43 protein-coding genes and 1 tRNA gene are annotated in these 44,597 nt (G+C 54.1%); 34 read left to right on the plus strand and 10 right to left on the minus strand.

What is annotated here, in order from left to right:
- Positions 1–136 precede the first annotated feature (136 nt).
- The 6 genes from CJ260_RS12835 to CJ260_RS09455 form a co-directional block, all read right to left on the minus strand.
- Positions 137–295, minus strand: coding sequence for a hypothetical protein (locus CJ260_RS12835; RefSeq protein ID WP_158221395.1), 159 nt, complete (start codon positions 293–295; stop codon positions 137–139).
- 91 nt (positions 296–386) lie between these two features.
- On the minus strand, positions 387–1,523 hold the full coding sequence (locus tag CJ260_RS09435) for a M20/M25/M40 family metallo-hydrolase (protein ID WP_095630005.1): 1,137 nt from the start codon (positions 1,521–1,523) through the stop codon (positions 387–389).
- A gap of 112 nt (positions 1,524–1,635) precedes the next feature.
- Complete coding sequence (locus CJ260_RS09440) at positions 1,636–2,625, minus strand: Rpn family recombination-promoting nuclease/putative transposase (protein WP_095630006.1); 990 nt, start codon at positions 2,623–2,625, stop codon at positions 1,636–1,638.
- A gap of 144 nt (positions 2,626–2,769) precedes the next feature.
- The gene (hcp, locus tag CJ260_RS09445) at positions 2,770–4,332 is read right to left on the minus strand and encodes a hydroxylamine reductase (RefSeq protein ID WP_095630007.1); all 1,563 of its coding nucleotides are present in this window, start codon (positions 4,330–4,332) and stop codon (positions 2,770–2,772) included.
- 120 nt (positions 4,333–4,452) lie between these two features.
- Entirely contained in the window at positions 4,453–4,890 is a 438-nt protein-coding gene (locus CJ260_RS09450) for a MarR family winged helix-turn-helix transcriptional regulator (protein WP_095630008.1), read from the minus strand.
- Positions 4,883–6,091, minus strand: coding sequence for an MFS transporter (locus CJ260_RS09455; RefSeq protein WP_087477968.1), 1,209 nt, complete (start codon positions 6,089–6,091; stop codon positions 4,883–4,885). The genes CJ260_RS09450 and CJ260_RS09455 overlap by 8 nt, the downstream gene beginning before the upstream one ends.
- A 362-nt stretch (positions 6,092–6,453) precedes the next feature.
- On the opposite strand from CJ260_RS09455, the gene CJ260_RS09460 reads away from it, so the two are divergent.
- The 4 genes from CJ260_RS09460 (at position 6,454) to CJ260_RS09475 (ending at position 9,986) form a co-directional block, all read left to right on the plus strand.
- On the plus strand, positions 6,454–6,930 hold the full coding sequence (locus CJ260_RS09460; RefSeq protein WP_087477969.1) for a peptidylprolyl isomerase: 477 nt from the start codon (positions 6,454–6,456) through the stop codon (positions 6,928–6,930).
- Between the two features lie 8 nt (positions 6,931–6,938).
- Positions 6,939–7,199 carry a GIY-YIG nuclease family protein gene (locus CJ260_RS09465; protein ID WP_087477970.1) on the plus strand — a complete coding sequence of 87 codons (261 nt, stop codon included), beginning with the start codon at positions 6,939–6,941 and terminating at the stop codon, positions 7,197–7,199.
- A 1-nt stretch (position 7,200) separates the two neighbouring features.
- The gene (locus tag CJ260_RS09470; RefSeq protein ID WP_095630009.1) at positions 7,201–8,484 is read left to right on the plus strand and encodes a M48 family metallopeptidase; all 1,284 of its coding nucleotides are present in this window, start codon (positions 7,201–7,203) and stop codon (positions 8,482–8,484) included.
- A 95-nt stretch (positions 8,485–8,579) separates the two neighbouring features.
- Entirely contained in the window at positions 8,580–9,986 is a 1,407-nt protein-coding gene (locus CJ260_RS09475; protein ID WP_095630010.1) for a GDSL-type esterase/lipase family protein, read from the plus strand.
- Positions 9,987–10,409: 423 nt separating this feature from the next.
- Here the strand turns inward: CJ260_RS09475 and CJ260_RS09480 are convergent, their stop codons facing one another.
- Positions 10,410–10,787 carry a helix-turn-helix domain-containing protein gene (locus CJ260_RS09480; protein ID WP_095630011.1) on the minus strand — a complete coding sequence of 126 codons (378 nt, stop codon included), beginning with the start codon at positions 10,785–10,787 and terminating at the stop codon, positions 10,410–10,412.
- Between the two features lie 130 nt (positions 10,788–10,917).
- On the opposite strand from CJ260_RS09480, the gene CJ260_RS09485 reads away from it, so the two are divergent.
- The 16 genes from CJ260_RS09485 (at position 10,918) to CJ260_RS13440 (ending at position 26,029) form a co-directional block, all read left to right on the plus strand.
- Entirely contained in the window at positions 10,918–11,262 is a 345-nt protein-coding gene (locus CJ260_RS09485) for a TIGR04076 family protein (RefSeq protein ID WP_095630012.1), read from the plus strand.
- 523 nt (positions 11,263–11,785) lie between these two features.
- Positions 11,786–12,607, plus strand: coding sequence for a phage replisome organizer N-terminal domain-containing protein (locus tag CJ260_RS09490; RefSeq protein WP_095630013.1), 822 nt, complete (start codon positions 11,786–11,788; stop codon positions 12,605–12,607).
- Positions 12,507–12,989 (plus strand): hypothetical protein, encoded by a 483-nt coding sequence (locus CJ260_RS09495; RefSeq protein ID WP_143747690.1) that lies wholly within the window; start codon positions 12,507–12,509, stop codon positions 12,987–12,989. Before CJ260_RS09490 ends, CJ260_RS09495 begins: the two co-directional genes overlap by 101 nt.
- 297 nt (positions 12,990–13,286) lie before the next feature.
- Entirely contained in the window at positions 13,287–13,820 is a 534-nt protein-coding gene (locus tag CJ260_RS09500) for an N-acetylmuramoyl-L-alanine amidase (protein WP_087477976.1), read from the plus strand.
- Between the two features lie 139 nt (positions 13,821–13,959).
- Positions 13,960–14,115 (plus strand): hypothetical protein, encoded by a 156-nt coding sequence (locus tag CJ260_RS13210; RefSeq protein WP_233127948.1) that lies wholly within the window; start codon positions 13,960–13,962, stop codon positions 14,113–14,115.
- A 737-nt stretch (positions 14,116–14,852) separates the two neighbouring features.
- On the plus strand, positions 14,853–15,068 hold the full coding sequence (locus CJ260_RS09505; protein WP_095630015.1) for a DUF1659 domain-containing protein: 216 nt from the start codon (positions 14,853–14,855) through the stop codon (positions 15,066–15,068).
- 35 nt (positions 15,069–15,103) lie between these two features.
- On the plus strand, positions 15,104–15,331 hold the full coding sequence (locus CJ260_RS09510; RefSeq protein ID WP_087477978.1) for a DUF2922 domain-containing protein: 228 nt from the start codon (positions 15,104–15,106) through the stop codon (positions 15,329–15,331).
- A gap of 77 nt (positions 15,332–15,408) precedes the next feature.
- Positions 15,409–16,035: an RNA polymerase sigma factor gene (locus tag CJ260_RS09515; RefSeq protein ID WP_158221396.1), complete on the plus strand. Its 627-nt coding sequence runs from the start codon at positions 15,409–15,411 to the stop codon at positions 16,033–16,035.
- A gap of 1,942 nt (positions 16,036–17,977) precedes the next feature.
- On the plus strand, positions 17,978–20,881 hold the full coding sequence (locus CJ260_RS09520) for an autotransporter outer membrane beta-barrel domain-containing protein (RefSeq protein ID WP_233127949.1): 2,904 nt from the start codon (positions 17,978–17,980) through the stop codon (positions 20,879–20,881).
- A 4-nt stretch (positions 20,882–20,885) separates the two neighbouring features.
- Complete coding sequence (locus tag CJ260_RS09525) at positions 20,886–21,302, plus strand: hypothetical protein (RefSeq protein WP_095630018.1); 417 nt, start codon at positions 20,886–20,888, stop codon at positions 21,300–21,302.
- Between the two features lie 1,095 nt (positions 21,303–22,397).
- Positions 22,398–22,889 (plus strand): macro domain-containing protein, encoded by a 492-nt coding sequence (locus CJ260_RS09530; protein ID WP_087478360.1) that lies wholly within the window; start codon positions 22,398–22,400, stop codon positions 22,887–22,889.
- Positions 22,890–23,027: 138 nt separating this feature from the next.
- Positions 23,028–23,111 (plus strand) — tRNA-Leu (locus CJ260_RS09535).
- Between the two features lie 1,011 nt (positions 23,112–24,122).
- Positions 24,123–25,163, plus strand: coding sequence for an alpha/beta hydrolase (locus CJ260_RS09540; protein WP_198643444.1), 1,041 nt, complete (start codon positions 24,123–24,125; stop codon positions 25,161–25,163).
- A gap of 129 nt (positions 25,164–25,292) precedes the next feature.
- Complete coding sequence (locus tag CJ260_RS09545; protein ID WP_087478363.1) at positions 25,293–25,634, plus strand: nucleotidyltransferase family protein; 342 nt, start codon at positions 25,293–25,295, stop codon at positions 25,632–25,634.
- A complete protein-coding gene (locus CJ260_RS13340) occupies positions 25,627–25,833 on the plus strand; it encodes a HEPN domain-containing protein (RefSeq protein ID WP_198947440.1) in 207 nt (68 codons plus the stop codon). Before CJ260_RS09545 ends, CJ260_RS13340 begins: the two co-directional genes overlap by 8 nt.
- Entirely contained in the window at positions 25,808–26,029 is a 222-nt protein-coding gene (locus CJ260_RS13440) for a HEPN domain-containing protein (RefSeq protein WP_369831744.1), read from the plus strand. The genes CJ260_RS13340 and CJ260_RS13440 overlap by 26 nt, the downstream gene beginning before the upstream one ends.
- Before the next feature lie 70 nt (positions 26,030–26,099).
- Here CJ260_RS13440 and CJ260_RS09555 read toward each other — a convergent pair whose 3' ends face one another.
- Positions 26,100–27,044 (minus strand): sugar-binding transcriptional regulator, encoded by a 945-nt coding sequence (locus CJ260_RS09555; protein ID WP_095630020.1) that lies wholly within the window; start codon positions 27,042–27,044, stop codon positions 26,100–26,102.
- Positions 27,045–27,398: 354 nt separating this feature from the next.
- Here CJ260_RS09555 and glpK point away from each other — a divergent pair, with 354 nt between their 5' ends.
- From glpK to CJ260_RS09590, 7 genes are all read left to right on the plus strand, one after another.
- Complete coding sequence (gene glpK, locus CJ260_RS09560) at positions 27,399–28,901, plus strand: glycerol kinase GlpK (RefSeq protein WP_095630021.1); 1,503 nt, start codon at positions 27,399–27,401, stop codon at positions 28,899–28,901.
- Positions 28,902–28,933: 32 nt separating this feature from the next.
- On the plus strand, positions 28,934–29,659 hold the full coding sequence (locus CJ260_RS09565; protein ID WP_087478366.1) for an MIP/aquaporin family protein: 726 nt from the start codon (positions 28,934–28,936) through the stop codon (positions 29,657–29,659).
- Positions 29,660–29,883: 224 nt separating this feature from the next.
- Positions 29,884–31,350 carry an NAD(P)/FAD-dependent oxidoreductase gene (locus tag CJ260_RS09570; RefSeq protein ID WP_095630022.1) on the plus strand — a complete coding sequence of 489 codons (1,467 nt, stop codon included), beginning with the start codon at positions 29,884–29,886 and terminating at the stop codon, positions 31,348–31,350.
- Positions 31,350–32,618 (plus strand): NAD(P)/FAD-dependent oxidoreductase, encoded by a 1,269-nt coding sequence (locus CJ260_RS09575; RefSeq protein ID WP_095630023.1) that lies wholly within the window; start codon positions 31,350–31,352, stop codon positions 32,616–32,618. The genes CJ260_RS09570 and CJ260_RS09575 overlap by 1 nt, the downstream gene beginning before the upstream one ends.
- 1 nt (position 32,619) lies before the next feature.
- Positions 32,620–32,991 (plus strand): DUF1667 domain-containing protein, encoded by a 372-nt coding sequence (locus CJ260_RS09580; RefSeq protein WP_087478369.1) that lies wholly within the window; start codon positions 32,620–32,622, stop codon positions 32,989–32,991.
- A 155-nt stretch (positions 32,992–33,146) separates the two neighbouring features.
- Positions 33,147–34,001, plus strand: coding sequence for an Rpn family recombination-promoting nuclease/putative transposase (locus CJ260_RS09585; RefSeq protein ID WP_095630024.1), 855 nt, complete (start codon positions 33,147–33,149; stop codon positions 33,999–34,001).
- A complete protein-coding gene (locus tag CJ260_RS09590; protein WP_095630025.1) occupies positions 33,994–34,296 on the plus strand; it encodes a hypothetical protein in 303 nt (100 codons plus the stop codon). The genes CJ260_RS09585 and CJ260_RS09590 overlap by 8 nt, the downstream gene beginning before the upstream one ends.
- A 135-nt stretch (positions 34,297–34,431) precedes the next feature.
- Here the strand turns inward: CJ260_RS09590 and cysK are convergent, their stop codons facing one another.
- Entirely contained in the window at positions 34,432–35,364 is a 933-nt protein-coding gene (gene cysK, locus CJ260_RS09595; protein ID WP_095630026.1) for a cysteine synthase A, read from the minus strand.
- A 138-nt stretch (positions 35,365–35,502) separates the two neighbouring features.
- A complete protein-coding gene (gene cysE / locus CJ260_RS09600; protein WP_255378494.1) occupies positions 35,503–36,249 on the minus strand; it encodes a serine O-acetyltransferase in 747 nt (248 codons plus the stop codon).
- 906 nt (positions 36,250–37,155) lie between these two features.
- On the opposite strand from cysE, the gene CJ260_RS09605 reads away from it, so the two are divergent.
- The 7 genes from CJ260_RS09605 (at position 37,156) to CJ260_RS09635 (ending at position 44,254) form a co-directional block, all read left to right on the plus strand.
- Entirely contained in the window at positions 37,156–37,701 is a 546-nt protein-coding gene (locus CJ260_RS09605; protein ID WP_087478374.1) for an LUD domain-containing protein, read from the plus strand.
- A 15-nt stretch (positions 37,702–37,716) separates the two neighbouring features.
- The gene (gene ldhH / locus CJ260_RS09610) at positions 37,717–39,885 is read left to right on the plus strand and encodes an L-lactate dehydrogenase (quinone) large subunit LdhH (RefSeq protein ID WP_087478375.1); all 2,169 of its coding nucleotides are present in this window, start codon (positions 37,717–37,719) and stop codon (positions 39,883–39,885) included.
- 36 nt (positions 39,886–39,921) lie between these two features.
- Positions 39,922–40,947: a polyprenyl synthetase family protein gene (locus tag CJ260_RS09615; RefSeq protein WP_095630028.1), complete on the plus strand. Its 1,026-nt coding sequence runs from the start codon at positions 39,922–39,924 to the stop codon at positions 40,945–40,947.
- Entirely contained in the window at positions 40,947–41,876 is a 930-nt protein-coding gene (locus tag CJ260_RS09620; protein ID WP_095630029.1) for a prenyltransferase, read from the plus strand. The genes CJ260_RS09615 and CJ260_RS09620 overlap by 1 nt, the downstream gene beginning before the upstream one ends.
- Positions 41,876–42,586, plus strand: a complete 711-nt coding sequence (locus CJ260_RS09625; RefSeq protein ID WP_095630030.1) for a ubiquinone/menaquinone biosynthesis methyltransferase — start codon at positions 41,876–41,878, stop codon at positions 42,584–42,586. Before CJ260_RS09620 ends, CJ260_RS09625 begins: the two co-directional genes overlap by 1 nt.
- An 83-nt stretch (positions 42,587–42,669) precedes the next feature.
- Positions 42,670–43,968, plus strand: coding sequence for an FAD-dependent oxidoreductase (locus CJ260_RS09630; protein ID WP_095630031.1), 1,299 nt, complete (start codon positions 42,670–42,672; stop codon positions 43,966–43,968).
- Between the two features lies 1 nt (position 43,969).
- Positions 43,970–44,254: a 4Fe-4S dicluster domain-containing protein gene (locus tag CJ260_RS09635; protein WP_087478380.1), complete on the plus strand. Its 285-nt coding sequence runs from the start codon at positions 43,970–43,972 to the stop codon at positions 44,252–44,254.
- Positions 44,255–44,597: the final 343 nt, after the last annotated feature.

Consider the following 44,597-nt stretch of genomic DNA (forward strand, 5'->3'; position numbering starts at 1 on the left):
TTGAAACAGTTGTTGAATAATGCTGCGTTTTCCTTCGGTCATAATGACCTTATGTACCGGTTTCTTTTCTCTTGCCATGATAGTAAGCCTCCTATGATTTAGATTGTATCATAGAAGACCTATACCTGGCAGTTATTTACAGAAAAAGCTTCACATAGTCTACATATACTTCCGTCACCGTATCTTCAGATATTTTTAGGTACTGACCTTGCGCTAAGTCAATTGCACCTGCATGTGTACATGAAAACAGCAGCATGAATAACAGGCTAATCAGAATGACAGTATGCTTTCTCATGATGTTACCTCCATCCCCTCCTTTTGATTACTTTATTTCTTTATAATATAACAGACAGATATGCGTACCGCCAAGTTCGTTAAACGATACTTTATATGGATGCAGTTGAATCCGTCAACATATATTCTGCCAAGATTTGCAGCCCCGTTTCTATCGTATCGAGTTCCAGCCATTCGTGGGTCGTGTGTTCGTCGTGGCTGCGGCAGACGCCGAAGGACAGGGCTGGGACGCCCAGGCTGAGGGGGATGTTGGCGTCGGTGCTGCCGGCGATGAAGGACGTATTGAGGCAGTGTGTCTTACGGATGGCGGCGATGCGCCGGCATTGGGCCGAGATGTCTGCGCCGCTGCTGCAGGGCCGTTCGCCGAGGAGGGTCGTCGTAAGGGTCAGGCCGTCCCGACGGACGTCGGCGATGAGGCGCAGAAAGGCCTTGTCCAGTCGTTCCAATTCGTCGTGTGATTCAGAGCGCAGGTCGACGGTGAATTCGGCATTGGCGGCGATGGAGTTAATCGTCGTGCCGCCGCAGAGGGTGCCGACATTATATGTCGTTTTCGGTGCAGACGGGACGGGCAGGGCGTAGAGTTTGGAAATGATAGACGCAGCGGCAGCGATGGCGCTGGTGTGGCCGAAGTGCATCCAGCTGTGGCCACCCTGGGCTTCGATGGAGACGCGGTAGCGGCGCGACCCGACGGGAATGGCGACGACGTCGTCGAAGGTACAGTCGACGGCGACGACTTCCGTAATGCGCCCCTTCCAGTCGGCCATGATGCGGCGCATGCCCTTGAGATTGCCCATGCCTTCTTCGCCGACATTGAAGGCGAAGAGGGCTCCCTGCGGCAGGGAGAGATCCAGGTCTCGGATCATGGCGATGAGAAACAGCAGCCCTGCGACGCCGGCGCTGTTGTCGCCGCACGACGGCGCGGCGAGGATATTGCCGTCTATGCGGGGCGTCAGATCCACAGGGCCTTTGAATACAGTGTCCATATGGGCGCTGTACAGCGGAAAGGCTGTCTGCCCCTCGATTTGGCAGGGGCAGAGGACGTTGCCTGCCTCGTCGATATAGGCCTGCCCTTGCCCCAGAGAATGCAGGTATGCCAGCACCCAGGCGGCCTTTTCTCCCTCCTGTCCCGTCGGCGAGGGAATGGTGATAATCTGGCGCAGCAATTCTGTGAATTGACGTTGACAGCTGCGAATATAGGTATTGATTGGTTCTAATATAGAGGAATGCATGAATTTCATCTCCTTGCCATGCCAATGGGCTGCCCTGTTTATCTCAATATCATGGGGCAGCCAAAGAAAAACATCAGGAACGGCTTCACGTACCTGATGTTTTTTTATACGATTACTCTGCTGCCGGCGCAGGCTGGGCGGCGGCAATGGCCTGGATGGTTTCTACTGGCAGGTTCATGATGCGGGCGATCAGTTCATGGGACAGGCCTTCCTGGAGCATCGTCGCTACGGTTTGTTCCGTCAGCCGTTTCCGTTCCTCCAGCCGACCTTCTTCCCGCCCTTCGGCCCTGCCTTCCTTTCGCCCTTCGGCCCGTCCTTCTTCACGGCCCTCGGCTAAGCCCTCGGCCCTGCCTTCTTCGAGGCCTTTCTGCCAGCCTTCGGTCCGGCTCTTTTCGATATTGTGCATCATAGAAATATAGTCGCGCCGCGCTTTTTCCTGAATTTCGTATTTCCGGCGCAGCTTTTCGTCCTGGGTGAAATACATTTCGCATTTCATCGCTTCTTTGATAGCCGGTTCGCTCATAGCCAGCACCTCCCGTTCTTCGTCGCTGCATTGGTGGGAAAAATAGGCGATCCAGCGCTCTGATTTCCGCAGCTTGCGGATGTCGCCGATGCGGATTTTTTCCAGCTCAATAAAGTGTATTTCTAAATCATCGATGAGGATGTCCTTTGTTTCATCGTTGCAGATATGGTATGAATGATGGCATGCCGTATACTGGGCAAAGGCGTTGAAATCCATCAGGTTGATGGAAATGGCCGGCATGAGCTTGTCATAGGGCTCGCCTTCGCGGAGCTCGCTGCCGTACATTTTTGCCCAATAGTAGAGGGAACGGCGGGCCATGTCCGGGTCTTTGCAGACCTGTACTTCGATATTGACCTGCGTGCCGTCGTTCATTTTCGCCCGGATATCTAGGACAGATACCTTGCCGTCCTGCATGATGGGCGTCATTTCCTTGTCTAAGAACTCTAAATCGGTGAATAACGTATCGTCGGTCCGGTTCAGGATTCCGTTGATAAAGCTCAGCGTGAGAAATTTCTTTTTCGCATCGCCGAGGAGATATTTGAAAAATACGTCGTTTAGCCGGTTTAATTGCTGCGCCATAGCCGCCTCCTTTTTTACTATTCTTATTTGTATTGTATCACGATTTGCCTTTATGCCATAGGGAGAAGGGCGTTATATTATGAGCTGGAGGCATAGAAAAACTCGCTGCGGCAAGGTGTGCCGCAGCGAGCTGATGGAAAGGGGTTAGCCTAAAATCTTTTTCAAGTCTTCTTCCGGTGTGGAAATGGGGGTGATGTTGTAGTTTTCTACGAGGAAGTTCAGGACATTCGGCGATACGAAGGCCGGCAGCGTCGGGCCAAGGTAAATGTTCTTGAGTCCTAGGTACAGGAGCGTAAGGAGGATGCAGACGGCCTTCTGCTCGTACCAGGAGAGAACCAGGGTGAGAGGCAGGTCGTTGACGCCGCAGCCAAAGGCTTCTGACAGGGCGACTGCTACTTTGATGGCACTGTAGGCGTCGTTGCACTGGCCCATATCCATGATGCGGGGCAGGCCGCCGATAGTGCCGAGGTCGAGGTCGTTGAAGCGGTATTTGCCGCAGGCCAGGGTCAGGATGACCGTGTCAGCCGGAGTCTGCTTGACAAAGTCCGTATAGTAATTGCGGCCCGGACGGGCGCCGTCGCAGCCGCCGACGAGGAAGAAGTGTTTGATGGCGCCGCCTTTGACTGCGTCGATGACTTTGTCGGCGACAGAGAGAACTGTGCCGTGACCGAAGCCGGTCATGACCGTCGTGCCGCCGTTGATGCCCGTGAGATGCTGTTCTTCGCTGTATCCGCCCAGGGCCAGGGCCTTTTCGATGACCGGCGTAAAGTCCTTATCTTCGCCGATGTGGACGAGACCGGGGTAGGAGACGACTTCCGTCGTGAAGACGCGGTCGCTGTACGAGCTGCGGGGCGGCATGAGGCAGTTTGTCGTGAACAGGATAGCACCGGGAACGTTGTCAAATTCCTTCTGCTGATTCTGCCAGGCTGTGCCGAAGTTACCCTTCAAATGGCCGTATTTCTTGAGCAGGGGATAGCCGTGGGCCGGCAGCATTTCGCCGTGGGTATAGATGTTGATGCCTTTTCCTTCGGTCTGCTTCAGGAGCAGTTCCAAATCCTTCAGATCGTGGCCTGTTACGATGATAAAGGGGCCCTTTTCAATTGTCAGGGGAACCGTCGTCGGCGTCGGCGTGCCGTACGCCGTCGTGTTGGCTTCGTCGAGGAGAGCCATGCAGGTCAGGTTGACCTTGCCCGTTTCCATGACGATGGGCAGGAGTTCATCCATGCCCCAGTCTTCGCCGAGGGCGGCCAATCCCTTCAAGAAGAAGGCATCGACCTCTTCGCTGCTGCGGCCCAGCATGAGGGCATGATAGGCGTAGGCTGCCATGCCGCGCAGGCCGAAGAGGATGAGAGATTTCAGGGAGCGGATATCTTCGTCGGCTTTCCAAATCTGACGGACGTCATAGTCGCCGGCCTGTCCGCCGAGGGCCGCTTTTTCCGCACGCACTCTGTCTATCATGATCTGAATAGTTGATACGTCGAAGTTGACGTTAGTAATCGTTGTAAATAAAGCTTCCAGCACGAGGCGGTGCGTCTGGGCTGTCGGAGCATTTGTCTGACAGACGCGGGCCAGGCCGATGAGGGCGCTGGTCAGTTCATCCTGCAAATCTGCTGCGGCAGCCGATTTGCCGCATACGCCGGCGCAGCCCGTGCAGCCAGTGCCTCTCATCGTTTGTTCACATTGAAAACAGAACATTTTATTTTCCATAGTAAAGACCTCCTTTGGAACGATACTCATTTCAGTTGATATACTAAGTATAGTGGCAAAGGAGGTATCTGTCTGTTGTAAATACAACGGGTTTGCAATGTTGTAGTTTTTTTGTATGAATTAATCGCCGTGAATGCGGTCCAGCATGGACTGGATGAAGGACAGCATCTGCCGCCGGTCGTCCCGTGAGAGGCCTGCTAAGACGGCGCTGCGGTGACTGCCGGCGGCCTGGGCTGCTAAGGGGTACAGCTCCCGGCCCTTTTCTGTGAGGGAAATGCGTTTTTCCCGTTTGTCCTGGCTGCTCGTCCGCACGATGAGTCCTTTCTGCTCCATCTTGCTCAGGGTCTTGGAAATGGCTGCTCCTTCGATTTCCAGCGCCGCGGCGATGTCCGACTGAGGAAAGGAGTCGTGTTTGGCGACGAAGTTGAGGACGGTCCACTCGGAGCTGTACAGGCCGAGAGGCTTCATCGCGTCGTTGACGCCTTTGGTAAAGGCTCTCATCGTCAGATATAGATGATGAATCAGGGCGTCGTCGGTGTATTTCAATGTGTTAGGCATGGGAATTCTCCTTGTGCAGGGCAACGGATTTTCGGGAAGCCGGCTTATAGAAGTGCTGTCCTAGGAAGGCTGCTAAAAACAATACCATCGCGGCCAGGACATAGTAAAACATGTTGACGTAGCCGATGACGCCGGCGACGCCGCCGAGGACGATGATGCCGCCGCTGGTGCCGACGTCCAGCATGTTGTAGTAGGTAGCGCTGGCGCTGCTGCGGCGTTCCGGCGCGACGGAGTTAAACAGCCAGGTCATGAGGGACGGCATAATCAGGCCAGCTCCCGTGCCGTAAAAGACGGCGGCAATCATAAGGGCTGTAAAGGACGCGGCGTGGATGATGACGACCAGTCCGGCGATGTAAGAGACGATGCCTGGCAGCAATACCCAGAAGGGGCCTTTGCTGTCATAAATCCGTCCGCCGAAGGTACGGGTCAAAAAGACGAATATCGTGCCGACGACGAAGAAGAAGCCTGCATTGGGAATATGGACTTCCTGGGCCAGCAGGGCGATAAAGGTATTGACGCAGCCGTACGCCAGGCCAAAGAGCATCGTAAAGAAAGAAGGAAATCCCGTGCCGGCTTCGAAGAAGCGGCTCCGCCAAGGTACTTTCACTTTCGGCGCGCGGCGGGAGCGGCGGATGGCGCTGACCGATTCGCTGCAAAATACAGTGCAGCCGACGGCTAAGGCCGCGGCGATGGTGGAAAAGACGAAGAGGAAGTCAGAACTGAAATCGGTGAGCAGCATGACGCCCAAAGCCGGCGCAATGCCCATAGAAATGGTGTTGCCCAAGCCGAAATATCCTACGCCTTCGCCGCGCCGCGACGAGGGGATGATGTCGACGGCCAGGGCGGCGGCAAAGGTCGTGCCGAGACCAAAGCCCAGCCCCTGTATGATGCGGGCTATCATTAGCATGTGTATAGACGTGAAGAAGGCGTAGGCAATTGTCGATACGAGGGAGAAAAACAGACCCAGGTATAAGCATTTTTTCTTGCCCAACAGCTTGACGAAATCATCCGTAAAGAAGCGGATGAAGATAGCCGACACGCCGAAGATGCCGGAAATCAGGCCGATTTCCGCGCCCGACGCTCCCAGGGACGCCACGTACAGCGGCAACGTCGGCAACAAACAGTGGAAGCTAGCAAATAACAGGCCGTTGGCGATAATAATAGCGAAGAAACGTCTTGTCCATAACGGAGCTTTCGTCATGAAATCAAATCCTTTCTAAAAAAATAGATAACTAGTTAACTATTAGTGAATAAAAAAATCAGATAATTAACTAGTTAAATATCTGATGAATGAATATACTATACCGCCGTCCATTCGATTTGTCAAGTCGAGCGGCGGCAGGCCCAGAACGAATTAGCTGCGGAACGTGGCGTATCAGGCGAGAATATAGTATAATTTCTTACAAGCATATGTTCAGCGCGATGCTGCCGGAACAGGATGTATCAGGAATTTCAGCTGTACAGCAGGACTGTCCTTTTATTCGCTCATACAGCAGATATATTATCATCCTTTCTTATGCTATAATAAGTGTATATAAAGAATACAAAATAGGAGGCTGTACGATGGCAGACACAGTATACGCAGTATTTAAGACCAATCACGGCGATTTTACCGTCGAATTATTCCCCGACAAAGCGCCCATTACGGTGGCGAACTTCCGCAAGCTGGCCGAATCGGGCTTTTACGACGGCACGATTTTCCACCGCATCATTCCCCAGTTCATGATCCAGGGCGGCGACCCCGAAGGCACGGGCTACGGCGGTTCGGACGAAATGATCCCTGACGAATTCGACCCGTCCCTGACCTTTGCCGAACCGGGCGTCCTGGCCATGGCCAACGCCGGCCCCAACACGGGCAGCTCCCAGTTCTTCGTCACCGTCGTGCCGACGCCGTGGCTCCAGAACCACCACTCCATTTTCGGCAAGGTCGTCAAAAATTACGATGTCGTCGAAGCCCTCAGCCAGGTGCCGACGAACCGGTTTGACCGTCCTCTCGACGACGTAGTCCTGGAAACCGTCGCCATTACGGATACGCTCTAAGAGGTTCCATGCCGTTTTATACCTACATGGTGCGCTGCGCTGACGGCACGCTGTACACCGGCTGGACCTTGGACGTAGACAAGCGCGTCGCCGCTCACAACGCGGGCCGCGGCGCCAAGTATACTCGTTCCCGTCGTCCCGTCCGCCTCGTGTGGAGCCGGGCCTTCCCGACGAAGCACGACGCGATGCACTGGGAATGGCAGATCAAGCAGATGCCCCGGGCAGAAAAAGAAGCCCTCTGCCAGTCCCTGCCAAAGGAGATGGTATAACATGATACATTGGAAGAAAGCCTTGACGGCAGGCTTCCTGAGCCTGACCTTGTTCGCCGTCCCCGTCGGCACGGTTATGGCCGCGTCGTGGTGGCAGACCCTGGCCTACGGGGCCGCCGCCATGACCTTGGCCAAGCAGCAGCTGACGAAAATGGACGACGGCGCGAAGCAGCAGATGCTGGCCAGTACCCAGGCCAAGACGGGTGTCGTCGCCGGCGAAGCCTACGGCGACCGCCTGGAAGGGATTCAGCGCAACATCGTAGCCACGGGCATGATCGAACGCCAGTACGACGTATACGCCAACCCGTCGGAGGACCTGAACGCCTTTGAAACCATCGGCGGCGTCATTTCCGTCAACAAGGGCATGATGGACGCCCTGAGCGACGACGAGCTGGCCTTTACGCTGTGCCATGAAATGCAGCACGGCGAAAAACGCCACGCCGTCAACGGCGTATTGAAGAGCATCGGCATCGCCACCCTCGTCGACGTGGCCCTCGGCGGCGACCTCAACGTCCTCGACGTCCTCTTGGGCAGCGTTGCCGTCAACTACATCGACAACGAAGTGGTGACGATGGACCAGGAAAAAGAAGCCGACGCTCACGGGTTTGACGTCTTTAAGAACACCCAGTACAACGTCGGCGGCGCGGCCTCGTCCATGCAGCTCGTCTACGAGCAGTACGGCGAGCTGTATCAGGAAGGCTTCAAGCGCATCATCAATCCGAACAACCATCCGCAGATGACCAGCCGCATTGAAAAGCTGGCCTTCCGCATGAGCCAGTGGTCGGGCAACCACGTCCAGGTCGGCGGCGACGTCGTGTACGTCAACGCCCAGCCGGTCATCCATCCCGTCCCGTCGGGCGACTACTCGCCGCGGCGTAGGGCCTTTCTGGCGGCGGGCAATCTGGCCCGCGTGACCCACAACGAGTACGGCGAGGCCATCGATGAAGACGAAGTCCAGGCCGTGCCGCTGAACCAGCAGGATAAAAAGGGCAAGAAAGCCCATAAGGACGCCCCCATCTATCCGCCGGCATGGAACGTAGCCCAGCATGGTTCCGACATTTACGTCAACGGCCTGCGCATCATGACCTGCGCGCCCGGCGACGACGGAGGGGCCATTACCCAATCCCTGGAAAAGGCCTTGAAGGCCGAGCCGGCCATGTTGTCGGAAAAGGAAATCAAGAAGCTCAACAAAGAGTGGAAAAAACAATACGAAGCAGATAAGAAAGCCAAAGAAGAGGCCGAACAGGCCACGGCGGAAGCCCAGCAGCCTGCCGAAGCTTCGTAGGCTCAATACGTACGCGCCGCCGACGGGACAGACTTCCTGCCCGACGGCGGCGCGTCGTTATGCTGTCTTGGATTTTGAGAAAGGAGGAGAAGGCCATGCGTTACAGCGCTTTCTGCTGCGCCGTCCTGACAGCCCTTACCCTGGGCGCGGGCCTCGTCGCCGTGGCCTATCAGACGGCAGAGCCCCAGGAGCTCGTCGACCCGCCGATGGAACAAGCCCGCCATCTGTTGATCGACCACGCGGAGACAGACTGCCGGCATCAGCCCCTTGTCATAGCACATTATACGGCGGACGATCCGGCGTCATCCCGGCCGGTCCTGCGCTGGAGCCGTATCGACGGCGCCGTCATGTACGACGTGCAGGTTGTAAAGCGCCATGGCGGCGGCCCGTCTCCGTGCTACGAGCCGGTCATGGCGGTGCAGCGCGTCTACAGTACGGCCTGCGAGCTCCTGCTTCCCGCCGGCTGCCGCGAGCCCGTCCTGTACTGGCGCGTCAAGCCCCTGAACCTGCGCGGCCAAGCCATCGGCCCCTTTTCCGAGCTGGAGCCCCTGCCCGTAGACTGGCAGAAACAGGACGTAGTCAAGCCCGTTCCCTTGTCGACGTACAATCAGGGCCGGGGGCAGACCCTGCTCTATCCCGTATACGACTGGATTGCCATGCCCGACGCCGATCATTACGAGGTAGAAATCCTCGACGCCCCGCCGGAAAATCCCAACGGTACGGAGCCCTCGGCGCACCGCATCGCCGTCTATACGACGCCTATCGCCCATCAGTACGACAGCCAGGCGCGCATGTCGGCGCAGCCCTTCTATTGGCGCGTCCGGGCCATCCGCAGCGACGGCAGTCCTTTAGGAGTGTACTCCGACGCCTCGTTGTATACGACCGACCCGGGCCGGCCCTGCGCGGCGGCTATTTACGGAGACAGCATCAGCCACGGCGGCGGCAGCGTGTCCTATTCGCCGGCGGACTGGGAATTCAGCTACGGCCATTACCTTGCGTTCCCTACGGTCAACCTGTCCTTCAGCGGCGACACGAGCCGCACGGCCGTCGAGCGGTTTGATAAGGACGTCGCGCCCTTCCGGCCGCCGTACTTGCTCATCCTCATGGGGACGAACAGCCTCCGCGCCGGCGTCGAGCCGGCCGACGTCATCGCCGACATGGAACAGGTCAAAGCGAAATGCCTGGCCTACGGCATCCGCCCCGTCTTTCTCACCTTGCCGCCCCTCAATCCGGATAACATCCGCGCGGCCTTTGGGCAGGACACGGTACGGAGCTGGCGCGAAGCCATTGCGGCGGTCAATTCCTATGTGAAGACCCAGGTTCACGTAGACATTACGCCGGGCATGGCCGACGAACGGGGCGAGCTGCGGGAAGACCTGGCCGTTGACGGGCTCCACCTCGACCCGCCGGGCAAGCGCCTCATGGCCAAAGCCATCAACGAAGCCTGGCCGGATATTACGGCCCTTCCCGACGAAGCGTGGAACGCTGATGACGAATCATAAAGCATATAAAATACCCGTCTCGGCGACAATCGGCCGGACGGGTATTTGCGTAGTTTGAAATCATACAGCGAACATATGGACTGAAATGCATTGACGATATATATGGTCATCTTGTATATTATTGCCTAAGAGGCGCTGCGCCATCACGGCAGGCGGTGAAAAAAGCCCCCGAATCTGTATGAAACGGGGGTGATGCCCATGAGCGATACAAACATAACGTTGTTATTACTCATCGTTCTTGTGGTTTTGTTGCAAAATGTAACAAAAAAGTAGCCGTCACCTTAGTTTTCGCGAGCTAAGACGGCTACAATTTTGTAACCATTGCGGGGGCTATACCGTGTGTTGGCACAGAGCCTCGCTTTTTTCACCTTTATTATAACGGCTGAGCCCGCTGCCGTCAAGGCGCGCGTCATGGCGCCAGGGCTATTCGCCTGGCTTTTCCGTGGGTTCAGGTGCGGCGTCGTCGGGCCGATGGGCCTCGCCCCAGCGGCACATGGCTTCCATGATCGGGTAGAGAGAGCGCCCTTTGTCTGACAGGCTGTATTCGACCTTCGGCGGGATTTGGGGATATTCCCGGCGGACGATCAGACCGTCGCGCTCCATGCCTTTCAGCTGCTCGCTCAGCGTCTTATAGGTAATGGCCCCGATTTTTCGCTTCAGCTCGTTGAAGCGGACGGTTTCGTATTCGACGAGAAAATACAAGATGATTAGCCGCCATTTGCCGCCGATCAGGGACAAGGTGTAGCCGAAGGGGACGTCAGATAAGGCCCGCAGGGCTCCTTCGTAGGGCTTCATGCTCATGAGGGGGACTTCCTTTCTCCATAGTATGTGTCAAAAAAGTGCGTACTATACAATTTGTCTTTTCTTTTTTATCATAAGAGAAGAAGGTTATACAAGTCAACCCGGCCCGGCCGGAGGAGGGAGCTCTGCCATGAAAAACGTAAAAATTACCATACTCAAGACGACGCTGGATGCGGAACTGGCCGCCCAATACGGCGTGCCGGGACTTACGGCTTGTCCCATGATGCGGGAAGGCCAGGTCTTTTACGCCGACTACGCCAAGCCCGAGGGCTTCTGCGATGAAGCGTGGAAGGCGATCTATCAGTACGTCTTCGCCCTGGCCCACGGCGACGGCAAGACCTTGTTTTATCACGGCGACTGGATCGCTAAGCCCAACGTCGCCATTTGCAGCTGCAACGACGGCCTGCGCCCGGTCATCATGAAGCTCGAAGGGACGGATGAAGAGGCGGAACGCAGCTACGTTCCCGTCCGCTGACGGCTTTGCATGAATCTATTCTTCATATGCATGTATAAGACTTTGTTATATTATATTGATATACTGCAGCTCCGTCGACGCATTCCTGTCAGCCTGTCATTCGGCAGGAATGCGGGCCGAAAGCCTTCGGTTTGTTCACACTTTTGTACACTGAGATAAGACGAACGATACGACATAGCCGCTCGAATCCGGCCCCTTTGGCCCAGGTTCGGGCGGCTTTTGTCATGCCTTTTTCTCTATATCCGACGGCAGCGCAGATGTGAGAATCCGTATGGATACGCCGTTTTTCGCTGTTGGTATCAAGGGATGTAACGCGTACGTAACGCCCTAGACTAGAAGAGACAAGACCAGAGGAGACAAGAGGGAAATAAGAGAAGAGATGCGCAGCGTTACGGGCGTCGCCCCGGAACGGACGGAATAGACGGAGAGAAATTTTTCCATGAGGAGACATAAAACGACGGGGCCTTTTCCCTTACTATTATAGAACGCAGCCCCCAGGAGCTGACGAACGGGAGGACCGAAAATGAAACAACTTCGTTGGATGAAAACAAAAATTGGATTGTTTGGCGACCCGAAGGTCATGGCCATGCTCAGCCAGCGCCACGGCGAGACGTACTTCGTCGTCTGGTTTTTGCTCAAGGACATTGCCGGGACGGTCAACTGCGACGGCTACGCCTGCCTGTCGGAGCAGGTGCCCCTGACGGGCGAATACATCGCCCGCGTCCTTCGCCGCCGCCGCGACGTCGTCGAAAAAGCCCTCGATTTCTTAGAACAGATAGACCTCATCCGCCGCGATGAAGAAGGCCGTATTCGCCTCGTCGACTGGGAAGAATTGCAGGATTTCGACAAGGACGAACGCCGCCGCCAGCAGACGCGCAGCCGCGTGGCCCGCTTCCGTCAGAAGCAGGGCGAAGGGGGCGGCCGAGATGACGGCGGTACTGCCGAAGCTCCTGAGAAGACGGCAGGAGGCGAAGCCGCGGCATATTACGCCCAGGTCTTTGGCGGTATCCATCGGGCGGCGCAGCTTGCCTTAGACGAGATGGAATGCCGGTGGGGCGTCGACGCCGTCTGCCGCGCTGTAACCATTGCCAAGGAGCGGGGCGCTGAGGGAAACAACCTCAACTATATCCGCTCGATTCTCGCCAACAGCGGCGGCCAGCCGCGGCGAAAGGGAAAGGATGATTGCCATGGGTATGCAAGTGTTGATGAATACGTTAGTGTCATGCTTCGGCAGGCGGATGAATATGAATCCGCAGTTCATACACGTGCTGCGGACCAGCCTGCCCGCCGGGCTGACGGAGGAACAAGGCGCAGAGCTGGGCGCCCGTCTGGCTCAGACCTGTAAGTTTGCGCCGACCATCGCGGAAATCCTGGCCGAGTGGCGGGCCATGCGCCGCGATATGCTGCGGCGCGAGAGTATGCCGCCGCCGACGCCGGTCCGCAGAAATCCCGCCGTCGTCCGCCGGCTGCGCTCTGTCCGCGACTTGCTGAGGCAGGGCAGCCCCTTGCCAAAGCAGGACATCGGGCCGGAGCTGCGCGAGTTTGCCCGGCAGCGGTTTCCCGACATCAGCGACGACGTCATCCGGAGAAACTGGCTGGAAATTATGAATTGCATGGACTATGCGGCAGAACAACAACGGACGGCTTCGCCCTACCAGATGGTCATGGAGCTGGAGCCCGACGGGACAATCAGCCTGAGCATGAAGACCCTGGAGTGCGCTGGCTGACGGCTTGAGTTTCGCCGCCAGATCCATGGTATATATAATACATATTTATATATAGCGCAGCAGTTCATTTCCCCAGGGGCGCAAGGCTCGCAGGGGCAGCAACGACAGTGTTTCCTGCCGTCCCATGCAGGAGACGCCGACGCGACAGATTCAGAAAGCCATGGCGGCCGACATGGCAGTTCTACGAAGGAGGCGTTCCTATGCATCGGATTATGCAGTGTTTGAGAAACCTCGACAAACAGACTATTGTATTTGTGATTCGTTTGATTCAATATTTCGTTAGGAGGAAATACAACGATGAAAATCTACCTCAACGCCGGCCACGACCGGCTCCTTGATTCCGGCGCAGTCAACGAAGCCATGGGATTGCGCGAGTGCGACCTGGCCTATGAGCTGGCCCAGAACGTGAAAGGATATCTGGAACGAAATGGCGTCGCCGTCCTGTTTGGACAGCAGGACAACCTGTACGCCGTCTGCGGCGAAGCCAACGACGCCGAGGCCGACGCCTTCGTGTCCCTGCACTTCAACGCGTTCAACAAGCGCGCCGCCGGCACGGAAACGCTCATCTCCCATACGGCAGAGAGCCTGCTTTTGGGCCATGCGATTCAGTCCAACATCAAAGCCGTCCTCAACCTGCCCGACCGCGGGCTGAAGGAACGGCCGGGCCTCTTCGTCCTGCGCAACACCGTCATGCCTGCCGTCGTCGTCGAAGTGTGCTTTATCGACAACGACTACGACATCCGCCAGTACCAGAGCCGCGCCGACGCCGTAGCGCGGGCCATCGCCACGGGAATCATGCAGTGGCCGGCAATGGCAAGGAAGGCGGCGTAATGCCGTGACTTTTATTGCACCGCATTGAGGGTGCTAAAAGGGCGTGGGCCCCTTTAAACCGGGATGTTACTTTTTCTTTCTGCGTGGCCAGAAAGAAAAAGTAACCAAAAGAAAGAGGCCAGCCCGGAACTCCCACGCCTTGCTGCGGGTCAGACAGGCGGCGCAGCAAAATCGCTGGCGCTCGGATGCCGCTTGTTCCGCCTGTCAGTCCCTTCGCATCCGCCTGCGGCGGCACGGCGTGTCCGTAACGGGCGAAGAAACCGTGATACTTGCAGCTTCTTTCGTGCAGGCGTAAGGTGTACCGTCTGAATGAATAAAACTTGTGGCGCCGTTTCACTGGCCGTAAATGATAGCGTTTTGTTATTGCAAAGCTGATTTATTGTATCGCATTGGTGGTGCCCATCTGCTGAAAGACGATGTGTATCTTTTGATGACAATTTCACAGGCTTTCAGTATAGGACTATGAGTTCTTTCAGATAGCACGTTGCAGGTGCTTTAGCGTCAGCAGAATGTTTATTGCATAGGAGTTTTGTATTTGTTAGAACTAAATGTACTATTCAGCGATGTGTCAGTGTATTTTATCATGAAAAAGCGCGCGGTGTTTTTCCGCCCATTACGGACGAGCCGTGCCGACGTAAGTCGGCTGCGCAGTATCGGGCAGGCGAAAAGCCGCGGTATCCGAGCGAAGCGATTTTACCGCGCCGCCTGCCCGATGCGGAGCAAGGCTCGGTAGTACCTGGGCGGCGGTTCTTTACTCTGTATAAGCGATACACTGCGCGGTATGCGTCGCTTCGCTCCTTTACCGCGCGCGTCCTGCTTATCTTTGCATACTTTCTTTCTGTCCGCACAGAAAGAAAGTATGAGGTAATGAAAGGGGCTCCCCTTTCTGATTAAACAAGACGTAATTAAGATATAGCGCAAACACGTCATATAACAGGCATCGGACGTCATGTCCGGCTATACAGCGCTTTCTTGTCTTTGCGCTTAACAAAGACAGAAAAACATATTCACACTACAAGGAGGAATTCTATTATGGCAGAACGTACTGCAATTTCCAGCAAGTTGAAACTCACCGTTTCCTATCAGGATCACGAAGGGGCGCAGAAAAAGCGGCAGATGACCTTTGCCCACCTCAAGCCTTCGGCTGAGCCCGAAAGCATCACGGCTGTGGCGACGGCTATCGGCACCTTGCAGGACGATCCGATTACGTCGATTCGCGAAGTCATTGAAAATGAAATTACGGCCTAAGCCAGTATTTTCCATTTCGAAAGGAGAAACATACCATGATTCAGACTAAAACCAGAACCTTACAGCTCGAATTTGCCGACGCTGCCGGAAACAGCGTCGTCTATTCCCTCAAAAATCCCAAAGAAGGCCTCGACAAGGGCACCGTCGACGCCGCCGTCGGCACGCTGCTGGAAAAGAAGATTTTCGCGACGGCCGAGGGCGAGCTGACGGCCTTGAAGGACAGCCGCATCATTACCCGTCAGGTCGAGACTCTTGACGAATAAGGTATAATGATAAGTAAAACGCAAAATGCCTTGGGCGTATGCTCAAGGTGTTTTGCCCTATAAGGAGGCAACATTGTATGACCATTCCTGTACGGCAATGCATCCGTCAAGTCCAGATGGGCGACGTCGATGCCATTGCAGATATTTGTCAGCTGTACAACCCCTTTATCCAATCCATGGCCCGTAAATACAGCTACGTGTACGGCAGCATTCACGACGCCCGCTCGGTCGCGACTACCGCTCTGATCGAATGCATTTATTCCTACGACCTGGCGGACAACGTGGACGTCCCCCTGGCCATCGTCCGGCGCGTCAGAAAGCAGTTCGGCGACGACGCCTACCGCTACAAGCAGGAACAATCCCTGCTTGAAAAGAACGTCTACTGTCCCGAAGGCGGCACGACCGATCTGCCCGACTATCTGGAAGACCAGAACGCCGTCTGTCCCATGGGCCGGGTCATCGAGATGGAAGAAAAAGAAGAGCTCCAGCGGGCCTTGGATACCCTCGACGAGAAGGAACGCCGCCTCGTCTGCCTGCGCCACAAGGAAGCATGGACCTTCCGCTCCATCAGCGAAGAACACGGCATTCCCATCCCCTCGATCCAGACTGTCATCAACCGCGGCGTACGCAAGCTTCGCAGCCACTACGGCCTCGACGGAGACGCGCCGAAGAAAATCCCGAAAAAATATAGGGGAAAGAAATAGGAGGATGGTTGTTACTTTTTTCTTTCTGCGCGGTACAATCCTTCGCTCGGATGCCGCTTGCTCCGTCTGCCAGGCTTTTTGCATCCGCCTGCGGCGGCCCGGCGCGTCCGTAACGGGCTGTGCTGGCTGTAGGCAACGTCCTTTGCGAGTATTGACTATGTGACGGCGTATGGTATAATATAAGCAGAATTCAATATGTCCATTTAACACACGAAATCCCCGTAACGTTGCCGCGTTACGGGGATTTTCCGTGAGGCTGGTTGCTCCTATTAGTGTCTGTTCAGCCACTTACAGATGTAGTTTGCGACTACGCCTGCCATGACAGACAATACAAAAGAATTCAATATTTCCATTTAACTCCCCCCTTTCTGTTGCCAGAAATGGAGAAGAGCAACGCGTTTAGTATATCATGCGATGATTAGAGGTTTCTTAAAGTTTTATGAAAGAAACATGAGAAAAAGGGAGAATGCTTGCATGGCCGTTGACTGTGCGGCGGCGTATGGTATAATATACGTAGAATGTAGTGTTTCCATTTGACACACGAAAACCCCGTAACGGTTGCAGCGTTACGGGGTTTTCTCGTGGGGCAGGTTGCTCTGGGATTATCTGTCCCACCACTTACAGATGTAGTTCGCGACTACGCCTGCCATGACAGACAATACAAAAGAATGTAATATTTCCATTTGACTCCCCCCTTTCTGTTGCTGAGAATGGGGAAGAGCAACGTGTTTAGTATATCATGTGATGATTAGAGATTTCTTAACGTTGCATGAGAGATACATGAGAAAAACAGAAAATGACTGTACAGTTGTTGATTGTATGATACCTACATGAAACATTGAACCGATACGACGGGCCGAATCCATTGCGGATTCGGTCTTTTTTTTTGTACGCAAAAAAATGGCTGAAATACCGTGAAAAATGGGCATTTTCACTTGACATAGGGGGGGGGGGGTGGTATGCGTTATACTGATAAAAAGTATGTGTATACAGCCGATAGGAACCGGCTCGTATGCATATCCCCTTTTAGTTATTATACATTGCATGTATTGAAATATAGCATGGCAGTATAGGCGCTCGGCTGATAAAAACATAGAGCTGGTTGATCGTGAGGGCGAGGCCGTATGGCCATGGGCAAGGAGGAAGCGACATGAGATATGTTCATAGAAAAGTGATAAAAGGAAAACTGTTAAAACGATTCATCCTAAGTGCTGTCGTTGCAGGAACAGTATGGGTACCGGCTATGGTGACTCCGGGAGTATTGGCTGCCGATATGACTTTTGGGAAATTTGTCGATGATACAGAAAAAGGTGGTACGATTACTGTTACAGGAGATTATACGACGGTAAATAGTGAATATGCGGGCACCGCATCGTATATGGAACCGAAAGAAGTGGTAGGTAATTATGATATTGAACTGGCTGAAGATAGTACGCTGACACTGAACAATTTGAATATGTATAATACTAATATTGTTGGTACGAATGGGGGATATGGAGGTAATATAGTAATTAATGTTGATAAACCGTATGATCTTGGAGATCCTGACACAGGAGCAACCGGGGCATATGGTGGTGGTTTAGTTGCTGGTTCAGCAGCGAATGAAAAAACCATTATTAAAGCAAATAATCTTACTATTGTGAATACTACGCCGACATCGTACAGTAATGGCTGGAAAAGTGATGGCATTTTTATTGGGAAGAATGAGAAGGGGGATATGGATATAGATTTAACGGGGAAATTATCCATTACAGCAGGGTACTATGGCATCTTTTCAGAAGGAAATACTAATTCAGTAATTAATATTGCTGCTAATACAGTAGATGTCAACGCTAATGCATGGGCTATTATTCTCAATGGCAGTAGTAGCGTGAATATGCATATTGTTGATGATATCAATATTCGTGGAGGACATGGTATTTCTAATAATAGTACCGAAACCATGAACTATGAATCTAAATATGGAAATGTTAATATCCATGCCGATACATTATATGGTATAGCTGCCGGAACAGGTGATGTCAACGTTAAAGGTAACAACAACTATATTACCGTTGATGAAAATGATGCTAACACAGGGTATGTGGTACGCAGTACAAATGGACATGTCAAAGTCGAATCTACGACGGGAGATAATATTTTGACTGGCGGAAACAAAACAACTGGCGTGTATAGCCTTACGAATGCGGACGCTGGTGTAGAACTTATTTCCGCTCAAGATAACCGTGTTACGGCGGCATTAAACGGTGCGTATTCGAGAGCCGGCACGATTACGATTGACGCTGCGCGCGATAATATCATTGCGTCTGGTACGGAAGCATTAAAAGCCGACGGTGTACAGAGCAGCGTCAAAGCGATTGCTGATCGTATGAATAGCATTACGGCAGGCGATACCATAGATGTGACTTACGATGATACGACTGTGACATTCGGCAAGGATGCAGTAGCTTATGCAATAAACGGCGGATATACTCCCATATCAAGTGGTGTCGCCAATATCTTAGCTGGTTCCGTATATGCCAGTGGAGAAGGCAGTTCTGTTGACGTAAATGGTAAAGACGGGAGTTTAGTTGGCAACTATATCTATTCTGCCGCAGTTATTGCTAAAGCAGGAGGCTTGGATGAAGATAATGACCCGGATTCGGAAACGTCATTCAAAGATAAGAAAGTAATTTCTGCCTTGTATGCAGAAGACGGCGCGAATATTGTCGTATCTGGCGAACGAAACGAGTTCAGATCGTATGCAGCTGACCCTACTGATACAGGGACGTTGGAAAGAACAATCTGGGCTTATAAGGGAGCCAATATTGAAATTAACGGCAGTACACTTGTCAGCACAGACAGATATGATGAAACGTCGGCTTCTCAAAAGAATAACAGCGCGGACATTGCTATCGCTGCTGGTACAGCTGTAAATCTGACAAACGAACAGGTTCTCGCAAATGCCGATCTTAAATCTAAGGTAACATTGAATTATGGTGCAGGCAGTTCCATTATTGGCGACATTCTCTCAGCATATGCCGGTCAGGTAGATATTCAGGCCCAGGATGGCTCCGATGCAGGCATTTCTGTAAAGGGCAATATCCTTGCCGGTAATAACGGCGTCCTGAACATCGACCTCGGTAAGGGCGGATATTTGGAAGGTCGTGCCGATGATTACGGCGACGCGGGACTGGGGACGGTAGGAGAAGATATCGACCAAGGTCATGCCGACACGACGTTCTTCAGCCCGGCCTTCAGTAGTACGATTTTCAAAGGCGGCGAAGTGAACTTGAAGATGGGCGAAGGATCGAAATGGACGGTTACGGGCCAGAGCTGGGTTACGAGCGTGGATACGGGAAATAGTGAACACGTCGAGATCGATCTGGCATCGGCAAAATCGGATTTGAACGCAAACGTCCAGGCCTTGACAATCGGCGAAATGAAGGGCAATGCTATGTTTACGATGAAACTCGACGGTGATAGAAGTGCCAGCGATATGCTGTACATGAAAAAAGCAAACGGTGAGTATTTCATCAACCTGGAAAATGCCGTGACGGTAGAGGATATGTATCAGGATGGGTTTGACGGTCTGCGCTTTGCAACGGTCGGCAAGGGGTCGCACGCGACGTTCAGCGCCGGTACATACGACAACGGTGTGTATAACGTCGAATATGAAGTCGGTACGGACGACTATAATGGAAACACGGAAAACGATGCGTATAACAGCACGGGCGGCTATGGTCAAATGACCGAGGCAAAGCCGGGAAATGATTTGGTAGATAATCTCTTTAAGGACGAACCTCAAGAAGCCGCTGCTTACGGTATCATGACCTTAGAGGCTGTGGATTCGCCGGAATCTCCTGATTCGACGGAGGATATGGGAACGGATACAGGCATGAACGGCACGACGGTAGACGATACGACGAACTTTAAGCTCATCGGCGTAAAGAGCCGTGAATTGTCCGATGCGGGTAAGACCGTCGTGGCCATGTCCCAGGTCAACTACGCCAACGCCATCTATATGGACCGCCTGAACAAGCGCATGGGTGAGGCTCGCTACATCGACGGCGACGAAGGCCTGTGGGTACGCATCCGCCACGACCGCATCGGCAAGTCCGACGCCTTCCGCAGCAAGAACACCATGATGGAGCTGGGCTATGACAAGCGCGTCGACGATCGGGAAGACGGCGAACACCGCCGCGGCTTTGCCATCGACTACATGCGCGGCACGACGGATTACCATAACGTAGCCGGTGACGGCGACGTACGGCGGGGCGGTCTCTGGCTCTACGATACGTGGCTCGGCAATAAGGGCCATTATTCCGATTATGTCCTCAAGATTGGCAGATTGTCCAATGATTTTGAAGTGTACGCGAGAAGCACCGGCGAAAAGATTACCGGCGACTACAGCAACTTCGTCTACTCGGCCAGCGCCGAATACGGCCGCAAGAAGGACATCGGCAAGGATTGGTATTTTGAACCCCAGGTTCAGCTCCAGTATGCTCATGTCACCGACGCCGACTACACGACGAGCCAGGGTACGAGCGTAGAACTGGACGCTATCGACAGCCTCATCGGCCGTGTCGGCTTCCGCCTCGGCAAGGATATGGGCGAAAACAATACCTTCTATATCAAGGCCGACGTACTCCATGAATTCTTAGGCGATCAGGATATCAGCGCCTTCGACGCCACGGGCCGCCTCGATACGACCTACGAAAACGAAGGCACCTGGTACGATGTGGGCCTCGGTTTCTCTCACCAGTTCAGCAAGGGGACGTACATGTTCCTCGACGTGGAAAAGACCTTTGGCAACGACAACGAAGATACGTACCAGTTCAACGTCGGTATGAACTGGAAAGTCTAAGGGCATGAACCGACTGGCAACATGTCCCGTCTGCGGCAAGGACTTTACGGCGGACCGGTCGACACAGAAGTATTGCAGCGCCGCCTGCCGCCGCTACGCTTACCGCCATCGGGACGCAGCCCCGCCGGCGCAGCTGGCCGGAGGAAAGACGGTGCGCTCCTTCCGCTGCCTGCGCTGCGGGACCCTCGTCTTCGTGAGGAACCGCGCCGACAAACGGGTAAAGTTCTGCTCGCCCCGCTGCGAGCGGCTGTACTGGAAGCATTCGGAACACACGGCGTGCCAGGCCGTATCGCGTACCTTTTCCTGCAAACAGTGCGGCCGGACGGTGACCGTCACGGAAGCAAAGGATCGGCGAACCGCCTTCTGCAGCGCCGACTGCCGTATACAGTGGTTTTCCGCGCATCGGAAGCGGACACCATAGGTAGATATGATAAGAAAAGAGTCAGAACAGACGAACTGTGTTCTGACTCTTTTTGTATATATAATAATGTAATATATAGAAACGATCGGCGCCTTGACGAGGCGGCGAGGGTATGCTAAGATAAACATGAAAAAAGAGATGCTAGCCGACAAACGGTTAGCCCAATACTATATTGCAAAATAGCCGCAATCAGAATTGGAGCTCTGGGTGGCGGCTATTTTTGCGTGTGCTGCAATACGATGATTAACACCATTAAAAGCAACAACGTTACGTTTACTTGGGCTATATCCATATGCAACACCCCGTTTCTAGGGGCATAATTTAACCGCGCTGCCGTTTGGAATGCATAGCATCTCTTGCCTTTTATGGTACAGGATAACAGGACGTGCTGTCAAGGGAAAATCATCCATATGTTCGATTGGTATGCGCCTTGACGAGCCTGTAGGGCTATGCTAAGATAGAGGTGAAAAACGAGGCGCTGCACCGACAAACGGTTCGCCCCAATTATATTACGCACAAAAATAGTCGCAACAATGGGGATTGGGCGGCTATTTTTGTTTATTCTGTGTCAGGATGGTCAACACGATAAGGAGTAACAGCGTTACGTTTATCTGGTCAAATCCCATACACATCACCCCGATTCCGGGGCCCGATTACCGCCTGCCGTTTGGAGTATGCAGCGCCTCTTGTGTCATATGGTACAGGACAGGCAGGCGCTTTGTCAAGAGAAAACCGTCTGTATGTTCGATTGGTATACGCCTTGACGGGCTGATGGAGCTATGCTAAGATAGAGATGAAAAACGAGGCGCTGCACCGACAAACGGTTCGCCCCAATAGTGTTACTAACAAAAATAGTCGCAACCTCGGGGAAAAGGAAGGCGGCTATTTTTGTTTGCTTTGTGTCGGGATGGATGGGCACGATTACCGTCTGCCGTTTGAAGTATGCAGTGCTTCTTGTGTCTTATGGTACAGGGCAAACGGGTGCTTTGGCAAGAGAAAAGCGTTCGTATGTTTGTGTATGGGGAGCCTCTCTTGCAGAATGATTCTATCTTTAGTATAGTAATACTATACAATCTATGCAGGAGGTAACGGGCGATGCCGTTTAAAATTATTTGCGGAGACATTACAAAGGTACAGGCCGATGCCATCGTAAACGCGGCCAATGAGCGGCTGTTGATGGGCGGCGGCGTATGCGGCGCTATATTCCGGGCAGCCGGATATGCCGAGCTGACCGAAGCTTGTCAGGATATCGGGCATTGCCCGACGGGCGACGCTGTCATCACGCCGGCCTTTCATCTGCCGGCGCAGTACGTCATTCATACCGTAGGGCCTGTGTGGGAAGGCGGCGACCATGGTGAACGGGAATTGCTGTACCAATGTTATGCCAAATCGCTGGCCCTTGCCGAATCCTACGGCCTTCGGTCTATTGCCTTTCCGCTGATTTCATCGGGCATCTTCGGCTATCCTCGGGAAGAGGCCCTTCAAGTCTGCGAGGAAGCCATCGAAGATTTTTTGGCCGTTCATGAGATGGACGTGTATTTAGTGTTGCTGTCGTGCGAGGGCGTCGGCGAATTAGAATACGTATAATATACGGCGTACTGCGCGGCGGTGAAGGGAAAAGACAATCTCAGCAAAGACTTTTTTGCTGAGATTGTAAAAAAAGTACTTGACGGAAAGGATTTTTGTGATATAATTACTCTTGTGCTAAGGAATCAAACACAGCTTGCCGGAGTGGCGGAATGGCAGACGCACCTGACTCAAAATCAGGCGGGTAACACCGTGGGGGTTCAAGTCCCTTCTCCGGCACCAAACCGATATAATCCGAACTTGTTTCCAGTAGGAGATGAGTTCGGATTATTTGTTTTAACGGAAAAAGGAGAACGTTGCAAATGCAAATCAGCGGGGCGTCGCCCGCCATACAATTAAATAGTAAAGGCAGATTTACATGCCAAGATGGTTCTGTCAAATACATACCTGCAACAACTTGATATTGTCTTCGTTTGGCGTATAGCTTGACGAGCCTGTAGAGCTATGCTAAGATAGAGATGAAAAACGAGGCGCTACACCGACAAACGGTTCGCCTCAATAAGTATTTACGCACAAAAATAGTCGCGACCTATGGGAAGAGGAAGGCGGCTATTTTTGTTTGTTCTGTGTCAGGATGGTCAACACGATAAGGAGTAACAGCGTTACGTTTATCTGGTCAAATCCCATACACATCACCCCGATTCCGGGGCCTGATTACCGCCTCTTGTGTCATATCGTACAGGACAAACGGCCGATTTGTCAAGAGGGAAACGATGGTATGTTCGATTGGCATACAGCTTGACGAGCCTGTGGAGCTATGCTAAGATGGAGATGAAAAACGAGGCGCTGTGCCGACAAACGGTCAGCCCCCTTTATGTGTTAACAGAAATAGTCGTCAACAGAATTGGTAGGCTGCAGACGGCTATTTTTGTTTGTGCGAAATGAGATAAAACAACACGATGAGTAATACTAAGGTCGCATTGATAGAATCCATACGCATCACCCCGTTTCGGGGGCTGGATTTGACCGCCTGCCGTTTGATGTGCACAAACGCCTCTTGCGTCCTATGGTACAGGACGAAGGGGCGTATGTCAATAAGGAAAGCGATTGTATGTTCGATTGGCATAGCGCTTAGGGAAAGGCTGCGCTTCATGGAACCAGAGATAGGGGTTCGTGGAGCGCAGTTTTTTTGCTTTTGCAACCCTTAGCGTGCAAACTATGTTGAAAGAAGGCTGCGTCATTTGATATGATAAAATAAATTATTATATTCTATACATAAGGGAGAGGTAAATCGTGTACTCATGGAAACATATGCTGCGCAGCGCCGTCGTCTGCGCTGTGATTGCCGCGTCGTCTATGACGGCCTTTGCCGGGGAGTCGGCGTATCTGGAACAGGTGGACCCGCAGCTGCGGCCGGCGCTGGAACAGAGCTCTTCTCTGGATTTCAATCAGCCCGGCGCGCTGGAGGATATTAACCGGCGGGCCGGAGCCTTAGTCGGTTCGCCGAATTTGCCGAAGGACGAGGCTGTACAGGTGTACGACGTGTATATTCCCAATGGCGACGGCTCGGACAAGCTGCGCCTGCGGGTGTACAAGCCCGTACAGGCCGAGGCGGAACTGCCGGGGATTTATTGGATTCACGGCGGCGGATTCTTGTTTGGCGTGCCCGAGCAGGACGAGGCCCAGAGCCTGCGGTTTGCCAAGGAGGTAGGGGCCGTCGTCGTATCTGTCGATTATCGGCTGGCCCCGAAATACCCCTATCCGGCGGCCATCGACGATACCTATGGGGGGCTGAAATGGTTTTTTGACAATGCCGCGTCCTTAGGCGTCGACGATACGCGCATCGCCGTTGCCGGTGCCAGCGCCGGCGGGAATCTCTGCGCCGCCGTGGTCTTGATGGCTCGTGACAAAGGCGAAATACGGCCGGCTTTTCAAATGCCCCTGTACCCCATGCTGGACGACCGCATGGCCTCGCCGGCCAGCCGTGAAGTCATGGACATGAGGGTGTGGAACAACGTGTCTAATGTCTTTGCATGGAAGGCCTATATCGGCGATGCCGTCGGGACGGATCGGGCGACGGCCTATATGGCTCCGGCGAGGGCCGACGATTTGTCAGGACTGCCGCCGACGTATACCTGCGTCAGCACGCTGGATCCCTTCCGGGACGATACAATACGCTACGCCCAGCGCCTGGCCCAGGCCGGCGTGCCGGTGGAATTTCACCTCTATCCCCGGGCCTATCACGCCTTCGAGGCCATCGCCAAGGGAACGGACTATTCAAAGCGGGCTATCGACGAATACGTCCGCGTACTGGACGAAGCGCTGAACCCATAAATCGCATATCTGACAGGAAAAGGCTGCCTGAGGGGCAGCCTTTTTTGTCTATACGGATATCCTGTCTGTTGCAGCGCGTAAAAATCATATATAATATATACAGAAAGCCATGCGAAGGGAGGAACCTATATGTGCTCTGATGCTGTTTTACATGCCATTATTGCGGAAATTGCCCGGGCCTATCGCACTGCATACGGAACGGCGCTGCGCCATATATATTTATATGGTTCGTACGCCCGCGGCGATTTTGAAACGGATTCGGATATAGATTTAGTTGCCATCGTTGAGGGGGAACGCGGCGAATTGCAGCGGAAATTAAAAGATATATGGAATATTTCGGCAGAGCTGGAGTTAGAATATGACGTTATTATTTCGCCTACGGTGATTCCGGCGGCAGAGTTTGCCGCATATGATGGTGCGCTGCCGTATTATGCCAACATTGCTAAGGAAGGGGTCGAAATCAGTGCCTGACGCGAAAACCGCCCTTATGGTATATCGCTTGGAGAATGCTTCGGAAAAACTTAAAGCTGCCGACATGTTGTATCGCATCGGGTGTTATAAAGATGCGATACATCGCTCGTATTACGCCATTTTTTCAGCTATGCGGGCAGTGCTGGCCTTGGATGGAATAGATTATGCAAAGCATGCCGGTGTTATTTCGTATTTTTAGAAAACATATATTAAAACGGGTATATTTGAAAAAAAAGTATTCAAAGTATATTAGTATTGCCTTCCAAATTCGAAACAACTGCGATTATGCCGATTTCTTTTTAGTCAGCGAAGACGATGCGCATGAGCAGTTAACCCATGCCAGGGAATTTATAGAGGCCGTTCGGCGATATCTGGAAGACATCGGTCGTGCATAAACAGACGCAGCCCCGGCGGAAGAATGCGAGTCGTTCTTTCGCCGGGGCTGCAATTTTTTGCATATAGAGATTAAGTTTCCTCCTGAAGGAGGCGCTTGGCCGTGAACTGGTCCGTAATGAGGACGTTGGCGTAGCCGCCTTTTAGGGCTGCGCGGATGCTGGCGATCTTGGCTGCGCCGCCCGACAGGAGGATGCTGTATTCTTTGGTCCGCAGGCAGTCGAGGTCGATGCCGACGGTGCGGTTGTTCAGCTCGGGGCTGGAAATATTGCCGTCCTTGTCGAAGAAGCGGGAGCAGATATCGCCGACGGCGTGGGTTTTGAGAAATTCCTTTTCTTCTTCGTCGGCGTAGCCCAGACGGAAAAAGAGGGCGTTGTCGCGGACGGTGCCGACGCTGAACAAGGCGATGTTGGCGTTGCGGCCCAGCTCCAGGACGCGCTTGATGTGGCGGTCCTTATAGACCATATCTTTTACGGTTTTGGAATCGAACAGTACGGGCAGGGGCAGATATTGGGCGATGGTTTCGTAGTTTTTGGCGAAGCGTTCGAGAATTTCGTTGGCATAGGTTTCGCCGGCGGCCAGGGTAATCCCCCCTTCGAGCTGGACGATCTGCGCGCCCCGCAGGGGGTGGGGCAGAAGGGCGTGGGACAAGCAGTGCATGGTCGTGCCCCAGCCGACGCCGATGATGTCGCCGTCCTGGACGATTTTGCTGAGGTATTCGGCGCCTACCTGGCCGATATATTTTTTGATGTCTTCTTCGTCTTCAATGGGCGCGTTGGCGATGCAGGCGTCCTTGAGGCCGAAGGCGGAAATGATTTTTTTGGCCAGGAGGCTCTGGTCTTCGATGGGGTCGAAGATTTCGATGCGGACGAAGCCCATGTCCTTCGCGTACTGGAGGATGCGCGACACGGACGGGCGGGACAGGTTGAGCTCTTTGGCGATTTCGGTCTGGCTGTATCCAGATTGGTAATATAGTTTGGCAGCGCTGATGGCTATTTTATTTTTATTGTTTTGCATGGTGATCCGCCTTATCTGAGAAAATGGCAATGTAGTTCATATAGCTGTCTGTATTACTTTAATTATAGCACAGGATGAGGCAACAAGGATATGTATTGTCAAAAATAAACCTAAAATAGAGGCTATCTTTTGATGACAAATATTCCATAAGTAGTATACTCTATTTATAAATTGCGAAAAAGACATAGCCCGTTGACAGGTTATATGTGATATGCAATACAAGGAAAAAATGTAAAATAGATATTGCAATTATTTTCACATGCTAATATAATTAAGATAACGCATAACCCATATGCTAAACCTGAAAGAAGAGAAGAGAAAAGAAAAGAGATGTGTTGAAAGGAGTTTGGTATTATGCAGAAGAAGTATGTTATGGCGTTGGATGCGGGGACGACGAGTAACCGTGCGATTATTTTTGACGAAGAATCCCGCATCGTCAGCGTCAGCCAGAAAGAATTTACCCAGTATTTCCCCCAGCCTGGGTGGGTAGAACATGACGCGAACGAAATCCTCCATACGATGGTGGAAGTCATGAAGGGCGCCTTGGAACAGAGCGGCCTGACGGCGGCCGATATTTCGGCTATCGGCATTACGAACCAGCGCGAAACGGCTGTCGTATGGGATAAGACGACGGGCTGTCCCATTTACAACGCCATCGTCTGGCAGTCCCGCCAGACTGCGGCTATTTGTGAAGATTTGATCAAACAGGGCCTGGTCGACGAATTCAAGGAAAAGACGGGCCTGGTCATCGACGCTTACTTCTCCGGCACGAAGGTCAAATGGATTTTGGATACCGTCGAAGGGGCGAGAGAAAAGGCCGAAAAGGGCGACCTCCTCTTCGGTACCATTGATTCGTGGCTCATCTGGAAACTCAGCGGCGGCACGGTGCACGTAACGGATTATTCCAATGCGTCCCGCACGCTGATGTTCAACATCAAGACCCTCGAATGGGACGACCAGCTCCTTTCGTATCTCGACGTGCCGAAGAGCATGCTGCCGGAAGTCCGTCCGTCCAGCGATGTATATGGCTACACGGATCCGGCCATTCTCGGCGCTCCCGTCAAGATTGCCGGCGCGGCCGGCGACCAGCAGGCGGCTCTCTTCGGCCAGACCTGTTTCGATCCGGGCATGGCGAAGAACACCTACGGTACGGGCTGCTTCCTCCTCATGAATACGGGCACGGAACCGATCACGTCGAAAAACGGCTTGGTCACGACGATTGCCTGGGGCCTCGACGGCAAGGTAGAATACGCGCTCGAAGGCTCGATTTTCGTCGCCGGCTCGGCTATCCAATGGCTCCGCGACGGCCTGCGCCTCATCGACACGGCTCCCGACTCGGAATGGGTAGCCAAACGCGTCCCCGACTCGGACGGCGTATACGTCGTGCCGGCTTTCGTCGGCCTCGGCGCGCCGTACTGGGATATGAACGCCCGCGGCACGATTATCGGCATTACCCGCGGCACGACGAAAGCCCATATCGTCCGGGCAACGCTTGACTCCATGGCGTATCAGACGATGGATGTCCTCAGTGCGATGGAAGCCGATTCGGGCATCAAATTGGCGGCTCTCAAGGTAGACGGCGGTGCCTGCGCCAACAACATGCTCATGCAGTTCCAGGCCGATATTCTCCGCGTGCCTGTCGACCGTCCCCAGGTCATCGAAACGACGGCTCTCGGCGCGGCATACCTGGCCGGTCTGGCTGTCGGTGTATGGGAATCGAAGGACGAACTGCGCCATAGCTGGAAGCTCCAGAATCGTTTCGAACCGACAATGGACGCCGGCAAATCGGCGGCATATTACAAAGGCTGGCGCAAGGCTGTCAAACATGCCATGCACTGGCTCGACGACGAAGACTAATGGCGTAGCGTTCAGAAAGCGGGTGTCTGTATATGGATAACTTAATCGGTGAATTTTTTGGTACCATGGTGCTTATCGTGTTCGGGGCCGGCGTCTGCGCCTGCAACACGCTGACCAAATCGAAAGGCCAGAACGGCGGCTGGATCTGCATTACCGTCGGATGGGGCTTTGCCGTAACCCTCGGCGTATTTACGGCGACGACTCTCGGCGCGCCCCAGGGTGACTTGAACCCTGCCGTCACGCTGGCGAAGACGATGATCGGCATTTACACCTTTGAACAGTTCCTGGCGACGTCGGTCGTCCAGATTCTCGGCGCCATGGCCGGCGCGGCCATCGTCTGGCTGGCATACCTGCCCCACTGGGCGGAAACGGAAGACAAGGCGGCTAAATTGGGTATTTTCTGCACGGCTCCGGCCATCCGCAACTACCCGGCCAACATCCTGTGCGAAATCATCGGCACGTTCTTCCTGGTATTTGTCATCTGGATGATTTTCTCCAAGCAGGTCGGCGCGATTCCTCCCGGCGTAGGCCCGTACATCGTCGGCGTCCTGATCTGGGCCATCGGCCTCAGCCTCGGCGGCCCGACGGGGTATGCCATCAACCCGGCCCGAGACCTCGGTCCTCGCCTGGCTCATGCGATTTTGCCCATTGCCGGCAAAGGCGGCTCCGACTGGGGATATGCCTGGGTTCCCGTCGTCGCTCCGATTATTGGCGCGTTGGTAGCCTACGGCGTAGCTTCGGCTCTCAGCATTTTCTAATAATTCTATAAGCGGTTACGCGCAGGGACTTCTGACGATGACAGGAGTCCCTGTTTTATAGGAAGGGCTTGCGCATACGGCGATTTTCTCATAGCTCAATTCCGCACAATGCAAAAAATGGAATTTTGTAAAATTGCTATTGCAATTATTTTCACAAACAGATATAATGAAACCATCAGGTAAACACTATTGTATTGGATTCCGCAAAGAAAGAGGTTGTGAACATGACAAAACAAGCAGATGTCGTCGTCATCGGCGGCGGTATTACCGGCGCTGCCATACTGTATGAATTGGCAAAATATAACCTTCGTGCAGTCTTGGTAGAACAGGAACCGGAACTGGCTGCCGGCACGACAAAGGCGAACAGCGCGATTCTCCACGCCGGCTTCGATGCTCCCACTGGCAGCATGAAGGCCCGCATGAACGTAGAAGGCAACGCCATGTACCATGAGCTGAAGGACGAACTGGATTTGGAAATCGAATGGACAGGCTCCTTCGTCGCCGCCGTAGACGACGAAGAAATGAGCGTCCTGCAGGAACTCCTCGAACGGGGCCAGGCCAACGGCGTTCCCGGCCTTGAAATCTGGGACGGCGACAAGGTCCGCGAAAAGGAACCGAACCTCAGCAAGGATATCAAAGGCGCTCTTTGGGCTCCGACTGCCGGCATCTGCTGGCCCTTCGGCATGGCCTTGGCCTTTGCTGAAAACGCCGTCATCAACGGCGCCGAAGTGCTCCGCGAATGCCAGGTAACGGGCATTACCGTAGAAAACGGCGCAGTGAAAGCCGTCGAAACGGACCAGGGCACGATTGAAACGAAATATGTCATCAACGCCGCCGGCGTCCATGCCGACGACGTAAGCCGTATGGCCGGCGACGATTCCTTTACCATCACGCCGCGCCGTGGCGAATACATCCTCTTTGACAAGACGGCGCAGAAAGACCTCGTATACTCGCCGATTTTCCCGACGCCGACGAAAATGGGCAAGGGCATCCTCGTCTGCGCGACGACTCACGGCAACGTATTCGTAGGCCCGAACGCCCACGACCTGGACGGCAGTGAAAAAGACGACACGGCCGTCACGATTCCGGGCATGAACGAAATCCTCGAAAAAGCCCGCAAGCTCGTTCCGAACATTCCGGCCGGCGCAGCGATTACGGAATTTGCCGGCGTCCGCGCCGTATCCAGCACGGGTGATTTCATCATCGGCCAGTCTGAAAAGACCAAGGGCCTCTTCCAGGCAGCCGGCATCCAGTCTCCGGGCCTGACGTCGGCTCCGGCCATCGCCAAGACGATCGTAGGCGAAATCGTCGCCGAAACGGGCGCGGCGCAGAAGGAAGACTACAAGAAAGGCCGTCCGGCCCAGCCCTGCTTCCGCACCCTCAGCGATGACGACAAGAAAGCCCTCATCGCGAAGGACGCTGCATACGGCCGCGTCATCTGCCGCTGCGAAACGATTACGGAAGGCGAAATCATCGACGCCATCCGCCGCCCTGTAGGCGCGCGCACCGTCGACGGCGTAAAACGCCGCACCCGCGCCGGCATGGGCCGCTGCCAAGGCGGCTTCTGCGGTCCCCGCGTCACGCAGATTTTGGCTCGCGAACTGAACATCCCCGTAACGGAAGTTCGCAAGGAAATGAGAAAATCCTATATGTTCTACGATAAAGAAACTCAGAGCGGAGGTAAGGCATAATGGCTGAACAACTGTATGATATTATCATCGTCGGCGGCGGCCCGGCAGGTCTTTCGGCCGCATACAGCGCTTGGGAAAACGGCGCGAAGAAAATCCTCGTCCTCGAACGCGACCGCGAAGCGGGCGGCATTCTCCAGCAGTGCATCCACAATGGCTTCGGCCTGCATCACTTCAAGGAAGAGCTGACCGGCCCGGGCTACGCGCAGCGATGCTACGACCTGGTAAAGGATAAACCGGAAATCGAAATCCTCGTCGATACGATGGTTCTCGACGTCCATGAAGATAAAACCGTCACGGCTGTCAGCCCGAAACACGGCCTCATCACCGTACAGGGCAAGACGATCATCCTCACCATGGGCTGCCGCGAACGTACCCGCGGCGCCATCCGCACGCCGGGCTACCGTCCGGCCGGCGTATTCACTGCCGGCGCAGCGCAGCGCATGGTCAACATGGAAGGCTACCTGCCGGGCAAGAAGATCGTCATCCTCGGCAGCGGCGACATCGGCCTCATCATGGCCCGCCGCATGTCCCTCGAAGGCTGCAAGGTGCAGGCTGTTCTCGAAATCTGCCCCTTCTCCAACGGCCTGACCCGCAACATGGTACAGTGTCTGTACGACTACGACATTCCCTTGTACCTGTCCCATACGATTACAGCCATTCACGGCAAAGACCGCGTGACGGGCATTACGGCGGCCAAAGTCGACGACCATATGCAGCCTATTCCGGGTACGGAATTCGATATCGACTGCGATACGCTGCTCCTGTCCGTCGGCCTCATTCCGGAAAACGAATTGTCCCGCGGCTTGGGCCTCGCCATGCATCCGCTGACGAGCGGCCCCATCGTCGACCAGCATCGTGAAACGAGTATGCCCGGCATCTTCGCCGCCGGCAACGTCGTCCACGTTCACGACCTCGTCGACTTCGTATCGGAAGAAGCGGAAATCGCCGGCAAGTTTGCCGCACTGAAGGCCTTGGGCCAGATGGAAGGCGAAGTTGCCGACGTCAAGGTCGAACCGGCTGACGAAGTACGCACCTGCGTGCCCCAGCACATCCGCGCCGCAGCCGAAGGCGAAACGGTCCGCTTGTTCATGCGCGTCCGCCGTCCTCTCAAGAAATGCCGCCTGACGGTTACGAGCGGCGACGACGTCTTAGTGAGCAGAGTCCTCCCTGTCGCTAAACCGAGCGAAATGATTGCCGTCAACGTGCCGGCTGACAAAGCGAAAGGCCATCATGCCGACTGGACTGTTTCCGTAAAGGAGGAAGAGTAACATGAGTGTAGAAACGAAACAACTGAACTGCATCAACTGCCCCATGGGCTGCCTGCTGACCGTTACCTTGACGGACGGCGCGATTACGGACGTAACGGGCAATACCTGCCCCCGCGGCGAAACATACGCCCATCAGGAATTGACCAATCCCCAGCGCATGCTGACCTCGACGGTACGCATTTCCGGCGGCGAGCTGCCTCTCCTGCCGGTCGTATCGAAATCGACCCTGCCGAAGGGCAAAATCCTCGAATGCGCCCAGGCGCTGCGGGCTGTTTCCATCGAAGCCCCCGTTAAGACCGGCGACGTCATCGTAGCCGATATCCTAGGCCTCGGCGTGGACATCGTAGCCAGCCGCGATATGGATAAGATTTAAGGAAGACGTAAGGAAGACGCAGTATATGCCAATATAATGCAACCTTCATCAAAGGACTGTCATGATAAGATCATGGCGGTCCTTTTCTTTTGCCCTGTTTGCAGGCGAAATGAAGGGCCTGCTTGTGATATAATATAGGAAAGGAAGACAGCTGAATGCCTGCGACGATTAACCGGCTCAACGATTTTTATGTCAAGTATTTATTGGGAAGCGAGAAGCGCAAGCATTTGACGATCCACTTTTTGAACGCCGTCCTGTACGGCGACGATGCGCCGCAGATTGCCGACGTGTTCTTTCTCGACAAGGATTTGGACCCGGAGCGGGCGGACGGAAAGCCGGCCAAGCTCGATATACTGGCGAAAACCGATCAGGGGATGCTGATCAACGTCGAGGTGCAGGTGCGGCGGCAGGCTCATTTGGCCGAGCGGTTTTTATTCTATTGGGCGGAAATGTACGGCAGCCAGATGAAGCGGGGCGACGGCTACAACGCGCTGAAGCCGTCGGTGTCCATCATTCTGACGGAGTTTGACCATCTGCCGGAAGCAAGCTGGCACAATGCGTACTCTATCTGCAACGACGTATCCCGCAGGCGGCTGACCGATCATTTTGCCATGCACTTTATTGAATTGAAGAAGTTTACGTACAGCGACGTAAAGGCCCTCCATCGGCTGGGGCGCTGGACGGCGTACTTTTCCAACTGCGGAGACAGGGAAACGGAGGAATTAGCCATGAGCGATCCGGTAATGAAAGAAGTCGTACAGGCTGAAACGGCCTTTACAGAAGACGAAATCATGCGGAGAAAATATTCGCAGCGCGAAAAAGCCGTGAGAGACTATATTTCTGCTATGGATGAGGCGAGAAATGAAGGACTGCAAGAGGGAATCGTGCAGATGGCGGTAAAGATGTTGGAAAACGGAATCGACCGGCATACTGTAGCTGCCATCACCGGGTTGAGCGAACAAGAACTCGCAGCTTTGAAAACGGCTGCGGCAGGAGGCTGTGATGCATAAGGATACGACGATACCGGCGGCAGAGCCTTTTACGGAAGAGCAGATACAGCGGCGGCGCCGCTTGCAGCGCGAAAAGGCCGAGAGAGATTATATTTCCGATATGGAGGAAGCAAGACGTGAAGGGCTGAGAGAAGGTTTTGAAAAAGGTATAAATGAAGCGGTTAAGAAAGGTGTAAAAATGGGGATTATGCAGGTGGCAGCCAACATGCTGGCTGTCGGCATGGATATCCGTCAAGTTGCCATGATTACGGAGCTGAGCGAAGAGGAGCTGGAGGCCTTGAAACACGGCGTATAATAAATCTATAATATAAAATAAGACGTTCCCATGACGGATGCCGCAATGCGGCCTGTTAGGGAACGTCTTGTTTTTGTATGGTTCGCAGGATATATGATGCTGTTTATCCTTGCGTTATTATATTATATATGTATATTACAGCTTGATGAATCCCGGCGTCGAGAGGTAGCGGTCGCCGTTGTCCGGCAGGACGGCTACGATGGTCTTACCGGCGTTTTCCGGCCGCTTGGCGATTTCTGCCGCGGCATGGAGGGCTGCGCCGCCGGAAATGCCGATGAGGAGGCCTTCGGCTTTGGTAAAGGCATGGGCTGTCGTATAGGCTTCGTCTGTCGTGACGGTAAATACTTCATCGTAAATCGTCTTATCGAGGGTTTCGGGGACGAAATTCGCGCCGATACCCTGCAGCTTATGAGGGCCGGCATGGCCCTGGGACAGGAGCGGCGAATCGGCCGGTTCAACGGCTACGACCTGGACGGACGGCTTTTGTTCCTTTAGGTATTGTCCCGTGCCGCTCAGGGTGCCGCCGGTGCCGACGCCGGCGACGAGGATATCGACGGCTCCATCCGTGTCGTCGTAGATTTCCGGGCCTGTCGTGGCCTTATGGACGGCGGGGTTGGCCGGATTGATAAACTGGCCGGGAATAAAGCCGTGCAGCTCTTTGGCTAATTCTTCAGCCTTGTCAACGGCTCCCTGCATGCCCTTGGCCCCTTCCGTCAGGACGATGTCTGCGCCGTAGGCTGCGATGAGCTTGCGCCGTTCGACCGACATCGTTTCCGGCATGGTGAAGATGGCCTTATAGCCTTTGGCGGCGGCGACGGCAGCCAGGCCGATGCCCGTATTGCCGCTCGTCGGCTCGATGATGACCGTTCCCGGCTTGAGGAGGCCCTTCGCTTCGGCGTCTTCAATCATGGCCTTGGCGATGCGGTCCTTAGCCGAGCCGCCGGGATTAAAGGCTTCCAATTTGACGAGCAGGCGGGCGCCGACGCTTTGGGCGGCGTTGAAACGGGCCGGTTCCAGCAGCGGCGTGCGGCCGATCAAATCGAGGATGGACGTATATATCTTTTTCATGAAAATCACTCCTTATACTGTATGTAGTATAATTTGAAACTAAAATAGTAAAAATATACCATAAAATATACTTAATAAGTATATTTTAACTATACAAAGATAACGGACTCTGTGCTTTTTACGGGGGAGGAGAGGTCCTTAGCGGCTGAGGCTGCGCAGATGCGGCTCGGCGGTGTCCATGGCGTTTACGCGCGACTGGAGGATGGCGACTTGCTGCTGCAAGGCGGCAATCTGGTCTTCGATAGGGTCGGGCAGGCGGTTGTGATCCAAATCGACGTCCTGCTCCGAATGGCTAATCTTTTTGCCCTGCTGGAGGACGACGCGGCCGGGAATGCCGACGACTGTCGAATAGGGCGGCACTTCTTTTAAGACGACGGAGCCGGCGCCGATTTTCGAGCCTTCGCCGACCGTAAAGGAGCCGAGTACCTTTGCTCCGCAGGCGACGACGACGTAATCTCCGATAGTCGGATGGCGCTTGCCCTTTTCCTTGCCCGTGCCGCCGAGGGTCACGCCCTGATAGAGGGATACGTTGTTGCCGATAATGGTCGTCTCGCCGATGACGATGCCCATGCCGTGATCGATGAACAGCCCTTCGCCGATCTGTGCGCCCGGGTGGATTTCAATTCCCGTGAAGAAGCGGGCAATAGTCGAGATGATGCGGGCCGTGACAAACCATTTGTGCAGGTAGAAGAAATGAGCCAGGCGGTATGCCCAGATAGCGTGCAGTCCCGAGTAGCACAGCAGGACTTCCAGGGTATTTTTTACGGCCGGGTCTCGTTCCTTAATGACGTGAATGTCCTTTCTCAGGGTGTTAAACATGAATGGTGCCTCCTTGTGTCGTACGAATAAATGCTGAAATACAAAAAAGCCGCAGTCCCTAAACAGAGACGGCGGCCCGCGGTTCCACTCTGATTTGCAGGCATCTCAGCGATGCGCTGCACCTCAAGGCCCATAACGGCGGCAAACCGTGACAACCTACTATATGTTCAGCTGCCCTGCTCCCAAAGGCATTCCATCGTACTAGGCGGCGGCAGGAGCTCTCAGCCGGTGACTCCCGTTCTCTGTATAGCTTTCGTACGTGTACTTGTTTTGGTCATTGCATTTTTCGTTGGGAACATAATACCGTTTGTTTGAACGTTTGTCAAGGTATTTTTTGCAAGGTTATAAAAAATTTACATTTTTCCGTATTCTAAAACGGGCTATTTGGAATGCGATGCGCGTCAAGTTGAAATGAATTATTGTAATGTTCAGATGCACATTGCAGGACAGGTGATGCAGTGGAAATAGAACATAACATTGCGTTATAAAATAACGGATAATGTATACAAAATAGAATTATAATGTAAAATAAATGAATTTTAAAACAAATAAAAATGAAAATTAATACTATAAATATGAATAGTCAAAGTGGAACATGGAAGGAGCTTTGTTGGAAAAACGTGCGGGATTAACCTTATAAATAATAATTTTTAATCATAGTAAAATGCTGAAAAAGTCATGATAAAAAGACATAGCGGCATGCAAAATACCTGATAAAACCTAGTGAGATAGCGAATATTATACTACAGAGGTATTAATTTAAGTAATATAAACTTGTCAAGTGTATTGCTATGTCATATATGCAAATATGACTATAAAGCATGGATTTGCGAGTATCGTTTCACAAAATATATTGCGACTTTGCGTCAGACTCGTTGCATAAATTGTATAAAATGCTATACTTATATTAATACTTTAATAGTATGCCATGCATTCATTTAAATTTTATATTTGACGTAAAGAGGTGTGAACATGGAAAAAGCAGAATTGTACGAAACGTTCCAAAAAGGATTAACCAGCGTCGCTGGGGAATGCTATTTGGCTAAAAAAGCCGACGTAGCAGCAACTCTTGTCAAGATTTTCCAGGAAAAGGATGTAAAGGATGTCGCTCTGGTCGAAACGCCGCTCCTGAAAGAAGCCGGCGCAGCCGACGCCTTGAAGGCGGCAGGCATTAAGACCGACACGGATCACTTCCGCAAAAACGCTCCCTATGACAAAGGCGGCGTAACGGAAGCCGATTACGGCGTCGCCAACCTGGGCTCCCTCGTCCAAATGAAGGATGATATTGACGACCGTATCGTAGAAATCGTAGCGGACGTATATGTCGGCATTATCAAGTTGTCGAAGATCGTCGACGATTTCGATTCCATGATCGACATTATGGCCGAAACGAAGCCATTCCCGAAATTTGCCGGCATCATTACGGGCCCGAGCCGTACGGCCGACATCGAATGCGTCAGCACGGTCGGCGTCCACGGACCGCGCCAGTATGCCGTCATTGTTGTGGAAGATGAGTAAAGGAGGGAATGACACATGTCAACTGAAATGGATTTGTTGAAACAAGAAATCGAGCGCGCAATGGACAACGCGCCTTTGCAGAAAGCGCTGAAAAACTTTACGACTGCGTATCCCGGCAACCGCGAACGCGTTTACAAAGGATACGACTTTGAAGCCCTGCGGGAAAAGGTGCACGAAGTAAAATCCTACGCCCGCGACCACATCGACGAACTGCTCGACGAATTCGAAAAGAACGCTACGGCCAACGGCGCCGTCGTATTCCGCGCCCATTCGCCGCAGGAAGCCTTCGACTACGCGTTGAAGGTAGCAAAAGAACAGAACGTCAAACTCGTCGTCAAATCGAAATCCATGGCATCGGAAGAAATCCACTTCAACCCGGGCTTTGAAGCCGCAGGCATTCACGCGCAGGAAACGGACTTGGGCGAATTCATCAACGCCATCGCCGGCGACACGCCGTCCCACATGGTAATGCCCGCCATTCACTACTCCAAGGAAGACGTAGCCGACCTGTTTACGTCCTATACGAAGGAAAAAGAAGTTCCCGATATTTCCAAGGAAGTTAAAACGGCCCGCCGCGTCATGCGTGAAAAATTCCTGACCGCTGAAATGGGCGTATCCGGCGCCAACGCCGCCGTCGCCGAAACGGGCACGGTCATCACCATGAGCAACGAAGGCAACGGCCGTATGGTAGGCACCTTGCCGGCCAGCCACATGTACATCTTCGGCATTGAAAAATTCGTCGCCAAGATGAGCGATGTCCGCTATATCTTCAAGGTCCTGCCCCGCAACGGCACGGCCCAGAACCTGACGACGTACCTGTCCTTCTACACGGGCGCGACGGATGTCGTAACGGATCCGGAAAACGATACGAAGCAGAAGAAGAGCTTCCATATCATCATCCTCGATACGCCGGAACGCCGCAAGATCATGAACGATCCCGATTACAAGGACATTTTCTGCTGCATCCGCTGCGCAGCCTGCCTCAACGTATGTCCGGCCTTCCGCCTCGTCGGCGGCCACGTATACGGCGGCAGCATCTACACCGGCGGTATCGGCACGCTGCTCACGGCCTTCCTCAACAGCCGTGAACGCGGTAAAGAAATTCAGAATATCTGTCTCCAGTGCGGCACGTGCAACACCGTCTGCGGCGGCAAACTCGACATCGCCGGCATGATCCTGAAGCTGCGCACGAAGTACGCTCAGGAAGACGGCCTCAACCCGATTCATAAGTTCTGCCTCGACACGGTCGCCGACCGCCATCTGTTCCATTCCATGCTGCGCATCGCATCGGTCGCTCAGGGCGCGATTACCAAAGGCCAGCCGATGATTCGCCATATGCCGATGTTCCTGTCTGGCCTGACGTCGGGCCGCAGCCTGCCGAGCATCGCTCCGCAGCCGTTCCGCGACGTACTGCCGACGATCAAACAGGACGTTCCCAATCCGAAGGGCAAGATTGCCATCTTCACGGGCTGCCTCCTCGATTTCGTATACGTAGACATCGCGACGGCCGTCGTCAAAGCCCTCAACATGGCCGGCTACGTCGTAGAAATGCCTCTCGGCCAGTCCTGCTGCGGCGCTCCGGCGACGTACATGGGCGACGCTGAAAACGCTAAGAAAGAAGCAGCGCTCAATATCGAAGCTATGGAAGCGGAAAAATACGACTACATCGTATCGGCCTGCCCGACCTGCACGCACGCTCTGCGCGATTACAAGGAAATGTTCAAGGACGATCCGGAAATGTACAAGAAGGCTTCCGAACTGAGCGACAAGTCTTACGACTTCTCCAAGCTGCTCCACATGCTCGGCGGTCTCCCGGACAACGGCGATGGCGTTCCCATGAAGGTTACGTATCACGATTCGTGCCATATGAAACGCTACATGGGCGTATATAAAGAACAGCGCGAACTCCTGGAAGGCACGAAGGGCGTAGAAATCGTAGAAATGAACAACTGCGATAAATGCTGCGGCTTCGGCGGCTCCTACTCGATTAAATTCCCTGAAATGTCCGCTCCGATGCTCGAAGAAAAGATCGACAACATCGTGGCTACCGGCGCCGACACCGTGGCTGTCGACTGCCCGGGCTGCCTGCTCCAGATCAAAGGCGGTCTCGACGCGCGCGGCCTGAACAACATCCAGGTAAAACATACGGCCCAGATTCTCGTAGAAAAGAGAGAAAAACAGTAACTCCTAACACGGCCGGAAAGGTGTATTGGAACGGCGATGATAAAACAGACATTATTAGAAAACAGCGTTCGGAAATTTATGCCGAAGTATTTTGCCAACGTCAGTGATGAGCAAATAGAGAAGATAAAGAACTATATACAGGCCTTTACGGCCCATACCTTTGCCGGAACGCCGACCGGCGCGGTACTTACCGACGCGACGGCGTCAGAAGGAAAGATGATACGGCCCCGCCTGTTGATGATGGCCTCGGAGTACGGCCCCAAACGCGGCGACGCGCAGGAAACGCTGTATAAGCTGGCGGCTATCGTCGAAATGACGCATTTGGCTTCGCTGATTCACGATGATGTCGTCGACGACGCTCCTTTCCGACGGGGCAAGCCGTCCATCCAGAGCCGGTACGGAAAAAACGCCGCCGTCTACGCTGGAGATTTCCTCATGAGCCGCATCAGCTATCACCTCATGAAGGAGGGCTTGAACCGGGCCGGCATGGTCCTGTCGAAGACGGTAGAGGAAATGTGCAGCGGCGAAATCGGCCAGGCTATGTGCCGGTACAAGGATACGGTGACGATTGACGAGTACCTGCGCAACATCCACGGCAAGACCGTGGCCCTGTTCATGGCCTGCTGCCGCATCGGCGCAATGGAAAGCGGCTGCAGCGAACAGCACGCCGGCATACTGGAATCCTTCGGCGAATGCCTGGGATACATGTTCCAGCTGCGGGACGACCTCCTGGACTTTACGGACGACAAGGCGCTGAACGGCAAGACCGTTCATCAGGATTTCCGCGAAGGCATCTACACGCTGCCCGTCCTCATCGCCTTGGAACGGCCCGGCGGCCGGGCTGCATTGACGCCCTACATGGAGCGCAGCGCAGCCGGCACGCTGACGGCCGCAGATATTCGGACGATGGAACGCATTGTAGCGGAATTCGGCGGCATGGAGGAAGCGTGGAAGTATATCTGCCGCTACCAGCGCCGGGCAGAAGAACTGCTGGCGTTCCTGCCGCCGTGTGACGCGGCGCCTCTCCTGCGCAAGCTCGTCAGCAAGCTGGGGGCGGTGTAATGGCGGGACGACAGGCCATGTCCGTGACGGCTGCCGTCCGGCTGGCCAATCCCCATTCGTGGGTAGCGGCAGTCTATCCGGCTGTCTTCGGCGAGCTGTACTGCCTGCTGGCCGGCTACGACCTATCGTGGCTCCAGGCCGTTCTCCTGCTGGGGGCGTGCATCCTCATGCAGTCGTCGGTCAATACGCTGAACGATTATTTCGATTTCGTAAAGGGAACGGACACGACGGACGACTTCGTCGAAGTCCACGACGCCGTATTGGTATACGAGGAGATTGCGCCGAAGCAGGCCCTGTATTTAGGCCTCGCCTATCTGGCGGCGGCGGCCCTGCTGGTACTGCCGGTCATCGTCGGCGCAGGCCCTGCGCCTTGGTGCATCGGCCTTGTCGGCGGCCTCGTCGTCCTGGCCTATTCAGGCGGCAAGACGCCCTTGTCCTACCTGCCCGTAGGCGAGCTCGTCTCCGGCGGCGTCATGGGCGGCCTCATTCCGCTAGGAGTAGCGGCAGCCGTACACGGCATCGTCGATGGCTTGGCTCTGATACTAGCCATTCCCTTCATCATCGGAATCGGCCTGGTCATGATGACCAATAATATCAGCGATATCGAAAAGGACCGGCAGGCCCGGCGCAAGACCCTTCCCGTCGTAGTGGGAAGGCCGAAGGCCGTAAGGCTGTACCGGGCGGCCGTCGTCTGCTGGATCGTGAGCCTCCTCGTCATCCCTGTCTGGTACGGCGGCCTCTCAGGCCTAGTCGTGCCGGCTCTCGCGGCCTTAACGGGCCGGAAGGTCTTTGCCTTCTTGCTGACATCGCCGTTGATTCCGCAGGAGCGAGTGCGGCAGATGAAATGCATCGCCATGGCCAACGTGCTGGGAAACGGCGCGTATTTGATCGGCGCGGCCCTGGCCGTGCTGGCAGGGAGGGCGGTCTGATGGATTCGATGGAAAAACGCAGGCGCGTGTACGGCATCTTCCAGGGCATTTCCCAGACCTACGACGGCGCGAACCGCCGCATCAGCCTGGGGCTGGAGCAATCGTGGAAGCGGGGCCTCGTCGAGGCTGTAGCCTCGCAGGTACCGGACGGCGGCGCCGTGCTGGACGTCTGCTGCGGTACGGGCGATATTGCCGTAGCCGTAGCAAGGAGGCGGCCTGACGCAGACGTTACGGGTCTTGATTTCTCGCCGGCCATGCTGGACGTGGCCCGCCATAAGGGCGCGGCCTTGGAAAACCTGACCTGGCGGGAAGGCGACGCCATGGCCCTTCCCTTTGGAGACGATACGTTTTCGGCGGCGGCCATATCCTTCGGTCTCCGCAACACGCCTGATTACGGCGCGGTCCTGACGGAAATGACCCGCGTCGTTTGCCCCGGCGGCTGGGTATACTGCCTCGATTCCTTTGTACCTGACTCGCCGTTGATTCGACCCTTTTACGACCTGTATTTCCGCGGCGTCATGCCTCTATTGGGCGGTGGCTTCCGCCATCGCAGGGAATACCGGTGGTTGTGGCAGTCTACGCGGGACTTTCTCCGCAAGCGCGAGCTGACGGCTCTCTTTGCCGCCGTCGGCTTGGAGAAGGTCCGCGCTGACAGCCATCTCTTTGGAACCTGCGCGCTGCACAGCGGGCAGAAACCCCGATACATCTGAACGAACAGGAAATACTATACGTTTACATACATAAACCGGCGGAGCCGATGCATTGGAACCGCACGGTTAAGGAGGGTAAGAACATGAGTAGTGAAGAAAAATTTGATGCTATCGTTGTTGGCGGTGGCTTGGCCGGTTCGGCGGCAGCCCTGACTATGGCAAAAGCCGGACTCGACGTTATGTTGATTGAACGCGGCAAATTCTGCGGCTCTAAAAACTCCAGCGGCGGCCGTATTTACGGTCACAGCCTGGAACGCCTGATTCCGAACTTTGCCGAAGAAGCTCCGATCGAACGCAAGATTACCCAGGAACGCCTGTCCCTCATGACGGAAGGCGGAGCCTTGAGCTTCCAGTACAATTCCGATAAGCTGCAGAACCTGAAATATCCGTCCTATTCCGTACTCCGCTCCAAATTCGACAAATGGATGGCTGAAAAAGCGGAAGAAGCCGGCGTCATGCTTCTCGAAGGCTTCCGCGTAGACAAGGTCCTCGTCGATGAAAACGGCAAGGCGACGGGCGTCGTCTGCGGCGACGAAGAATTCGACGCCGACGTCATCGTATTGGCCGACGGCGTAAACTCCCTGCTGGCACAGCAGCTGGGCATGAAACAGGAACTGGACCCGAAGGACGTAGCCGTAGGAGTAAAAGAAGTCATTTATCTCGGCGAAGACGTCATTAACGAACGCTTCGGCCTCCAGGGCGACGAAGGCGCGGCCTGGATGATCGCCGGCGACCCGACGGGCGGCAACCTCGGCGGCGGCTTTATCTACACCAATAAGGACAGCCTGTCCCTGGGCATCGTTACGACGATCAGCGACATCGGCCGCGTAGACGTCAGCGTTCCCGATATGGTAGAACGCATGAAGAATCATCCGTCTATCGCTCCCTTCGTCAAAGGCGGCAAGCTGACGGAATATTCGGCTCACCTCGTTACGGAAGGCGGCCTCAAGATGATGCCCGAACTCGTACGCGACGGCGTGATCGTAGCCGGCGACGCAGCTGCTATGGTCGTCAACCTGGGCTACACGGTCCGCGGCATGGACCTGGCTATTGAATCGGGTCGTCTGGCCGGCGAAGCCGTCGTCCGGGCTAAAGCGAGAGAAGACTTCTCGGCCGAAAGCCTGTCGTACTACAAGAAGCTCCTCGACGAAAGCTTCATCATGAAGCTCATGAAACAGTATCAGAACTTGCCGGGCCTCTTGGAAGACCACATCATCTTCAACGACGTTCCGAAGATGGCCGACGAATTTGCCGGCATGGTCTACAAAGTAGACGGCGGCGCGCCTGTTGCCCTGCCGATGATCGCCTTGACTGTCTTGGCTAACAACGGCGGCTTGAACGGACTCTTTGATCTTGGCAAAAAAGCTTGGGAGGCGATGTAAGATGGCAAAAATGAGCGTAGACGATAAACTCGGCGTAGTTAAATTCGTGACGGACGAACACGAATCCCACATCGAAATCAACGAAGATTATCAGGATGAAGCGGAAATCAAACGCTTGGTCATGGCTTGTCCGGCTGAATTGTACAAATACACGGACGGCAAATTGGTCTTCAATCATGAAGGCTGCCTGGAATGCGGCACGTGCCGCGTCATTTCCGGCGGCAAGGGCGTCAAGAGCTGGAATCATCCGAAGGGCGCCATGGGCGTAGAATATCATCACGGTTAATATACGGCCTGCATAAAGGCGGAAGGGCGGCGTACGCGCTGTCTTTCCGCTTTTTCCATGTATGAGCTTATGCTGCAGCCCATAAAAAGCGATGCTCTATTAGCATATATGGTAAAAATTTAGGTAAATTGCAAGTTGAATTTGAACAACCATAATCAGGAAACACACTCACTAGCATAAACTTCATCGAGGAATGCATCAAATAGCTCTGACGGTGTATGGTAGCCCAAAACACGCCGTGGGCGCTGGTTCAGCGTATCTGCCATGTTCAGGATATCCTCATCAGAGAACCGCTCCATGGACATGCCCTTTGGGATGAAATCCCTCAGCAGGCCATTGTGGC

Source organism: Megasphaera sp. ASD88, assembly GCF_002287425.1.
Lineage (GTDB): Bacteria > Bacillota > Negativicutes > Veillonellales > Megasphaeraceae > Megasphaera > Megasphaera stantonii.

Bases quoted from the DNA above. Each gene is read 5' to 3' on its own strand.
- CJ260_RS12835 (WP_158221395.1), bottom strand. From the start codon at position 295: ATGAGAAAGCATACTGTCATTCTGATTAGCCTGTTATTCATGCTGCTG.
- CJ260_RS09435 (WP_095630005.1), bottom strand. From the start codon at position 1,523: ATGCATTCCTCTATATTAGAACCAATCAATACCTATATTCGCAGCTGT.
- CJ260_RS09440 (WP_095630006.1), bottom strand. From the start codon at position 2,625: ATGGCGCAGCAATTAAACCGGCTAAACGACGTATTTTTCAAATATCTC.
- hcp (WP_095630007.1), bottom strand. From the start codon at position 4,332: ATGGAAAATAAAATGTTCTGTTTTCAATGTGAACAAACGATGAGAGGC.
- CJ260_RS09450 (WP_095630008.1), bottom strand. From the start codon at position 4,890: ATGCCTAACACATTGAAATACACCGACGACGCCCTGATTCATCATCTA.
- CJ260_RS09455 (WP_087477968.1), bottom strand. From the start codon at position 6,091: ATGACGAAAGCTCCGTTATGGACAAGACGTTTCTTCGCTATTATTATC.
- CJ260_RS09460 (WP_087477969.1), top strand. From the start codon at position 6,454: ATGGCAGACACAGTATACGCAGTATTTAAGACCAATCACGGCGATTTT.
- CJ260_RS09465 (WP_087477970.1), top strand. From the start codon at position 6,939: ATGCCGTTTTATACCTACATGGTGCGCTGCGCTGACGGCACGCTGTAC.
- CJ260_RS09470 (WP_095630009.1), top strand. From the start codon at position 7,201: ATGATACATTGGAAGAAAGCCTTGACGGCAGGCTTCCTGAGCCTGACC.
- CJ260_RS09475 (WP_095630010.1), top strand. From the start codon at position 8,580: ATGCGTTACAGCGCTTTCTGCTGCGCCGTCCTGACAGCCCTTACCCTG.
- CJ260_RS09480 (WP_095630011.1), bottom strand. From the start codon at position 10,787: ATGAGCATGAAGCCCTACGAAGGAGCCCTGCGGGCCTTATCTGACGTC.
- CJ260_RS09485 (WP_095630012.1), top strand. From the start codon at position 10,918: ATGAAAAACGTAAAAATTACCATACTCAAGACGACGCTGGATGCGGAA.
- CJ260_RS09490 (WP_095630013.1), top strand. From the start codon at position 11,786: ATGAAACAACTTCGTTGGATGAAAACAAAAATTGGATTGTTTGGCGAC.
- CJ260_RS09495 (WP_143747690.1), top strand. From the start codon at position 12,507: ATGAATCCGCAGTTCATACACGTGCTGCGGACCAGCCTGCCCGCCGGG.
- CJ260_RS09500 (WP_087477976.1), top strand. From the start codon at position 13,287: ATGAAAATCTACCTCAACGCCGGCCACGACCGGCTCCTTGATTCCGGC.
- CJ260_RS09505 (WP_095630015.1), top strand. From the start codon at position 14,853: ATGGCAGAACGTACTGCAATTTCCAGCAAGTTGAAACTCACCGTTTCC.
- CJ260_RS09510 (WP_087477978.1), top strand. From the start codon at position 15,104: ATGATTCAGACTAAAACCAGAACCTTACAGCTCGAATTTGCCGACGCT.
- CJ260_RS09515 (WP_158221396.1), top strand. From the start codon at position 15,409: ATGACCATTCCTGTACGGCAATGCATCCGTCAAGTCCAGATGGGCGAC.
- CJ260_RS09520 (WP_233127949.1), top strand. From the start codon at position 17,978: ATGAACTATGAATCTAAATATGGAAATGTTAATATCCATGCCGATACA.
- CJ260_RS09525 (WP_095630018.1), top strand. From the start codon at position 20,886: ATGAACCGACTGGCAACATGTCCCGTCTGCGGCAAGGACTTTACGGCG.
- CJ260_RS09530 (WP_087478360.1), top strand. From the start codon at position 22,398: ATGCCGTTTAAAATTATTTGCGGAGACATTACAAAGGTACAGGCCGAT.
- CJ260_RS09545 (WP_087478363.1), top strand. From the start codon at position 25,293: ATGTGCTCTGATGCTGTTTTACATGCCATTATTGCGGAAATTGCCCGG.
- CJ260_RS13440 (WP_369831744.1), top strand. From the start codon at position 25,808: ATGCCGGTGTTATTTCGTATTTTTAGAAAACATATATTAAAACGGGTA.
- CJ260_RS09555 (WP_095630020.1), bottom strand. From the start codon at position 27,044: ATGCAAAACAATAAAAATAAAATAGCCATCAGCGCTGCCAAACTATAT.
- glpK (WP_095630021.1), top strand. From the start codon at position 27,399: ATGCAGAAGAAGTATGTTATGGCGTTGGATGCGGGGACGACGAGTAAC.
- CJ260_RS09565 (WP_087478366.1), top strand. From the start codon at position 28,934: ATGGATAACTTAATCGGTGAATTTTTTGGTACCATGGTGCTTATCGTG.
- CJ260_RS09570 (WP_095630022.1), top strand. From the start codon at position 29,884: ATGACAAAACAAGCAGATGTCGTCGTCATCGGCGGCGGTATTACCGGC.
- CJ260_RS09575 (WP_095630023.1), top strand. From the start codon at position 31,350: ATGGCTGAACAACTGTATGATATTATCATCGTCGGCGGCGGCCCGGCA.
- CJ260_RS09580 (WP_087478369.1), top strand. From the start codon at position 32,620: ATGAGTGTAGAAACGAAACAACTGAACTGCATCAACTGCCCCATGGGC.
- CJ260_RS09585 (WP_095630024.1), top strand. From the start codon at position 33,147: ATGCCTGCGACGATTAACCGGCTCAACGATTTTTATGTCAAGTATTTA.
- CJ260_RS09590 (WP_095630025.1), top strand. From the start codon at position 33,994: ATGCATAAGGATACGACGATACCGGCGGCAGAGCCTTTTACGGAAGAG.
- cysK (WP_095630026.1), bottom strand. From the start codon at position 35,364: ATGAAAAAGATATATACGTCCATCCTCGATTTGATCGGCCGCACGCCG.
- CJ260_RS09605 (WP_087478374.1), top strand. From the start codon at position 37,156: ATGGAAAAAGCAGAATTGTACGAAACGTTCCAAAAAGGATTAACCAGC.
- ldhH (WP_087478375.1), top strand. From the start codon at position 37,717: ATGTCAACTGAAATGGATTTGTTGAAACAAGAAATCGAGCGCGCAATG.
- CJ260_RS09615 (WP_095630028.1), top strand. From the start codon at position 39,922: ATGATAAAACAGACATTATTAGAAAACAGCGTTCGGAAATTTATGCCG.
- CJ260_RS09620 (WP_095630029.1), top strand. From the start codon at position 40,947: ATGGCGGGACGACAGGCCATGTCCGTGACGGCTGCCGTCCGGCTGGCC.
- CJ260_RS09625 (WP_095630030.1), top strand. From the start codon at position 41,876: ATGGATTCGATGGAAAAACGCAGGCGCGTGTACGGCATCTTCCAGGGC.
- CJ260_RS09630 (WP_095630031.1), top strand. From the start codon at position 42,670: ATGAGTAGTGAAGAAAAATTTGATGCTATCGTTGTTGGCGGTGGCTTG.
- CJ260_RS09635 (WP_087478380.1), top strand. From the start codon at position 43,970: ATGGCAAAAATGAGCGTAGACGATAAACTCGGCGTAGTTAAATTCGTG.